This window comes from Paludifilum halophilum (assembly GCF_002245355.1).
Classification (GTDB): domain Bacteria; phylum Bacillota; class Bacilli; order Thermoactinomycetales; family DSM-45169; genus Paludifilum; species Paludifilum halophilum.
The window spans coordinates 171,613-229,283 of sequence record NZ_NOWF01000005.1 but is presented as its reverse complement, the minus strand read 5'-3'; the positions used below and the strand labels follow the sequence as shown (position 1 = coordinate 229,283).

Sequence of the window (57,671 nt, the reverse complement as noted above, 5' to 3'; positions counted from 1 at the left end):
GCGGAGGAATTACCTCCGGGAGGAGCGGCGGAACTGGTGGACGCCGGCATAATGGACAACGTGGACCATGTGATCGGGACCCATCTTTGGTCCCCCCTGGACACCGGAAAAACCGGCATCACCTACGGACCGACGATGGCCGGAATTGATACCTATGAAATCACGATCCTGGGTAAAGGCGGACACGCCGGTCTGCCCCACGAAACCGTAGACAGTATCGCTGTCGGTTCCCAAGTGGTCACCAACCTCCAACACATCGTCTCCCGTAACACCGATCCTCTTTCTTCCGCCGTTATCTCCGTCACCAAATTTCTCGGCGGAAATACACACAATATCATACCAGGATCGGTCCAAATCGAGGGAACCGTCCGTACCCTGGACAACGAACGACGGAAACAGATCCCCTCCTTGATGGAACGGATCATCCGAGGGATCACGGAAGCCCATAACGCCGAATATCGCTGGAAATATCATTACGGTTACGATCCGGTGGTCAACGATGAAAAGGTGGCCCGGATCGTGGAAGAAACTGCCCGGGAAGTGCTGGGAAAAGAGTCCCCGGTCCGACTGAAACCCAACATGGGAGGAGAGGATTTTTCCGCTTACCAGAAGCGATCACCGGGGACCTTCTTCTTCACCGGTGCCCGCAATGAAGAAAAAGGGATCACCTATCCCCATCACCACCCCCGCTTTACCATCGATGAAGCCGCTCTGGAAAACGGCATCAAAATGCTCGTATACACGGCACTGAAATTATCGAAAAAGGAAGCGAAAAAGCCTTCGTCCAACTCCGCCGCCGGATAAAGCGATTCGGGCTCCGATCCTCCTCTAATGGTTATATCATCCCTAGACGGAACAACATAACTATGATATCTTAAAGTATAAATTTATCAGCGGAAAGATCGTTTCCAACCTCTATCGGGCGGCTGCAGGAAATAAGCGGCCATGGAAACGATAAGAAGTAACCCGCATGCTTTCCGGCGGGTTACTTCTTTTTGAAAAAGATTTCGGAAAAAACATCACACCTCCCAACCAACAGGGTCAAGGAACTTTGCAAAGGAGACTGATCATGAGCCAAACAAATACCTCCTGGGATTTACCGCCCAAGGAAAAAGCGGCAATGATTGCAGCCTTGTTGACGGGCGCGTTCATGGGAATTATCAATGAAACGCTTTTAGCTACGGCCCTTCCATCCATCCAACATGCTTTTTTCATCTCTCAAAGCGAAGTACAATGGCTGACCACAGCCTTTTTGATGACGAATGGGATTATGATTCCGATTTCAGCATTTTTGATTGAGCGATTTACAACCCGGGGGCTATTTCTCACAGCCATCGGATTATTCGGCGCTGGAACAGTCATATCGGCGATTGCTCCTGTCTTTGCGGTGCTCCTAGTGGGTCGTATTGTACAGGCAACCGGTTCCGGAATCATGCTCCCCCTGTTAATGACGGTTTTATTGGCTATTATTTCTGTAGAAAAACGAGGAACAGCCATGGGAATGATCGGGATTGTGATCGCTTTTGGCCCGGCGATCGGTCCGACTCTGTCCGGCTGGCTCCTCGCACACTTTTCATGGCGCGCTCTCTTCCTCACGGTGATTCCGATTGTGGCGATCACGATCATCGTTGCAGCCCGCTTTTTAAAAAATGTAACGGAACTCCGCAAACCCAAAATTGATCTCTTATCGATTCTCCTATCCTCTGTTGGGTTCGGAGCTTTCTTGTATGGATTCAGCATTGCATCGGAGATTGGGTGGGGCAGTCGGATCGTCCTCGGCTCAATCATTATAGGAACCATCGTTATCGGCTTCTTCATCTGGAGGCAATTACAACTGGAAACCCCTATGCTGGATTTTCGCGTGTTTCAGTTTCCGATCTTTACGTTGGCCATTTCCATTACCATGGCTGTCCTGATTTCCTTGATCGGTGCTGAAACACTTCTGCCGCTGTTTATGCAAAATGTTTTAGGTTATACTCCGTTGGAATCCGGACTCATGCTTCTTCCAGGTGCCATCGTCATCGGTGCCATGTCCCCGATCACCGGGCGGCTGTTTGATCGGTACGGTGCGAAATGGCTGGCTTTGATCGGCCTTGCCATTGTAACTATCACGACGTTTTTATTTACCAACTTGTCCCTCCAAACCTCGTTTACCTATTTAACTCTTATTTATGCAGTGCGTATGTTCGGTCTATCCTTTTCTCTGATGCCTGTGATGACATCAGCCCTGAACCAACTGCCTCCCAAGTGGTATTCACACGGATCGGCAATGGCCAACACCCTGCAACAGATTTCCGCTTCCATCGGAACCGCCATATTGGTAACACTGGTGGCTATGGGAGCGCAAAACTATCATCCGGATGCTTCCGCTTCACCGGAAGCGATCCCAAAACTGGCGCAGATCACCGGTTTCCAGTGGGCATTTATGGGAAGTACCATTCTTGCATCGATTGCATTCCTCTTGTCCCTTCTCCTTCCTCCCCCCAAAAAAGAAAAAGAACACGTTGCGAAAATATCGTAGCCAGTATACGATTTCGAGGATGGCCAGTGGCACAAACCCATAAGAACGATGAAACAGCAAAACGCCGACTCTGTCTCTAGCAGGGCGGCGTTTTTATCGATTTCATCTTTCACCGGAATAATTTATCGAGTATTCCCTCTTCCTCCTCGTCTTCCGCATTTGATTCATCTTACTCATTCCTTGGCTCATCCTTTTGTTGATTCACTTCCTGGTGATTGTGTGAAGAGGCCTTCTCTCTCGAACCCTCCGAAGGAGAAGAGTCCCTGGATGGAGTTGAGTCGGTTTCTTTTTCATAAAGAAGGAGAGGATGGCCCCGCAGAAGGCTAGAACCGCGGCGACCATAAAAGCCATATTCACCCCGTGGATCCCGGCTTCCGTCGATGTCGGCGAAGGTGCCGCCGCAGCACCATGGGTCATGACCGTCACAAGCATCGCGGTGCCGATGGATCCTGCGATTTGTCGCATCGTGCTTCCCATGGCGGTTCTGTGAGGGATCAACTGGGTGGATAACTGGTTCAGCCCCGCTGTAGTGACCGGCATCATCACCATGGAAATACCGAGCATTCGGATCATGTAGACAACCAGGATATAGGTAAAGGTGGTATCGACTGTCAATCAGGTAAACATAAAATGGGAATCATAATACCGTTTACAAGCATAAATACAGTGGTCAACCATTGCGCGGTATTTGCGGTGATATTTAAATCATCCATAATCGGGGGAATGGCTGTAGTTAATAAGGTCTGATTCAAAATAGCCACGAATGCCCCGATCAATAAAACCGCCACGACGGGTGCCATTTTCAAATCGCTTCTATTTGCTATTTCCCGGGTCATGAAAGAACATCCTTTTCGCCTGTATTCTATGGGATGATTCTAAGTCAATCGATAAAAATAATTGATCATCAAATATTTGATGATCAAAGGATCTCAAGAAAACTAAGGAATGAGGCTTTCTGTCAATTGCACTCCATCATGTGACTGAAGAATCCATTTCAGTCATAAGGTTTGGCTCTCTCTCGGGAATCACTCTTCTTTCCCAATCTCAGGAAAGACCGTTTTAGCGATTTTTTGATCCAAGTTTTCATAGGCATCATATTGAATGGCCTCATACAGGTCTTTCCGGGTTTGCATGTCGTTGAGCCTGTCCTTTTGCGTCCCCTGATCGCGAATGTCCGAGAAAACCCGTTCATACGCTTTGGCGGCGGCGCGGAGGGACGTCACCGGATAAATCACCATACTGAAACCGAAGGCCTCAAAATCGTTGGCTTTAAAATAAGGGGTTTTGCCAAACTCCGTCATGTTGGCCAGGAGTGGAGCATCGACGGATCGACCCATCTGTGTAAACTCTTCTTCCGTCGTCAACGCTTCGGGAAAAATGGCATCCGCCCCTGCTTCCGCATAACGGTTGGCGCGCTCGATGGCGCGATCCATCCCTTCGACGGCTTTTGCATCCGTTCGGGCGATCACAAGGAGCGAAGGTGCGATTTCTTTGATCGTTTCGATTTTTTGGATCATCTCATCCGGAGAAATCAGTTTTTTTCCATTCAGATGGCCGCATTTTTTCGGCATGGACTGATCTTCGATCTGTACGGCGGCAACACGAGCTTCCACCATCTCTTTCGCCGTCCGTGCCACATTTAAGATCCCGCCGAATCCCGTGTCAATGTCGACGAGAAGCGGCAGATTGGCCGCCCGAACGAGATCCCGGGCCCGGGCGGCCATCTCTTCGGAATGGATAAGACCCAGGTCCGGAAGGCCGCGGCTGGCCGTATAGGCGGCGCCTGACAGGTATAAGGCTTCAAACCCGACTTGTTTGGCGACCAATGCGGCCATACCGTCGTGAGTACCGGGTATTTTTAAAATTTTTCTTTCTTTGATCCCTGTTTTCAATGCTTCGGCGAGTCGTGGTTGACTCGTTTGTTCATGGACGAGCCAGGACATGGGGCAGCCTCCTTTCCCGTTTCAGATGACAAACTGTTCCATGAATCGGTTGACACTCGTCGCTTTCAACCTCGCTTCATCCTGGCACAGATTCAAAATTTGATCGACCTGCTTGGCGGGAAATCGCGTCCTTACATGGTTTTCAAATTTTTTCAGCAACAGCGGAAGGCCTTCCTCTCTCCGGCGACGATGACCGATCGGATACTGCCGCTCGATTTTTTCCGTCCGGGTCCCGTCTTTGAAAAAGACTTGCAGGGCATTGGCGATAGAACGTTTCTCCGGATCGAGATAATCCCGGCTGTATTGCGGGTCTTCGATCACTTCCATCTTTTCTCTGAGGCGATCGATGCGCGGATCCCGAGCCTTCTCGTCTTCGTAGTGATCGGCAGTCAACGTACCGTCAATCAAGCTGACGGCTGTAATATATTGCAGACAGTGGTCACGGTCGGCCGGATTGTGAAGGGGACCCGTCTTGTCAATAATACGGATGGCCGACTCATGGGTGGTAATCGTCACTCGATCGATCTCTTCCAATCGATCCACCACTTCCCTGTGAAGTTCCATTCCGCATTCGGCGGCGGTTTGCGCATGAAATTCCGCCGGATAAGCGACCTTGAACAACACGTTTTCAATCACGTAGGAACCCAGCTCCCGCGCCAGCTTCAGTTCTTTTCCCCTGAAAAGGACATCCTGGAATCCCCATTGCGGTGCGGATAAAGCCGTCTTATACCCCATTTCTCCTTTGAGGGCCATCATGGCGAAACGGACAGCACGACTCGTCGCGTCAGCCGCCGCCCAGGATTTCCTCGACCCGGCATTCGGGGCGTGACGGTAGGTGCGCAGGCTGGCACTGTCGATCCATGCATGGGAGAGGGCATGAACGACTTCTTCTTTCGTTCCTCCCAGCATCGCGGTGACCACAGCAGTGGAAGCGACCTTAACAAACAATACATGGTCAAGGCCCTGTCGGTTCAAACTGTTTTCCAGCGACAAAACCCCTTGGATTTCGTGGGCTTTCACGATCGCTTCCAGCACCTCTTCCATTTTGAGCGCCTCTTCTCCTTCCGCCATTCGCTTGCGGCTCAAATAATCCGCCACGGCCAAAATACCGCCGAGGTTATCGGAAGGATGCCCCCATTCCGCCGCCAGCCACGTGTCGTTATAGTCGAGCCAGCGTATCATACAGCCGATGTTAAAAGCACCGTGAACGGGATCCAGTTCGAAGGGCGTCCCGGGAACCCGGACGCCGTAGGGAACAATGGTCCCCGGGACGATCGGGCCGAGGTGTTTGGTGCATTCCGGGTAACGAAGAGCCAGGATTCCACAGCCCAGTGCATCCATTAAGACATAACGGGCGGTTCGGATCGCCTCTTGACTCGTTATTTTCCGGTTGACGGCGTATTCGGCAATCTCCGTCAACAGTGGATCGATGGTTTGCCGTTGCGACATATCGGTTCTTCCCTCCGGTTACATGTCCCATTCTTTATGCTGTGTTCTCATCTTTTTCCTTTTAATCCCATTGACGATTAACGGGTAGCAAACCGACAAAATCGTCAAACCGATTAACGCGATACAGATCGGTGAAGCGAAAAAGATATCGAGGCCTCCATCAGAAGCGACAAGGCTTTTTCTGAAGTTTTGTTCCATATCCCCTCCGACGATTAAAGCCAGAATCAACGGAGCGATCGGAAACTTCAACATTTTCATAAACAAGCCGATAACCCCGAAGATCATCAAAAGATAGAAATCGACGATACTGTAATTCAAGGTAAAGGTCCCGATAAAGGCTAAAACCAAAATGAGAGGATAAAGAACCTTCGGCGGAGTATCCAATATTTTGACAAACAATCCGACCAATAAAATATTGATCATGACGAGCAGGATATTTCCGATAAACATGCTATTGACCAGGCTCCAGACCATATTCGGATCATTTTCGAATAGAAGCGGGCCCGGTTTGACACCCAACATGATCACCGCACCGAGCATGACAGCAGTCGTCCCGGAACCCGGAATCCCCATCGTCAACAGCGGAATCATGGCCCCGACGGAAGCGGCGTTATTGGCCGATTCGGGAGCGGCGACACCTTCGATCGCCCCCTTGCCGAACTGATCCGATCGCTTGGACAATTGCCTCTCCGTGGTATAACTGAGCATGGAAGCGATCGAACCGCCGGCTCCGGGTAACACGCCGATGAGGAACCCTAACGGGCCGCTTCGTATCATCGGCCATTTGGACCGTTTCCACTGCTCTTTTGTAATCCATTTTTCCCCGACTCTTTTTTTCTTGCCGAGGGGTTTGTCGATGGATAAATAATTGTAGAGCACTTCTCCCACCGCATAGATCCCGATAATCACGACAAGGAAGTCGATCCCTTCACTCAATTGGGGCAGACCGAATGTAAAACGGTAAACCCCGCTCTGAAGGTCGATGCCGACGGTGCTCAACAATAAGCCGACGGACATCGAAATGAAGCCCTTGGTCATATTCCCCATCGACAGGGATACGATGGCCGACAGAGTGAACAGCATTAACAGGAAATACTCCGCCGGACCGAATTTTAAAGCAAAATCCGCCAGAGGAGCGGCTAATAAGACAAACCCGACAACCGCGATCAGCCCGCCGATCAAGGAAGCGATAGCCGACATGGCCAGCGCCTGGCCGGCCTGTCCTTTCTTGGCCATCGGATAGCCGTCAAAGGTAGCCGCAATCGCCGACCCGTCACCGGGTGTATTCAATAAAATCGAACTTCTCGAACCCCCGTACATGGCCCCGGAATAAATCGCGACCATCATGATTAACGCCGTCGTGGGATCCATTCCGAAGGTGATCGGGATCAGGACGGCAACCGCCGTAGCGGGCCCGAGACCCGGCAGCATGCCCACGACTGTACCGAGAAACCCGCCGAATGCGAGCCATAGGAGGTTCGTCGGTTGGAGTGCTGTCATCAATCCGTCAACCAGGCTTTGAATGTCCACTCCCAAGATGTTCACCCCCCCTTTAAGGCAAACTGATATTCAACAAGTGGCTGAAGGCATACCATGAAGCCAACGAAAAAAGGAGCGCCACGACGATATTGACCAGCCAACGACTTTTTCCGTTGACGAGAAACAAGAGCGCCCCCAAAAACAGGATCGTCGAGACCAAAAAACCCAAGTGAAAGAAGACGAGAGCATAGATCAACCCCAATACGAGGGTGGAAACGATCAATACCGGTGTTCTTCCGGCCTTCAACCGTTTCAATGGCTCATCCTCTTTCCGCTTTGCCCTCCATTCCCGGATCAGATAGATGACGCTAACGATCAACAGAAAGATGCTGATGACAGCCGGAAAGTAGATGGGAGCATTCGGGTCTCCCATCTTCGCTTTCGGCAGATTGAACGTTGCGATCAAAAATCCGATGCTGACGAAGATAAAAAAAACGGGCATCAACAGGCGGGTAGAGATCATCATTTCCCCCTCACAATCAATGGATCCTGACAAGAGGACCCATTGTTCCCTTTTATTCTGTTAAACCGGAATCATTGAGCAGATCTTTGTACATTTCATTTTGTTCTTGCAAGAACTTCTTTGTCTCGCTGCTGTTTTTATAGTAGGCTTCCCATTCATTGTTTTGCAGGATTTCTTTCCAGGCTTCGGTCTTAACCATCTCACTGATTTTTTCATCCCAGAAGGCTATTTCTTCTTCGCTCATATCAGGAGGTCCCATAATTCCTCTCCAATGAGGAAACGACATGTCCACCCCTTCTTCTTTCCAGGTCGGTACTTTTTCCAACCCTTCCAATCGTTCTTTCGAAGAAACAGCCAAAATCTTTACTTTTCCCGCTTTGTATTGCTCTTTCGCCTCGGAAACGGACATGGTGGCCGCATCAATATGGTTCCCCAGCAAAGCCGTGGCGACATCTCCCCCGCTTTCGTATACGAGAAAGTCCAGTTTCGGTACTTCAACACCATAGGTTTTGGCCGCCTGGACAAAGGATAGGTGGTCATCATTACCAAGTCCCGGTGCGACGCCGAGCTTTAGTGATTTCGGATCTTTTTTCAGCTTCGTCATCAGATCTTCAGCCTTTTCGATATCCGAATCCTTCGGAACGACAACCGCTTCCCACTCCGTCGCTAAAATGGCAATCGGGGTAAAATCGTCGTATGTCAGATCGCTTTGTCCCAATAAGTTGTTGGTAATCAGCAAGCTGGAATTGACAGCCAGTGTATGAGCATCTTTGTTTTTGAGGTATTTCCATCCCACTTCCCCGCTGCCACCCGGTTTGTTCACGATATTGATCGGCTTTTTGACAATGCCTTCGTCATCCAACGTTTTCTGCATCGCACGGGCGGTCGTATCCCAGCCGCCGCCGGGTGAAGCCGGAGCCACAAATTCAATGTTTTTCACCGGAAAAGATGATCCTCCCGCGTTCGGTGAAGTACAAGCGGTCAGCGTGAGTAAAAGAGAAGCCGCTAACAGGAATTTTTTCAATTGACTCACCCCTCCGATCCCATTGAAAAATTTGATGATTGATTCAGTTTAATCCCATTGTATAGGCTCAGCTTCCCTTTGTAACCGTTTTCAAAATAAGTTGTTTTTCGTTTTTAAAATGCATTTTGTTCATTTTGTTCAAGACAGACGGTATTTGCGCTCGGGTCGCCCGACAATCCCGTATTCGAGCTCAGCGTTTCCTTCACCGATCGATACCAGATATTCCAAATACCTTCTTGCCGTCGTCCGGGAAGCACCCATTTGTTCCCCTATCTCTTCGGCGGCCATTCCGCCTTCGGTGCTTCTCAAAATATTCTTGACCTTTTTGAGGGTCAACGGGTCAATTCCCTTGGGCAGGGCCTGTTTTTCCGCAAACTCCGGCTGTGTCTTTGCAAAATAGTCATCGACAACGCTCTGATCCAGCTTTTCGCGCCCTTCGAGAAGCTGTTTTTTTCGAATATAATTCTTGATCGTTTCGATAAACCGATCCACGGTCACCGGCTTAATCAGGTAATGAAAAACCCCGCTCCGAATCGATTCCTGCAATAAAGCTTTATCGGTTCCCGCTGTAATCATGATCAGGTCGACATCCGGATGACGGGTCCGGATTTTCGGCAATAAATCCGTCCCCAGTTCGTCAGGCAGATAAATATCCAATAACAGCAAATCAACCGATTGCTGTTCCAGAAGTTCCAATGTTTCCTCGGCATTTCGCGCTTTCCCCGCCACTCGCACTCCTTCCACTTTTAATAAAAATTCTTCGTGAATCGCCGCTACTCTGAAATCGTCTTCGGCAATCGCGACATGAATCATATGGAACCTCCTTTTACAGGGGGATGTGAAGGTCTTTCGGTAAATAGACGGTAAAAATGGCACCCCCGCCCTTTGGACTGTTCACTTCAATCATTCCGTTCAAATCTTCCACAGCCTGTTTGACATTGGCCAAACCGTAACCTCTGTTTTTGCTTCCCTTCATAGAAAAGCCTTTCTCAAAAATCACATTGAACCGGTCTTCCGGGATACCGCTTCCATTGTCAGACACTTCAAAAACGACGTCATTGCCCACATCTGTCGCGAAAAAAGAGATTTCCCCATTCTCTTGACGGCCGACGGCTTCCATCGCATTGTCGATCAGATTGCCGATAATCGTAACCAACTGGGATAGCTCGATATGCTCCGGGAGCGATTCCAGGGAACTGTTGCTATCGATGATGAAATCCACTTTCTTTTCGGAGGCTTTACCGATTTTCCCAAGCAGGACAGCCTGGACTTTCGCATCCTCGATTTGCTGGAATAAAATGCGGTTTTGCGACTCATGCCGCTCGGTTTCAGATTGAATCATTTCGATCGCCTCTTCATAACGGCCCAACTGAAGCAATCCGGACAATACATACAGCTTGTTGGTAAATTCGTGAGTCTGAGCCCGCAAATCTTCCGAGTATTTCCGGACCTCGGAAAGAGTATTCACCATCTCTTTGATTTCCGTTTTGTCACGAAAGCTGGATACAACACCCACCGTCCGTCCCTTTTCCAGGATCGGCATGCGATTGACGATAAGAACCCTGTCGTGAATAACCAATTCCTGATCATTCTCGGTCTGTCCCGTTTCCAATACCCGGAGCATTTTTGAATGAGGCAGAACCTCTTGAATCGGCCGATGGATGCAGTCTTCCGACAGGCCGAGCATATTCCGCGCCGAGGCATTCATCATCGTCACCAATCCCTTTTCATCAATGGCCGCGATCCCTTCTTTGACCGACTTCAGGATCGCGCTTCTTTCCCGGAACAAAGAAGCAATTTCATGCGGTTCCAGCCCCAGCGTATCCTTTCGGATACTTTTGGTCAGGAGAATCCCGCCCCCGATTCCCAACAATAATACGATCGAAGAAAACAAACTGATCTTAACGATGGCATGGTAAATACTCGATTGAATTTTGTCTTTTAAAAATCCAACGGAGACCACGCCGATCACTCGGCCATGGTCACCGATGACAGGAGCCTTTCCCCACCATACCGTTCCCAGCTCCCCCGTCGTTTCCAGATTGTAATAACCTCCGAACACAATCGCTTTATAATTGTACTTGAGAAATGCATCTCTCCCGATCTCCGGCTGGTCTGTGTAGCGTACGCCATCACGGTTGGCAACCACGACCACATCCGCTCCCACCTGATCCCCTACCTTTTGGGCGATCGGTTGGATCTCACCGGAAGGATTCTGTTGATGGAAAGCCTTTTTGACGGTAGGCATAAAGGAGATCGTTTTTGCCGTCTGTAAAGCCAATTGTTTCATTTGCATCTCTGTACCCCGCGATTCGAGATAGGCAAAGATCGCTGTCAAACTGAGAATGACAAAGAGAATCAATGAGAGGATCAGTCCCAAAATCTTGGTTTGCAACGAAACTTTAAAAAATGATTTCATCTCCCTCCCCCCTTTAAGTCATAAATTTGTCGAAATTCGTTGTCCTTTCAATATATCAAATAAGCAAAAAAGGATGCCTGCCAAAAATAGAAAAACAAAATCCCGAAAAGCGCACAATATCCTGTGATGGCGTCCTCCACCGAGAGGGAATGATCGAGCGCCCGATCGGAAAAGCCTGCCATCTCGGCAGGCTCTTCCCTGGGACATATCGATTTGGGAAAGCATGCTATAATAGCATAAGAGGAACTTCAGGGAAACGGATCTCACTCCCACTGAAATGTAATCCATAAAGTCATAACGAAACGCGGAATCCTCCATGCTTACAGGGGTGATGGATCGTGAATCCGTTCACTGATAAATTCTTGGAACGTATTCAATACCAAGGAAGTCCAAACGTGACATTTGCGGATTTACCGGCTCTCCAGTTTCAGTTCGCCAAGACGGTGCCTTTTGAGAATATCGATATTATGGTCCAAAAAAATGAGGATCTGACCCTTGAAAACATAAGAAAAAAAATCATCGACCAAAAACGCGGCGGTGTTTGCTATGAACTGAATCCGCTCTTTTATTCCTTCCTGAAACAACAAGGCTTTGATGTCCGCATGGTGGCCGCCACCATCGTTCATGACCAGGACCATCACGATTTAGTCGGAACGCATATCACCACCCTGCTGACTCAGGAAGAGAACCGATACATCGTGGACGTGGGTTTCGGTGGTAACCACGCATTGCAACCCATTCCCATGACCGGGGAAACCGTGACTTCTTTGACCGGCGAGTACCGGATTCGAGAAGTTCAGACACCGTTCGGAGAGTATGCTATGCAAAAATACCGCGATGGAAAATTGGATATTCAATATATCTTCTCGACCGAGCCCATTGATGAGGCCCATTTAAACATGGCAAAAGATCGGATCACCGATCACACCGATTCCCCCTTTAACAAATCCGTTTTGTTGAACAAACTGACGGATGATGGATCCATCACCTTGACAAACCAATCTTTTACGATCACGAGAAACAACAGAAAAACCCGGCAAGAGGTGGATCGGGATCTGTTTAAACAGTTGTGCGAGCACCGTTTCGGAATCCCTATGACGGAAAAAATGCTTCAACTTTTGGTTTGATCGATGAGCCGAATGTCGACTTTTTAAGATGAATTCTATTTCCGGTCAACTCGTTTTTCGGAACCCGGGGGGCAACATCACTTTCTTGTCCAATTGTTTCATCACCCGTGTAAAAAGACGCATCCATAAAAAAGAGCGAGACCATGTATCGGCAGCTCCGGCCACTTCTCCTAACAAATGAATTTGAAAAAAACCAATTGCCAACAGGGAAGCTTGTGCTTCCTGAACTTGCAATTGAAGAAAAGCTCAGTTCGGAGGCTTAAAAATTGTCTTCGTCCTCTTCTTCTGACTCTCCTAGTACCCCTTCAGGCAACTTTGATCTTGTTTTGCTCTCTTAAGATCGCTGCATGCCGTTTGTTCTTGTTTCGCCATCGTATGTATTCCTGAATCGCCTTCATCAGCTCACCGTGGAAGGAGTAGTTACTCCCTTCCAGAACAAACTTGCGAAGCGGGACAAAATGGCATTCAATCCGGTTTAACCAGGAAGCATAAGTGGGTGTATAGACCCACTTCACATGGTTTTCCTTCGCCCATGCTTTGACCTTTCTGTGGTGGTGAGGAGAAAAGTTATCCAGCACGATATACAGGCGTTCGCTCCGATGATAACGGCGACGCAACACCTGCAGAAAACTAAGCACATCTTGATGTCGCTTGTTTTTTTGTTGTGGGCATATAGTTTATCCGTTTTGAGATCCAAAGCGGCAAACAAATGGCGCACCCCGTGCTTTCGCGTGTAAGTGGCAGGCAAGCGGTTCGCTTTCTTCTGTGGAAACCAGCCTTTCCCGGCATACGGTCGAATGGAAAGGGGTCCGAACTCGTCAACACAAATCACCCGTCCATCTTTGGGCGGGTTTTCGTAGAGCTGTTCGGTTCGTTTTTTTTCGCGTGAAATTCAGGGTCATTGGATTCTTTCCACGTTTTCGTATGTTGATAGGTGATGTTGGCTTCGTCCAGAATGCAGCGGATCGTTTCAATACTAATGGATCGGACAATTCTCTTTTTCTCGACGATCTCTTTGAGTTTGGGAAGGGACCAACTCGTAAAAGGCATCCCCAGTGCCTTGGGCGGTATTTGCGCCAGTTCGATGATGTCCACACGTTGTTCGGGGGTAAACGTTCGTGGGCGACCGCCGCCATGACAGGGATGGAGCGATTTCATACCTTCCTTATTAAACCGATGAATCAACCGTCGAATGTGATCCTCAGACATGTGATAGAGCCGAGCTATATGGGGAACCGTCATCTTTTGCGCGGATGCCAAAATGACCATCGCCCGTCGGACTTTTACCGGATAAGAGCCTTTTCGAATGATATGTTTTAATTGATTGCCTTCTTTAGTGGTCAAGTCTCGAACGTAAATCACTACGATCACCTCATCCATCCATTCGATTATGAGGTGACATTTTCCTTCGACATTTTCCGACCTACATTCGTTGAAGGGGCACTAGATTCTGACTATAGACAATTCAAAGAGTCTACTCGGCAACTAAAAGAAGAATTTAATAAAAACCCCACACTTAAAAGTAAATTTAATGAAGAGCAATTAGCCATTGAAAAAGAGGAAGATCGGATTCCTGGATTCACTTGGCATCATCATCAGGAAGAAGGTAAAATGCAATTAGTACCAACCAATATCCACTCCAGAACAGGACATACTGGTGGTAGAGATATTTGGGGAGGAGGAAACAACTACAGGTAGGTGTTTGAGATGGATTGGCGTTACACCAAGCCCGTAAAACCAGAACGTATTCAAGAGGTAGAAACTGAATTAAATGTTCGGTTTCCGAATTCCTTTGTTGAATGTGTCAAAAAAAACAATGCTGGACGCCCAAACGCTATTTTGTTTGACTTAGGAAATGATAAAGAAAAAGTCTTTGGGAATTTGTTTGATTTCAATGATAGCGAATATGGGCTTTCAATTCTTGAAGCCTATGAATCTCTGGTGGATGAACATGAGGCTCCTAAAGAGTTAATCCCTTTTGCCGATGATCCTGCAGGTAATTTTATCTGCTTTGATTACCGATCTATAAATAATGGAGAACCAGCTGTTGTCTTCTTTTATCATGAACGAGATGAAGATAATATACGTAGAATTAGTAACTCCTTTGAAGACTTCATTAACAAGCTTTACGAACCTAAATAACATTGAAGGCTGGTAAAGCTCCGGCCTTTTTTCTTTGAGGAATAGAAGGTTATGTAGGTCCCCTTAGTATATTATACACGAGGACATTGTTAAGCAAAGTACCCATGGATCTAACGATAAATGGAGGGCAACCCGTGGAAGAACAAGATAAGCAAAAACTTATCCAAGCAATGGATCATAAAAAGGAAGAAGTACTAAGTATATTCCAAAGGATACTTTCTACCGATTTCCTTGATGATGTAAACATGATTCTGTTCCATACAGAAGAAATTTATGACGATGGTTTTGGATATTCGATCCACACTCAAGAGGATATTGATGAGGAAGCCCCCTCATATTATGATGAGCAAGGAAATCCTGTATACGATGATATAGGCCCTGGATCAATAAATTTCACGATAACGTTGGATATGAAAGCAGTATCTGATAGAGAAGAAGTCCCTCACTACTTTAGAGTAGCCAAAAAATTATTTGCAGAATGGCTTCATGATCGGTGGAAAGAAGCTGGTGGGGAAAACTCCCCCGTTGAATTTGCTCTTACTTACCAAGAGGATTATCCAGACTACTACGATTTAAGAACCTTAGAACATAACGACTAAAATCGTAGCACCCAAAACCCATCCCAAAGGGATGGGTATTTTTCGTTTTGATCCTCCATTGCAATTTTAAACGGATCAACCCATTTTTGATTTTTGGCCCTCCAAGTTAAATGCAAATGCTGGAATTACTTTTCAGTGTTGCATTGGAATTTGAAGTTTGGTCGATTCAAAATCCATGGTACACAAAGGAGTTTTTTATTTCCCTTAAACTTTGGCGGCCATAGATTCTGGGGTAAACAAAAAGTCAAACAGGGAGGATAATTCAACAAGTGTTTCCCCATCCAGCTCCACCCGCACCGTCTCTTTTTCCCTTAGCGACCGAGCGGAACCGAATATTTCCTTTTACAAGCTCACCAGTTTAGCCAAGGTATCAGAAAAAATCTCGAAGAAAGTCAGCTGGCGCGTAGACTGCGAAGTGTTCCCGTATTTCCCGGGTATGAAAATCTTGGTCACCCGAAAGAATGATATCCGGTTGAGCAAGGACAACAGATGCTAAGATGGGTTTATCCGTGGTCACGAATCGGCGGGATCGGAAAGTCAAAATGCTTCGGTGTATAAATGAGTTCAAAGTCCATGTGGCTCACACACCGCCTGAGCTTCCGGAAACCGCTCTCCGACGATCCGAAATACCTCGTCGATGGAATAACTACAAATAAGGAGATGGTGATGATCCAGTAAGAACTTGATGCACTTTCGGGATACGGATCCGAGCTGGATGACAGCAGAAATGAGCACATTCGTTTCTACGAACACGCGGAATCTATTTTTCGTACCGCTCTTCCGGCCAGCTAAACACATAAAAAAACACACCCCTCCGCCCTCTCGTTAGCGCTGGCGGGGTGTTTCGCATTATCCGAGGCCACCGGCGCCTTTGCCGCGTCCCTGGACCGATATTAGCGCCCTGGTGTCTCATTTAGGTACAGTTAAACGGGATATTTTTATAAAACTAAATATTACTGACCTACAAGTGTCCCGAATACTTGTCTTAATAAAAAGCCCTCACCAGTTGGTGGGAAACATGTTCGTACGTGATTCGGTTTTGGACATTTCACTCTCTATTTCTTATGTTGTTTGATCAGAGAAATGGTGTGGAACAGTAAGCTCTTATTTCCCCAGTTCCCATGTCCAGGTACAACTGTTTTGACGTGTGGGTATCTGTCAATTACCTTTTTAACGGAGTCATCCCATTGTTCCACATTTGCATCAGAAAGATTGCCAAGATCTTTTGCATCTAGTGATTTAATGAGGCAACCACCGAATAGTAATTTATATTGGGGAAGCCAAACAGTAATGTTATCTTGCGAATGACCTTCTCCAGGGTAAAAGGATTCAACTACTGTGTCGCCTACTTTCATTACTGGGTTTACATCGAGTGTCGGTTTCGGCGAAGGATATCCATAATCTTTAGCTAGTTTTGCTGTCAAATGGGTACTACGTACATCGATTCCCTGATTCAGTAACGCCTGAATCCCTCCAATGCTATCATCATGCGCATGAGTAATCAGGGCCAAAACAACTTTTTTCTTCAAATGTTTTTTGATCATCTTTAATAACTCTTCAGTTTTTTGGTAGTTATCCGCTGTATCCCATGCTGTATCAATCAGGACTATTCCTTTGGAAGTTGAAACAATTAACCCATTGTGGTCGTAGGTTGTGCCATTCCACTCATTATAAGATGTATGTGCCCATACTTTGTCATTCAATTTCGTTAACACAATCGTCTTTTCTGGATTGGTAATCTGAGTAGGAGATGATTTTTTAGATTGAGCCATCGTTTGATAATTAAACGATGTCATAGCAACGATCAATGTTAGTAACAAACTAACCACAACTTTTCCTATCCATTCCTTACTGGTTTTCAAATGGAATCTCACCTTTCCCATCGGATTTCAAAGCTTACAGACCTTATAGGACCTCCAATCCCAAAGCAATGAAATTGTTTGTTCATTATATAACAAAAAGCATCGATTTTCACATAATATTTCAATAGATTTGTAGGCCTTAGGGAGACAACTCCTTCGCTCCTATCAAACAAGCCCCGCCATTTCAGCAGGGCTCGTCTTCCTTACATCCTATCGGGTCCATTTTTCAATTTCCAGTGTCTCCTCATCCAGCTCCACCCGCACCGTCTGCTTGACTCTTTTTCCCTTAGCGACCGAGCGGAGCCGAATATTCCCGTCATGCCTTTCCACGATTGTCGTCGTCGCCTTCATGCCGTTCATCCGAGTTGTCAACCGCCCCGACCAGGACGGATCGGAATGCAGTTTCTGCTGAACCCGAGCGATTCCGCTTTCCGCGGCGTACTGGGCGCGAATCATCTCCCACTCGCCCATCGCGGCGTGACGAGTCCGCACCGATTGAGAGACGGCGACTGTCACCAGTAGAAACACCAGGATCATCACGGCCAGTACCATCGGCAGAACAATACCCCGCTGATCGGTCGTGGTCCGAACACCCCTACGGCGTTTCACGGGGCTCTTCCCCGGATATAAGTTTGATACGAAACATCACTGTGCCAATTTTGCAGACCGATATCCACGAAAACACCTTCCCGATCCGTGGCGAATGTAACGATATATACATTGTGTGCCATGACCGTCCTCCCTTTGAATCGCTTTTCACCGGCACGGCGGACACTCCGGACCAATCGCCGGCGGTCATGGCTGTAACGAACGGTATCCCCCGACGATCGTTCAAACAACAACCAACCCTCTTCCGTCAGCCGGAAATGGCGACCGCTCTTCACTTCGTCACGAAAATCCGTCATCCATGCCGCCGCTTCCCCCTGTAGATGCTGCTTGCCCACGATTTTTTTCAAATCCCGCTCCATGGATAGATACAGATTCATCACAGCGGGAATGATGATGACCAAAAGGGAGAGGACCACTGCCAGCTCCACATAGGTGAATCCTTGTTCACTGTGGAGGAAGGAAGATACTGTACGCTTTTCAGGGTAAGATTTTGTTTCCGCTTTTTTTCGTCTTTCCATGTAACCTCCACCTGGATGCCCACCAGCCCCGAACCCAGACGCGTTTTTTTCCATTGGAGCTGATACGTTTTCCTTCCGACCTTTTCTCGGGTTTCCCCTTTTGTCGATACCGGTGACGAAGTCTTCTGCACCTGCTCCATTCGGTCCTGAAGCAGCCAAGCCGCTTCCCACCGCTGGGTGCGAAGGGTTTGTTGGTGCTTCAACTCCAGGTAAACAGGAACAGCTACAGCGATGATCACACCCAGAATCATCAAAGAGGTGACTACCTCGACCAGGGTGAACCCCTTCTCACCATCGGTCACGGATTGACTTCCACTCGCACCCTTCCCGACGCCACCTGAATCACCGCCTTCCCTACCATCTGCTTTCCTTCATAAAGACGGAGGGTTCCTCCCCTCATCTGGCCGGTACGGCGAATAACCAGCCTTCCGCCGGGATAGTTGCTTTCCAGTCGATACCGGGTCGGCACTTCTTTCCGACGGATCACCTGTTCACCTCGAAGGACGGTATAACTCTTCCCATCCCGATCCAGGCGTACCACTGTCTCTTCTTCTCTCATCACCGCTTCCCGCTGGGCCATACGAATATCGGCGGCCAAAGCACCCAAAAACAACTCCCGGTCCAACCGATCTCCCAACTGGGCAAAGGCGGGGAGAGCCAAGGCGGTCATCACACCCGCTAAAGCCAACGTGAGGGATACCTCCACCAGCGTCCAACCGCCCTGACGCTCCCGGGAAGCCCAATAATGGTTCCTTCCTTTAATCCCCATGGATCGAGCACTTCACCCGTTTCTCCACAGAAGCCGATTTTTGGATCGTATAGTTGCCCTTTGCCGGACATTCAGGTAATGTACGGAGGTACCCCCGTCTTTTTAACTGTTGAACACTGGAGGGATAAGAGCCTAATTCCAAAAAATAATTGTCCGCCTGGGAACCGATCAACTTTCGATTAGCGGCACAGGCCCGTTCCTGAGCCGATTCCCCAGCCGCTTTCAGGTTGGGCAAAGCAATCGCAATAATAACGCCGATCACGAACAGCACAACCAACATCTCAATCAGTGTAAATCCCCGCTGGTTATCCAGCTCTTTTTTATATTCCGCCATCATTTCTCTCCTTCTTCTAAAAAATCGATTTCAGAATTCCGCCTTGCTGTAACCTCCAAAGAAAACCTTGTCCTTACAAGGCCCGGACGAGGTTGAGCATGGGCAAAAACAGAGCCAATACCGTCGCAGCCATAAAGACTCCAATCACAAAAATGAGAATCGGCTCCAGACTGCGAGTGACCCGGTACATTCGTTCCCGAATCACGATTTCCGTCCCTTGGGCCAGAGTGAGCAGGGATTGATCCAACCGGCCGGATTCCTCTCCCAGGGCCACCAATCGGGACAGGGAAGGCAAAAAAAGATCTCCTTCCGCTTCCAGAGACCGGTTCAGGCTTTGACCGGCCAACAAGCGTTCCCGGATCCGCCAAATCCCAGCGGCCAAGGGAAACCAAGGAGTCAGGGAGTTTACGATTTCCACCGTTCGAAGCAGTGGAACTCCCGAGCGAAGCAAGGATCCCATCTGAATGGCAAAATAATGGGTAAATCGCAAGGCAAAATACTTTCTGGCCACCGGCATCCGATACATCCACCGGGTCCAGCTCCCTCGCTTGTCCGAAGGTAGACGGCGAAGAACCAGATAAAAAAGAACACACAAGCACAGTACCGCCGCTATTCCGTACAGGACATAACGCACGGACCCGTACAGGGAAATCAATATCTGTGTATAGAGAGGCAGCGTGATACCCATGGTCTCATACATGTCGTGAAACCGGGGAATCACCGTCGTAATCAGGAATAAGAAGGCACCACCGACCAGGATCAACACTACCGCCGGGTAGGTCATGGCCTGAGCCAGATCCCGGATCAATTTCCCCCGTTCCCGGTAGTAGGTTTCACACTGTTTTAATCCAAAGATATAGTCCCCATGCTCCTCCGCGGCTTTCATAAAAGAGACGAACAGCGGCGGCAGTCGCTCTCGCGCCAACGCCTCGGAAAGACTGCGACCCTCGTCCAAACAGCGACAGATCCGGTCGGATTCCTCCCGACGCAGTACTTGCTGCTCCGTGAGCAGATGAATGCTCGGCATTAAGGGAAAACCGCTTTCCAACAGATTGGCCAGATGTTGGCCGAAAAGGACCAACCGGTCATCGGTCCATCGGGTTTTACGCATCCGAATCGACCACCCGATGAAATTCCGACATGGTCGTCTCACCCTTCACCACTTTTTCCATCATCACTTCCCGCAAAGATCGCATCCCCGCCTTTTGGAAGATTTGACGCAGCTTCGACAAAGGGACCCGCTCCACGATCAAAGGTTGAAACTCTTCTTTAAAGGATAACACCTCAAAGATACCGGTCCGCTCCCGATAACCGATCCGGCGGCAAACCTCGCATCCCTTTCCTCCGCACTCTTGACAGATCAAGCGGACCAGCCTCTGGGCCACAACACCGATCAGAGACGAAGCGATCCGATAAGGCTCAATTCCCATATCCAACAGCCGCGTAATACTGCTGCAGGCATCCACCGTATGCAGAGTCGTCAGAACCAGATGCCCGGTCAAAGCGGCCCGTACGGCAATGTCCGCCGTCTCGACGTCGCGAACCTCTCCGAGCATGATCAGATTCGGATCCTGCCGCAATACCGCCCGCAGTCCCCGAGCAAAGGTTAGTCCCGCTTTCAGATTGACCTGGATCTGGTTGACACCGGCCAGTTGGAATTCCACCGGATCCTCCAACGTGACCAGGTTGGACTCCGGCTTGTTCAATGCCTGAAGAATCGCATACAGGGTAGTCGTCTTTCCCGCCCCTGTCGGACCCGTTACAATCAATAAGCCGCCGGGACGGGAAATGAGTTGGTTCATCCGTTTCTTTTCCGCTTCCCCCATCCCCAGCTCTGACAGCGACATCAGCTCAGGCCGGTTTCGCAGCAGCCGAAGAACGATTTTTTCTCCATGTAACGTAGGCATCGTGGAAAGCCGAACATCCACTCGCAGTCCCTCGTGATTCAGCGTGAGCGCTCCGTCCTGAGGCAGCCGCTTTTCCCCGATGTCCAAATGACCCATGACCTTGATCCGGGAAATCAGCGGGTACATATCCTCCTTGGGCAATTGATCCACCGGCATCAAAAAACCGTCCACCCGCTGACGGATGCAGAGATGGTCCGCCCGGGGCTCGATATGTACATCACTCGCCCGGGAAGCGACAGCCTCCTCCAGCAACTGACTCACATACTCGGCGGCATCCATCATCACCACCTCACAAAAATGGAACAATCTATCATTCAGCCCTAAATTTCGACAATGATCGGGGGATTCCTTCCCAGAATCTCATTTTTTGATTATTTTCTTCCTTTTCGAAGAGATCTTAGGCTCCCAGTGTTGCTGGATACCAGTTTCCTTGTCATCGTGCCACCTTAATTGCTCGCTTCCGTCGGAGCATCACTGCATTAGCTTTAGAGGTCGAAAAAAATGGGTCTATCATTTCATTAAATACCGATAATGTTTATAATTAATATAAATCCATACCTTTTCTTATTTTTGATACACTATTGTTTCTTGGAATTTCTCTGTTCAATTTTGTCTCTCGTCATCACAAAACGAAATCATCATTTTTCATGACGATGGAAAGGACGTTGGTAATGACCGCATCACCTCAGCAAATCTTTGAGTATCTTTTGGACGTTCAAAATCTGACCCGACCTCCGATCCGGGATTTTCGGCAATTGGAGAAATCATTCTATGTGGATGACCTGCCACGGGGAGAAGGTTGTTACTTGTTTGGGGAAGAGGATATTGGGGACGCATGGCTCGAAATACATAAACAGGAAATTCCCTCAGCCCCGGAACCGGATCCCCTGTTCAAAGAGTGGTTAAAAACCGATTACCGTCAAAATCAGACACCCCCTCAAGTCATGGAAAGTAGAGAATTCCTTCCCAGTCTCCACTTTGGCAAGGAAGCTCCGCCTTACCGGGTAGAAAAGTTTGAAGATCGACCCGAGCGAGTCGAAGCTTTTCATCAATGGTTGGAGCATTGGGAAGCCTGGGCGGAGGAAAACCAACACAAGATAAAGATTCAGAATGTGTATAACCAATTGTTCACCTTGGTGAACCGGATGGAGCGAGAAGGGGAAACGCTGGAGCTGGCCTTTGGTCACGGCCTCCTCCTGTGGGATCACCCACAAGGACGGATTCTCCATCCTCTGCTGACCACCCGAGTGGAACTTCACTTCGACGCCCGGAAGGGAAGATTCACCTTAACTCCCACCCAGCGGGGAACGATGCTTGAAACGGAAATGCTGACCGGGGTGAAGCTGCCCCAGGAAACTCAGCTTCCCCGCCTAAGAAAATGGGTGGAACAAACCCGGCTCAATCCCTTAAACCGAGAAGAAGCGATCCCTTTTTACAAAGAAATGGCTCAGACGCTTCATCCGGAAGGGCGATTTATCGATGGTGAGAGCCGGATAAAATTCAGGAAAACCCCGGTCATTCTAGAAAAGCCGGTTTGGTTCCTGCGAAAGCGGGCCACTCAGCTGTGGAAAGATGAATTTCGCACGGCCGTCGAAGCCCTGGAAGAAGGGATGAAAGTACCCAAAACGATCCAATCCCTTCTCCAGATGGACCCGATTCACCCCGATGAGAAAGAAAGGAATGCATGGGCCGGTGTGAGAAAGGACTTGTATTTCCCCCTGCCGGCCAACGAAGAACAAAAAGAGATTGCCCGCCGTCTCGCCCAAAACTATGGCGTCACCGTGCAAGGGCCTCCGGGAACAGGCAAAAGCCATACCATCGCCAACCTCATCTCTCACCTGCTCGCCCATGGGAAAAAAGTACTCGTGACCAGCCACAAGGAACCGGCTTTGCGGGTACTGGCAGACAAAATTCCGGAGGAGATCCGATCCCTGTGTGTCTCCGTTCTCGGGCGGGACTCGAAGTCTCTACAAGAAATTGAGCAATCGATCGGAGCCATCTCCAACGAGATGGCCGTCCAAGACCCGGAACGCCTGGGGCGGGAATTGGAAAAATTGAAGGACGAGCTCAAACAAACCCGTCATCGAGTCACTCAATATAAGAAACAGTTAAAGCAGATGGCCGATCAAAACGTGACCCCGATCCAATGGGCCGAAGAATCCCTCTCCCCGATGGAAGCCGCCCAAAAACTGACCGAGACCGAGGAAGAATTGGGCTGGATTCCGGATCGGATCGAGACCGCGCCCCCTCTGACCGATGCCGAAATGCGAACCATGTGGGCTCTCGCGGGAGAACTACCTTCGGAGACCCGATTGTTACTGGAGCAATCCTTTCCTGACCCGGATACCCTTCCCAATGTCGCCGCTTACCGTGCCCTTTTGGCTGAAGGTAAGAAAAAGGAAGAACAGGTGAACCAATCCGGGAATCTCCTGGAGCGATACCTCCTCCCCGATTCCGATACGGACCGCCAAGAACTGTTGGACCTTCTCCGGCCCATTTTGAAGGAAGAGGGATGGATGCGGTCCCCATTTGCTCAAAAAATCCTCAACGATTTGTTGGCCGGGGGAAAACGAGAGGAGATGTGGATCAGACTGATCGATTCCGTAGAGGAAACACTGGAGGATATCACCGGGATTCGTAGCCGATTGGCGGAATATGACCTTCAGCTTCCGGAAGCTCCCCGCCACCAACTACAACAGGATATCCGAACCCTGATCCGACGTCTCCAATCGGGAAAATCCATTCGCGGATTGTACTTGATACTGTCCGGTCGCAAATTGCGTTATCTGGTGGAACACCCTACCGTTGACGGCCATCCGATCCAAACCGCCGAAGAAGCGGAATTGATCTCGGAGCAGCTGAAGCTGGAAGACAAACGGGATCGTTTAGTCAAAAGATGGAATACCCTCTTGGATGAAGTAGACGGCCCCACCTTGGATCCTACCCAAAGCCGGTTTGTGGCCCGGACAGATGAGCTGCTGAACCATTTGAAGCAAATCGTTTCCATCAAAAAATTGATCCTGGACCTGAAATCAACAACCGAATCCCTCACCCTTCTGCCCGAAGACTTCCGGTGGAACTCTCCTCAGTCCTTGAATGAACTGCAGGAAGCTCTTCAGGCCATGGAAAGGAGGTTGGAACACCAACAATGGAAAGCGGAATACGAACAACAGACTCAGTTTCTTGTTCAGGAATCCGCACATTCCAAATCCCACCCAATCTGCCAACGATTGGCGGATGCTTGGCAACAAAAAGACGCCAACCTTTGGGAGACGGCCTATGAGGAACTGCTCCAACTCCATGATTACCGGCAAAAAAACCGACAACTCCAGGAACTAACCACTTCATTGCAGAAGGCGGCACCGAACTGGACCGACCGCATTTTAGGCCGGATGGGAACGCCCACCCCCTTCCCCGATCGATGGCGAGAAGCCTGGGAATGGAAGCGGGTTCACACCGAAGTGGAAAAGGTAAACGCCCTTCAACCGGAAAAACTGGAGCTAAAGCTGGAGGAAGAGCAACAACGGGAACGGCGTCTTCTCGGATCCATCGTGGCCAAATCCGCCTGGAGGGAACAACTGCTCCGAATCACCGAACCTCAGAAGCGAGCTTTGGTCGCCTGGAAACAAAAGATTAAAAAGATCGGGAAAGGAACCGGGAAATATGCCGCCAAACACCGCCAGGAAGCTCGTGTGGAGATGGAACAATGCCAGCCGGCGATCCCCGTCTGGATCATGCCCGTGGACCGGGTGATTGAAAATCTGGATCTCCGGAATGACAAGTTTGACGTGGTCATCGTGGACGAAAGCAGCCAATGCGACCTGTTTGCACTCACGGCCCTGTTGCGAGCGGAACGGGCGGTGATTGTGGGAGATGACGAACAGATCAGCCCCGCCGCCGTGGGAACCGATCAGGAAGCAGTCCGTTCCTTGATCCGTCACCATTTGCAAAGGGTTCCCCAAGCCAATGGCCTGGATATGCAAACGTCCCTGTACGATGTCGCCACCCGTATCTTCCCAGGCAACCTGAGGCTGAAAGAACACTTCCGCTGCGTCCCGGAGATCATCCAGTTTTCCAACGATCTGAGTTACGGTGGAGAAATCATCCCCCTGCGCCTTCCCACACAGGAGGACCGGCTGGAACCCCCGGTTCTGGCCCGCCGGGTTGCGGGCTACCGGGATGAACTCCACAAGATCAATGAGGTCGAAGCGGAGAGCATCGTGGCCGACATTCAGGCCATGGTGAAGGAGCCAGCCCTTGAAAACAGGACCTTCGGGGTGATCTCCCTTTTGGGCAATGAGCAGGCCGAATTCATCGAAGATCGCCTCCGGGAAGCCATCGGAGAGGAGGAAATGCTGAAGCGGAAAATCATCAGCGGAGACGCTTATGCTTTCCAAGGGGATGAGCGGGACATCATCTTCCTTTCCATGGTCATCGCCGACAATGTTCGTTATCAAGCGCTAGTCCGAAAGGATGCCAAGCAACGGTTCAACGTCGCCGCCAGCCGGGCCAAAAACCAGTTGCGCTTGTATCACTCGGTCGACCTGAAGGATCTGAATCCCGACGACTTGCGCTATCGCCTGCTGAATTACTGTTTGAACCCCCACCGTGTCATGGAGAAGGTGGAAAAAGCCGAATCCCTCTGCGATTCTCAGTTTGAAAAGGATGTCCTCCGGATGATCATCGCCCAGGGGTACCAGGTCCGACCCCAAGTCCAGGTGGGAAGGTATCGGATCGATCTGGTAGTGGAAGGCTTGAAAAACCGTCTGGCCGTCGAATGCGACGGCGACCGGTGGCACGGCCCCGACCGCTGGGAAGAAGACATGCTCCGCCAACAAACCCTGGAACGGGCCGGCTGGACCTTCTGGCGCGTCCGTGGCAGCGCCTTTTACCGGGATCGCAAAAAAGCCATGGAGTCCCTATGGCGAAAGCTAGAGGAGATGGGAATTGAAAAGGAAGCCCGAATGAGTGCAGCGGAGGCACCCGGAAACGAAGAAGAGCTCCGAGTCTCCCCCCGTTAAAACACCCTACCTCCGACACGATCGATAACCAAAGAAAGGTCCACTCCCTGGAAGAGCAGGCTTTTCTCCCTCATTTGACTGTTGCTGAAACGGAGTTTCTAAAACTCTTTGCCAAACCGAAAAGAAGTCCTCACCTATCCATCCATCTCGGAAGTGTGGGTGGATGTGGTACTTGTGTGAATAAAGAGGGCTGCTGATCGTAATCAGCAGCCTTTTATTTATAATAAGTACATCATTCAATTCAGACATGTTGATTATCCAAAAATAGTATAAAGTTTGGGTCGTTGAAGATGATCAAATAAGGAAAGAACCCACTCTGCAGGAAGCTGGACGGACCAGAGATTTCGCATAAAATCCAAAATAGAGACCTTTTCAAAGCGAACCGGCTTTTCCTGGCTGTAAAGCCGACGCAATAACACATGATATGCGATACAAGTACAAAAAAGCTGACCGTAAACGGCGTTCATGGTGGTTCTGAAGAGGTGCTTGACATTCAGATGCTGCTTCATCCAGCGAAAAAAGAGCTCAACCTGCCAGCGTTCACGGCACAGTTCGGCGATCGTTTCGGCTGACACTCCCCTCAGGTTGGTAGTCACATGGAACTCCCACCTTTTATCATCTCGGAAAGAAACCATCCGAAAACGTTGGCGGCTCTCCCCCAAATAGCAAGTACCATCCCGGAGGACGGGAGAGTCTTCAGGGAGGGATTTCCAGCTTGAAACGGTGAGATTTCTCCGTAACCGCACCACAAAATGGACTCCTGATTGATCCATCTTCTCCATTCGCTTGACATCCACATAAGCCCGATCCTGAACCGTTACAGTCTGGGGGGCTTTAAGCTTTGGAGCCATTGGGGCATCGTGAGTACGGGCCAAAAATTCCTCAACCTGACTCAAGGCTTGAGTGACAGATCCAGACGAACATACAGCTTCACACCGGATTTTTCTCCCCGAAAACGCGCCTTGTCCCACAGTCATTGTGGTGGGATCAAGCGTAAAAGGGGCCTCTAGAGGAAAAGCGAACGTCGGGTGGTCCAATTGCAACGCTGAATGAGCCATTCCAGCCCTTCTTTTATCAAAGTATAAGGAACTTCGGAGGCTTTCTTGGAAAAGGGTCGACTGATCCACACGAAAGGAAGAGCTGAAATCGTTTGGAGCTGTTTTTCACTGTGACGAAAATCCCTTCCAACCGCCCACTGCGGAAACAATCCAAAAACCAACAGGTCGCGAAGGGGAAATTTTCGTGCAGTGTCTTGGTAGCCTGCCTTTGTGCGATCTCATCTAAGGAAAGAACGAGCAGGAGATGCAAAATAATGGTATCTTGTTTCATAGGGACTCCATTGTGTTGGGATTTGAGATTGGGGAACTTTCAAACCCATTGTACACAAAGGAATTTTTTATCTCCCTAAACTTAGGTTAATCAACATGCGTGACCTCGCTTATTCCTTTTATACCCGATTTCCGTTGTTTTTTTCCGGAGGTTTTCCGGTGTTTTTCAGGTCGTTTTCCGTTCTACTTTTCTTCAAATCCTTTTTAGCGCCCTCTTGTTTTAAAACATGACGTTCATGTTCATCCAACTGATATCTTTTATTTACTTCTTTTTTTCTCGTATGTTCAGCCTCCTTTTCCATAATCAATATGAGAATACGGATAATCCTTATTGCTGAACATATGAAATAAACAGCAATGAAAACCCATAGTATAATGAATATCTTTGAGAAAATACCTTCTGGCCTTTCTTTAATATGGTACATGAATATTGATAAAATTATATTCAAAAAGCCAAATTCTATGGTTTGTTTAATATATTGGAAAAAAACTATTTTTTTAGTACTCGATTTTAATTGCCCGTTAGTTCCATACTTATAAACATGTTTCACAACCTCAGATCGAGACAGGCTAAGAATAAAATAGCTAGTAAAGCACCCAAAAAACCTATGATAATCGAAGTAAAAGTGATTGATCCATCAAGCATTTTTTCCAAACCACTAATAGCGGGAGAAACCCCGAATACAGCTACTAAGAATGTTGTAATTATACTGATTAAAAACGGGAAAAGCCTCTCCCATGAGATTTTCATATTAATCATCCTCTAATTTAGGCAAAAAAATATCAATAGTTTCTCTTCTTTCTTCGTATTTTCTGATCATAATGTCCACCATATCGTTATGATCTATTCCGTCTCTTGGATTATATGTATATATTTCTGAATCAATGAGACGTTGTTCAATTAAGTCTACAAGGTCAAGTTTAGATAAGTCATCTTCAAACTTGACTTTTGCGCTAGTTATGTGCTTTTTACTCTTAAAAATATCCCTCAACAAATTTTTAGCTTTAATAATAGCAAGAGTACTTTTTCTTGCTTTACCCACTGAGAGAACCAATTGACCATTCAAAGCTTCAAGTTCTTTGAATGAAAGTAAATGTTTTTCTAAACCCGTCGGTTCTTCAGTCGCTTGCATCTTATTCAAGTCCGCAAACTTAATATCAATTTTTTTTATTGATCTCATGTCTTCAATCTTTTCATCTATATTAGGCAATAGAATTGGCCTAAGTTTTACAATATCGTTTCCCTTAGCAAATTGAGTTAAATACCACTCTAAACCGGCCCTCGTAATACTCTCTCTGTTTCTTTGCAATATCAAAACACTATTTAATCTGTCATAAATAGCAGAAACCTTATTTCCTAAAAATTCATCGTCCTCCAAGTTCATAGGTCTAGTTGGCTCATCTTCTCTGGCAAGTGAAGGTGGATTATCGTCACTTAATTTGCAAAACTGAAGATGGTAAAGTCTTTTATTTTCCTTATACCCCCAGTCTTCTAACCGAGCCCGCTCGTTTTTGTAATTTCTCGTCCTATCTTTGTGACTCAATTCTCTCCACTGATTAATAGTTGGTTCTAAGTTATACAAATAGTATTCAGAGTTATTATCTTTAGGATTCTCACCATGGGGATAAAAGATGACTTGGAAGTAATCAAAGAATATTTCTTTATCATGAAACAGCATCAATAGATACCCTCCCCCAAAATTAATAACTAACAAATGAAACTTAACATTTTTTCAGTCTGGAGGGTATTAGAACGTATGTTCGAATTATAACATATTACATAATCGATGTAAAACGAATATTCACATTCAAACAACTTCTTTTAATGTTCACCTCATCTAAGATACAACGGATCACGCATGTACGTACTATACTCACAATTTCTCGGTTCAATGTGTCTACTTGATTGACCTAATACCACGTTTTGATGCTACTTCGCATGTTCCCGATAGACATTGTTCCTCTCAATTCAATAATAATCTGTTTCCGATCGTCTCCGCCAAGTCATACGATTTCCGATTATGATTAATTGTCTTTGTGTTTAAACTAGTTACCTATGAAAACAAAGAAAACGCCAGTCTTTTTTCTGGCGCTTTCTTGGTCATATATCATACACCCTCAATTCAAACGGCTCTTCCCCATACAACTCTGTCTTGGTTCCCGTCACATCTTCCATTCGCAACATGCAGGCTTCCCCCACGGGGTATCGACCTTCGATTAGGGTGAAGGAGACTTCCTGGTGGCGCTCTGGTGCTTCTTGTTCACTGTCGAAGACGAGGTTCACTTCGTTTGAAATACGATCATCTTCCAGATACAAAGCCACACGGAGATGGCGGGGACGAAGGTCTTGGGAGACTTTCTGCTCCTGGAAAAACAAGACGTTGAAGCGATAGTGGGTGATTACTTTGGACCGCATCGCCACCCGGACATCGATCCGTTGTTCTTCCTTTTTCCGGGCCTGTCCGTGGATCTCACGGTATTGGATCACCGGAACCACGGCTTCTTGGGGCATGGGGCCGCCGTGGACAAATTTCATTCCGCCTCCCGATTTAAAGCGGTTGAGTCCCTTGGGCACCGCCGCCTCCAGTTCCAGATTCAAATAGTCGAGGGAAACTCTTTGCACTCCTGGAGGCACCACCAGATCACGACCGATGGCATAGCGCCGGTGCTGCTCAATGACGGACCCCGCCACCCGTTCAGCCAATCGGTCCGCCTGCACGGCCGTCTGTTGATAGAGAAAACCGTGATCGGCGGTTATAAAAATGCGCTTGGCACCGAAGGTTCCGGTCAGTTTCCCCACCACCCGAGTCAATTCCTCCACCGCCTGATGAACATCGTCAAAGGTGTAGTTTTCGGTCACCTGGTGATCCCCAGTAGCATCGATCCGATTATGGTACAGGTAGATCACTCTTTTGCCTTTGATCGCTTTCAACCCTTTTTCCTTGCCTAGATGAATAAAGTCATCCAGCCGAAAAACGGCCGATTCGGGAACCGCCTTTTGCAGGATCTTTTCCCGGTTTTTCATTCCTTTGGCCGGGATCCCCTCCACAAACACAGTTCCCTGATCGTCGATATCAGTCACCTCACCGGGAAGTAAAGCGGCCATCCCCAGTTGGGTGCAAGAAGGAAGCGCAGCCTGCATCGGTTCCAGGGAAACTTCGGCGTTCAGTCGCCGGCCCAGCTTATCCGACAGTTCGGCACCCGCCTCAAAGCGGAGGGCATCGGAGAGGATTACAAAGATGCGTTTCGGCGAGCGATTCACCAAGGGAGCGATTCGATCCCGGAAAAAGCGGGACTGCTGCAATACTCCCTCCACGGGCCACTGAGCCGTCAGTTTCTCTGACATGAGACCATCCGTGTAAGCGCCCCATTTGTGCAAAAACTCATCTTCATACCACTGGGTCAGCCAATCGCTGATCTCTTTCAGCACCTCCGGCATCCCGGCCTGACGGTAGATCCACATCATCTTCCGGTAAATCTGGTCCACTTTGTAGTCGTGTTCCGAGTAAGCCTTCAACCAGTCCCGGACGGTCATCCGGTGATGATCCCGGCGCTCCTCTTCGCTGAAAAGCACCATGGCCAACGCATGGGTGAAAAACTGATATACAGACCGAATACGGGGCTCCCGGGCCCAGGGCGTGTTTAACCGCTTGTCGATGATCTCGTGCAGTTTTCGGCCGGTCACCCCGTGGTGCAACAACATCTCATTGAGATATTCGATCAAGATCGTATCCGCCACCTGGAACGTGCGGCAGTCAGCCACCTGATCAGGAGGCAATTGCCTGAGCCGTTCCCCGAGCCCCCACTCCGCTTCCAATTGCTTCAACAGGGGCCGGAGGAGCGTTCGACCCGATTCTTCCCGCAGCCAATCCTCTAAGAAAACATAGCAGGTGTTAGGCATACGGGTATGGAAAGACGGGAAATGCTTTTCCAATTCAGGCGTGCATGTGACCGCGTGACACTGGACCAGAGTGGCGAAAACCTCCCGTAATGTAGGGGAGTCCGTTCCAACCAGCCCGAAATGGGCGTATAACCAGTCATAAAAATCATCTGCATGAGCGAACTTCCGGATCTGGGTGAGCGCCTGGTTCTTCTCCTCATCCAACCCCCGCTCCAGAACGGATCGCACCAGGTCCGTCGGCTCCGTACTCTTGGCCTGAGTAAGCACGGCAAAGACAGCCGCTTTCCAGTCCCGTTCATCCCCTTGCAGAGGAAGGAACCGGCGAAACTTTTCCTTCCGCTGTTTTTCCCGGAAAAACACGCGATACCTCTGCAAAAACGGACGGGCCAAGGTGGCGTCCAGCCCCAACTCCTCTGCGAGCAAGGCGATTTCGTCGGTTTTAAACTCGGTGGAGTACAGAAAAATGTCCAACAACAGATTTTTATGATCCGGAGGCTTCACAAACGGGGCGTACAGGAGAAAAGAGGTCTCTTGCTCTTCCACTTCCACCTTGTATTTGGTCCGGAAGGCGTTGAGTTGAGTCAACTCCCACACCCGAATCCCCTGTTCCTCCAGGGTAGGGCGGATCTCCTCCAGATCCCGCCCCTCCCCGTCTTCGTCATACCAGAACACAACGGCCCGATTCCCGGGGGATCGGGCTTTTTCTTTTTCAAACAGCTCCAGCAGTTTGGCCGTCAGCTTCAACTTCGCTTCCACCCGCTTTCCCATCTCCTTGTTCCGTTCCAAGCCACCTTGAGAAGTATAACAAAAAACGATGAGCAGTGGCGCCTGCTCATCCGTTTCATTTATTATCGAATGCTTGCCAGGACATCCCCCAGCTTTTTATAGTTCTCAACCACTCCGTCGTCCAGATCCAGCTCGATGCGCCGATTAGCCACTTCAGCCAGCTTCTGGTCGTACTGGATCAGCTCTTCCTGTCGGTCCCGGAGGGTGGTCAGCTTCTTGGTCAATTGGCGTTTTTCACTGGCGGAGAGCGCGGGGTCGGTCAGTCGCTGTTCGATGTATTTCTCTTCCTGGTGCAGTTTCACCTGCAGTTCCTGGACGTAACGGAAACGGAGAGTCCCCATGGTATGGGGATTGTAGCGGTGCAGATAGATCAGGGCCCGCATTCCCTTTTTCTTTCCCGAGTCGGCCATCCAGTAGATGGGCCGCTTCTGATAGATCCGGCAGTGATCCTTGTAAAACTCATCGAAGAAGTAGCGGCGAATCCGATCTTCGGCGCTCTCATTGTTTCGGATCCTGCCCAGGGACTCCGCCAGCCACTGCAGATTCCCGGCCAGCTCTTCTTCCCCGTAGATCGCCCCCAGGATCCGGTTGAGCCAGGTGATGATGTCATCCTCAAAATAGGCGACATCAGTCAACGGCACAATCCCGTCCTGATCGGGGACGATCGTCCGGTACTTCGAAGCGTCCCACTCGCCCCCGGCATAGGCCAACCCTTCCACATCAAGAGAATAACGGCCCATGATCAAACCGACGCAGTAGGAGAGGAAGGACTTTGCATCTCGCTGCCGGTCCGCCTTACGCACTGTGACCTCTTCGTCGGACACCTCCGGGGTCAGTTCATCTTGAAGTCCGTAGAGATCGATGAAGATGCGATTCAGTTCTTCCTCGTTGGCCTTCAATTGGTTAAACTGCCTCTCGGCATGCTCCGCCCAGTTGGCGTAAGACTGGGCCAAGTTTTTGGCCTCCCTTTTGTAGGTGAGGAAGGGGTGTTTTTGGAAGTCCCAGGAGGTTTCGAAGGAGTCCCAGTCGGTTTTGGAGAGGGAGATATTCTCATCCGCTATACTTGACACACTTAATTCATTATCGAATGCAACAGGTATTTTTTTAATATGTCCTACTTCAAAGTGAATTGTTTGACTAGATATTTCAAGTAAATAATTACAAACTTTACTTAACATAAAGCATAGCAAGGTTTTTATGTCCGATTTTTTACAAAAAACCATTGATCCTGTAGCGTCAAATAAAAAACCTTTAGGTACATATCTAACCCCAAAAAAAGAAGAGCTGATGTCTGACCATGTTATACCCTCTCTAAAAATGAAGCTAGAATTACGAATTACAGAGTTTTTATATCCCTTTATCTCTTCCCCATTATTTTTCCAATTGATAATATACTCCTGGTTCCCATACCACTTTCTAAATTTTCCTCCTTTGTTATGCGGAAACCATTTTTTCATACTTAAAAGTTCCTTTTTAGCACCAAACTCAATGTTACCCAAATCAACTTCATACCATAAACGTAAAAACCGGTTGTTATCAGCAGTAGTTAAACCTTTTTTCGGAGCGTACACTTCTTCCAGCTTTTTATTCTCACGAAACACCTTCCGCAATTGATCCGATGCCCAATAAGCAATGGGAGAGCCGGGGATGTCTTGAAAGGCACTGTGTTCACGATGATATACATTTTTTCTCTCCAAAAACCCCTGTTCCTTGTTTCTCGTGTATTCCACCAGTCGATGATAACGACCTGTAAATTTCTTCAGATTCATCTTTCTCATTACAAAAGCTGTACTTTGCACTACTTCACCACTGACATCTTCAAAAGCATGCGGCCCCAAATGCAGCATGGACAGGATGGTGTCTTGTCCCATGATCTTTTTTCTCAGCTTTTCATAACTGCTCAAAAACATCCAGGAATGTTGATTGATCGCCGCTGAAAAGCCCGCTTTTCGTGCAAAGCTATTATTTCTCTCCATAAAAACGGCAAACAAGTCATTCTTGGAATCCGAGTACTCCCTTTTCACAAAACGGCTCAACTCCGGATTCATCCCTTTTGCACCCATATACGGCGGATTGGTCACCACCACGTCATACTGACCCGCCAACACCTTCGCCTGTTCCAGTAACTTCCTCACCAAAGGCAACTGTTCGTACAGCTGCGCCTCGAACAGCGAGGGGCGGCCTTCTTCTATCAGCTGATCCACCCGAGTCATCCATCGATCAAAGTCGCCGGGTTCCGGTTGCAAAATCGATCCGTAGTTTCGGGCACCCACAAATTGATCCAGCAATTTTTTCAAGTCTTTTTTCTCTTGCTCGCCCTCTGCCACATAGGCGGCCATAGCTTCTCTGTCTATAAAGTCGGATTCTTCGATGGCAAGGATGTTCACCTTGGGAGGCTTGCGAAGCACACGACGGGATTTTTCCCGGGCTTTCATCATGAGGACAAAGGCGGCCAGCTGGGCGGCCCGTTTGTCGATGTCGATCCCGTAGAGGTTCTTTTCCAGGATCAGCGTCGGGATGTCCCGGGCCGGATAGCCCCGTTCCTCGTAGATCGAGTACAGGAGGTCAAAGGCATAGACCAGAATATGGCCTGAGCCGCAGGCGGGGTCCAGCACCGTGATCGCTTCCGGGGAGAGGTCCGGATTTTTTAGCTGTTCCAGCTGTTTTTGTACCGCTTCTTTCTGCTCCGCCGGTTCGATGTAGTAGGTCATCTTCTCCTTTAGCTCCGACTCGGGGTAGGACTCCAGCCACAAATGACCCAGGGAGTTTTCCACCATGTAACGCACAATCCAATGGGGGGTAAACAGCTGGGTGGCGGCCGGGATGTTGTCTTTTCCGATCTTTCTATTTTTCTTCAGTCCGGCGAAGACCTCGTCTTTTTTCTCCGAAATGTAATACTGATACAGCCACCCGATCACCTCCACCCGGTCAAAGTCTTCCTCGGACAATTCCCGGTTCATGACGTTAATAACCGAATCGGAATGGAGAAGGTTGTCCGGAAGGAGAAGAACGGCGTAGTCATCGATCTTTTCAAAGAGGAAGGGCAGGCTTTCGCTCAGTTCGTCGCACTGGGCGATCAAGAGCTTCCGATAAGCCCCTTCCCGATCCCCTGCCTGCAGGAGGTCATCGATTTCCTCCACGCCCACCGGCAGGCCGGCCTGGTGGTAATCGGTAAGGATATCCGGGTCCACCTTCCCCGGTGTGTGGCTGGAAAGGACACGGATGCGGGAAGGAAGATAATTGTGCACTTCCATATAACGGATGGCGATAAAGCGGTTGAACCAGGTGTAGGCCACTTCCTTGATCAGCTCTGTATAGCCCTTCTCCCGCAGGGCCTGAAACAGCCGGTTGAAGGCTTTTCGGTCCTTTTGTCCGTAACGCACCTGATTGACTTCGATGTAATCGGCCCTTTCCGTGACGTCAGGCAAGCCTTCGGACGTGATTCCGAAGGATTTGGCCTTGTACTTCACCTGCTTCATCAGTTCCTTGCGGGCGAAAACGGCGAAGTTCTTCAATGCGGTTTTATTCATGGTGACACCTCTATTTGATAATGTGGATTTTGCCTTTCTGCAAGGAAGACTGGAGGTAGGATCTGAATTCATCCAGGAACGCTTCCAACTCTTTTTCGTCATTCAGCTGTTTCCCTGCGGTGGGAACCCACTCGGACAGGGACACACGGATCACTTCTTCTCCATCCGTCACCCTTACCAGTTCTTCTTGTAAACGGGTGTAATCCGTGGCCGCTTTTTCCCGGTACGTCGACAGGGTAGAGCGGTTCTCCGCCTGGTTCACTTCTTCTCTGTACACTTGGAATTGAGCTTTGGCTTCCCGGATCAGGGAGACGGCATCGGATTGGGTGGCGTTTTCAGCTTCCATCCTCTCCACCGCGTCTTCCATTTCCTCGATCTGCTCCCGGACCTTCTCCGCTTCCTCTTTCACCAATTCATTTAAGCGTTTTTTCAGTCGCTCACACAGACCGGCCAAATGGGGGATTTCCCGGTACGGATCCGGGTTTTGCAGGATAGCCTCGATAGCCCTTCTATTTTTCAGCACCTCATGATCCCGATCAAAGGTGATCAGGTCGTCGGCGCGGCGTTTCAAGAGCGTGACCGCCTGATCGAACAGCTCTTTCCCCTTACCATTGTAGAAGGAACGGTAATGTTCCAGCTGTTCCACACCGTCCAGGATGTCATCGAAGGCGTCGATGGTTTGATGGACAAAGGTTTTTGAATCATGGATTTCCAACAGGGACTCCATCTGTTCCCGGATGGATCCAATCTCCTCCCGATTGGGATAGGGGTATGCGGGATCGCTGGTGCGCCCCTTTCCTTCCATCGCTTCGGCTTCCTGTTTCACGTTCCCGATCCGCTCCCGGAGAAGACGAGCCCCGTCCTGGTAGGTATCCACCGGCTCATAGTAATTGAACACTTCCTGAAGCAAATCGGCGATATCACCCCGGACCCGCGGCGAAAGCCCTTCTTTCACTTTCAGTTGAACTTTTTCCAGATCTGCTTTTTTCGTCAGCCGTTTGACGTAATCCGGATGGTCAGCGTGAAGCGGTTCATTTAGATAGGTGAGCTCCACCTTACCCGCATGATCCAGGGCGGCGACCAACCCGGCGATATTGGCTTCGTTCCATCCATAAGGCTTTCGAGTGAATACCTCGTACAGTTGTTTCAGTATCGCTCTGTGTTGCCGTTCCAGGAAACGGTTCACTTCATCGAAAGCCAGTTGGTTGGCACGTCCGCCTGCAGTCGTGGAGTGAGGAAGACCCTGGCGGGCCCAGTCCAGAATCGTCTTGTGGGTATCGTTCAGAGGGACGGATTCTTCTATGTAACCCCACTTCGGATAGGCATTTTCCACGAGTTTTTTCAAAGCTTCATTAACCTGACTTTCGACGGTTCCGCTGAATGTATAATCCCTTCCGTCGATGTAAAAGACAGCTTCCTGACAAGCGGATTTCAGCTTATCATAGCCCTGCCGTTCAAATTCCTGCTGCTGGTCCCGCAAATGGTTGAAGATTTTACGGTACTCTTCGGATAGATTGGTGGTGTTTTTCACCCGGAGGTAACTGTCAATCCTCTCGGTACTCTCCAATGCCTCCTCAAAGGTTTTGGCCTGCTCATCGGGGATCCGCATGATGGCGACCCCGTTATGAGACTGAAGCCGGGCTTCTTCATCCGAGAAGTTCCGGGTGATGACCCACAGGGTCAGATCATGGGAAGAGGTCCCCTTCACATATTCGTTGAACTTCTTGTTGAAATCAAAGGGCTCTTTATTGTACAAAAACCGCGGGGCGCTGTAGATTTCGTTAAAAAAGTACTTACCAAGACGGGCATCGATGTTCGCCTCATTGATCGAGGTGCGCTCCACCTCCCGCTGGACCTCCTGTTCATCGTCGCTCAGGAACGTAAAGGTCTGGTGGGCGTCTTCCTGAATTAACACTTTATTTTTGAGCCGATAAAGGGAGCCCCTCACCTGTTTGTTTACATCGGCCTTAATGGCATCGACACTATCGATCATGAGGGTGGTTATATTTTCCACAGTCGCATCGATTTCCCGGACACCTTTAACCATATACAGAACTTTGAGCACCTCGATGTCAAAGTCTTCAATCCCTTCCCGACTTCGGGCCCGGCTGATGGTACTGACGATGGAACCGTCGAGAAACCGGCGGATCGTTTGATAAAACTGGGAGAATCGTGCCAGCCGGTCGGTCCCCTCCTCTTTCAGCTGAAGAGCCACTTCCTGGACGGCATTCAGCAACGAGCGTTCCCCGTGGGCCAAATGGGCTCCCGCTTCTCCCTGGTTGCGAACCTTTTCAAAGACTTTTTGCAGGAGTTCGATCTGATAGGGAACAAAAGGATAAAAGCTTACAAAATCCTCTGCCGAGTGATAACCGGAATTCAATGCTGAACGGTTCCCGTCAAAAGCCAGCAGGTTTTGCAGGGATTGCTCTTCCATATCAAACCGGCTGTGAAGTTCATCAGCGGCGGGATCGGTTTTTTCCAGGAGGCGGCGCCGGATCACCTCATCGGTGTTGGAACTGGTCAGGTTGATCCGGGTGGGGAAGCGCCCCTGAATCTTGGAATAATCGTCAAAACCGGCGATCTTGGTCACCGAACCGATCTGTTCTTGAGAGGTGACCAACACCCAGACACGCCCCCCACAAGCTTTACCCAAATCCTCCACGACCGTTTGCAGGTTCAGCATCAGCCGGCGATTGTCTCCGATATATTGTCCGATTTCATCGACGAGAAAGTTCAGGCGATAGCGGGGTCCCTGTGTTTGGCAATGGGAGGCCACCAGCTGGGCAAACTCCTCGGAACTGATGGAAAAGTCCCGATTGGCCGATGCGAGGAGATCATCGGCAGTCGCTTCGTCAAAATCCATGCGCTTCAGTGTTTCTTTGAAGGACTTGCGCTTGAATTTGATTTGCTGGCGGCTATTTTCCCAAGGGGTTCCATCCACTTCCTCGAATGTGCTTTTAAAAACTTCATAATCGCCGACTGCGGCGATTTGCCGTTCCATATCGGCGATCCAAAGGGTCGAGGAGTAACCGAGGTGTTCATTGAATGCCTTCAGAAATACTTCCACGATCATCTCTTTTTCGTCTCCGGGTCGGTTGTGGGCCGAGGCTTTGGAGTCGATATTGAAGAGGATCGAATGGGTGTCGTATGTAGCCACGCGCTTCATTTGTTCCAGTAGTGCCTGATTGTCGGTTTTATCGGCAAAGTAGTCCACCGGCTTCTTCCCATATACCGTTTGCCCATCCAAAAGATAGGATAAAATTTTCAAAAAATGGGATTTACCGGAACCGAAGAATCCGGAGATCCATGCTCCGATTGCAGTGGTGGGCTGCTCGAGGCTCTTGACATAGTTTTGATAGAAATAGACCATGTTTTCTTCAATTTCCTTCGTCATCACATACTCACGGAGTTCGTCATCCTTGGTAACCTCGTCGATCTGTCCCGCCTGTACCACACCGTTGATATTTCGTTCAATATTCTTTGAAAACAGCTCTTTGATGGTAAAGGTATCTTGAAGCATACAAACCGAACTCCTCTCCGGAAGACTAACTCTTGATGGAAAACGCCCGATAATACCGTTGGGTGGGAAAACGGTTAAACATCATCAAACCCTGTTCACTGTAACTTCCCGGATAGAAAACCACCACGGGTACATTCACTTTCAGGTCCCCGAGGTTGTAAAGGATGCTGTTGGTGCGAATCATGGGATATACCGATCCCATCCGTGTGATAAAGATCATTTGCTTTCCTCGGGAACGTTCGGCGATGATTTTTGCCAAACTCCGGGATTCCAGCGAGGGGGACATGGCATCAAACAGCTCGTCGGTGCCTTCCTCCCGTTCCAGCTCCAGCAAGCTGTCCACTCCCACCCCGGAAAATTGTTCCATCATCAGATCAAACATGTTCACATGAAGCACCTCAATGGGCAGACGTTGGACATACCGCTCCACCGCCGCCCGGACAATGAGCTCCTCCTCGGGTGGATAGTCAAAGATAAAGTAAGGGACTTCATTCGCCAAGCCCCGTTTGTTGAGAAACTCCTCTTTCTGAACCTCATGATAAAAGGCATCCAGTTTTTGCTGCAGTTCTGTCGTCATCCCCTTACCACTCCCCAGTCAACGAAATCTCGACCAACATCCGGTGTTCCGGATGCTCCCGGACGTAATCCCTCAGCTCACCGCTGATCGGAACTGGGCGAATTTCCCATTCCGTTTCGCCGGGAATGATATATTCCGCTTCATTACAGGCTTTCAACATGACTTGTCGCATTTTTTGCTTGGTTTCAGGAGTGAAATTCCGGATCTTCGGACTTTGTTCCTCTTTTCTTTCAAAGAAGTCGACGATATCCGATTGGGTCACTCTCCTCTGCCCCTGCTCGTGGAGATAGACCACCACTTCATAGATGAACTCCCGAAAAAAACGGTAACATTTCAAGTAGGCATACAGGAGAATCGCGTTGACATCGGCACTGATGCCGTTTTGAACCAACCGCCGCAAACCTTCGTCCAATTGATCGACCCGCTTGAATACCTTACGCAGGAGAACGATATTGGCCTGATGGCTTTTTTGCCGAAAAAAGTTTTCCTGGAATGCTTTTTCTTTAATTTGTTTTTTATCTAAACCTTGATCGAGTAACATGAGAACTTGTTTTATTTCATATCGGTAAAGGTGTTCGGATCCCGATATAAACCCGGCAGAATAGCCCTGACTCATTCCTCTCACATCCACGCTTGAAGTTCTAAACTATTTTCCCATATCACGAGCCTTTCGAGAAGAGTATCACCTCAACATTTCCGCCTTTTGTTGTTCCGCCCACTTTTTCCAAACCGTCCGCCAGGCATAAAAATCATTCACCCGTTCCCGATCGTCCTCGAAGCGCTCTACGGTGGTCTGCTCTTCCTCTTCTCCTTCAAACAAAGGAATCGCATCCGCATCCACGACCTCCCGTTCCTTTATCACTTGCGGCAACGTGTCCGGATCCCGGTAATCCGTTGCCAACCAACCGGCAAAGGAAGCTCTCGGACGCGGCGGTTCGTGGGGATCCCGTTGTTCCAACAGGGGAGATATCTCTCCACGGTAAAAGAGGATCAACTCATGATGGGCCCGGGTGATCGACATATACAGCATCTTGGCGTGGTGGGTGTGATCCTGAAAGGTTTTATCGCTTACATCCTCGATGATTACGGCATCAAACTCCAAGCCTTTGACCAGATAGGAAGGAATGATCACCACCTTCTTTTCCAGACGCTGATGGGCCGCGGTAACCAACTCCAGGTCTACAATTCCCTTGCTGTTCAACTGATGATAGAGATCGGTCGCCGCTTCCACATTTTTCGTCAAGATGGCAATCGTTTGATGACCGGACTCCAGCAAGCATTTAAGCGCCTGTTCCATTTGGTCGCATAGATCCCCGTAATGCCCCACCTTTTTCAATTGCGGTTCTTTTCCTGAACGGTTGACCGGGATAACCAAGGGATAAGGATAGCTGTTATTGATTAGCACCCGGTTGGCCAGATCCATGATTTCCTTGGTGGAACGGTAACTGGTCTGAATATCGATCCGTTTTACATCGTGTTGGTCCTGAAGGTAAGACTGAAACTCGTCCCAACTGTCCAGACCGTAAAAGGAGAAAATCCCCTGAGCGACATCTCCGAGAACGGTTATCGACCGGGCATAATCCTTCATGATGGCCAACTGAAAAGCGCTGTAGTCCTGGGCCTCGTCGATGACAATGTGATCATACTCCAGTGTTTTTCCGTTCATTTTGGCATCCAGGTAAATGAGGGGGGCGATATCTTCATAAGTAAATTGTTCATGTTTGATTTTTTGTCCGTTTTTCAGCAACAATCCGAGGAGTTTTTCATCCATATCCGGCGAAAAACGGTTGAACACCCGTTTTTGAAAGACATTTTTATACATGCGAACCGCCGATATTTCCTTCATTTTTCGCACGTATTCTTCTATCGCTTTTTTGGCTTGTTGGCTGAATTGTTTTAAGCGCAAATCTTTCGCCCGTTCCAGGGCTTGGTATACATTTTTGCGGTCTTCGCCTTCCGGGAGCGTCATCACCCATTGTTGATAGGCTGTCTCAAATTCTTTTTCCAACTGGTCTTTGTAGGCTTTTCCTTCCTGTTCACTCCAGTTTAGAATGAATTGCTTCACCTCACGAAGTCGCACATTCATCGGGAGGTGAAGACGGGAATGATAGAACCGTTCAATCTCTGCTCTGGATAAAGTGTGACATTCGGACAGATGAATATCCTTGTACGGGAGCAGAGTCCGTCCCACTTCAGCCACTAGATTATCCAGCAAAGTTTTAAATTGCAGCGATCCCTTATATTTGGAAATCCGGATCCGATCTTCTTTTTTCTCATCGGTATCGATATCCACATAATTTTGGTAGAGATCCGGGATCTCCCTAACGTCAGTGAAATAGGTGGAAGCCCAATCATAAAAGGTCCTCTGTTCGATTCCATCGATATCCAACTCGGGAACCAGGTTGTGGATATAGGAGAGAAACATTTCATTGGGAGCCAGGATCAGCACTTTTTCCGGACGGATCCGCTTCTGATACTGATACAGCAAATAGGAGATGCGGTGGAGTGCGATGCTGGACTTTCCACTGCCGGCAGCCCCCTGGACGATAATCGTGTGCTTGATGGGAAGGCGGATGATCTCGTCCTGTTCCTGCTGAATGCTGGCAATAATCTCCCGGAGTTGCAACTCGTCCCCTGTATGACGCAGGATCTCCTCCAAATAGGCATCCATCATTTTCACTTTTTCTCCGGAAGCGGTTTCCACAACTTCGGTTGTTCCGGTATCGGAAACCTTGATAACCCGGTCCTGTTCAATGGAGATCACCCGCCTTCTCTGAATCTCCACTTTACGGTTGGGATCGTTATCGATGTAAAACTCTGACTGAACTCCTTGGTAAGCGTTGTAAAGCTTCCCCAAATCCGTTCGCCAATCAACTACGATCAAATCACCGTCTTTTTCAACCCCTCTTTTGCCGATATAGATGGTCTCTTCTCCGAATTCGTCTTTAAAATCGAGCCGTCCGAAATACGGGCGAGGGCGAATCGTCTCCAGGGATTTCAATACTTTTATGTTCTGCTTAAAGAGTTGTTCTTCGACTTCATCATGAGCCGGTTTCTTGCATGCAGCCGATTTTTCTTTGATCTGTTCCTCCAACACCGTCAGCGTTTTGTCCAAATATTCCTGTTCCTGTTGAATAACCTCTTCCATTCCCTTCCCCTCCCAAAAATAAAGCAGTGTCCTATCAATCGGTCACAACCGACTCCACAAATCCAATGTTATGTAAAAATTCAAGGGTCTCGTCCATCACCATTTGTCCGACGGGCGATGGTCATCTTGGCATCCGTACAAATGATGACGGTTCCCCGTCGATCCGTTTGGAAAGAATCCAATGATCCCAAATTTCACACGAAAAAAACGAATCGAACAGCTCTACAAAGAACCGCCGGAAGATAAGCGGGTATGAAAACGATTCAGGAATATATACGATGGCGAACAAAAACAAACGTCACGAAGTGATTTTAAAAGAACAAAATAAGATCAAGGTTGCCTGAGCCCCTTCAGGCAACTTAGTTCTGCATTGATCCTCTGCTGGGGGAGGGTGGTAGGCCGTCTCCGATCTCTTGCAAAAAACGCAAAGGATCTACGCTGGCCTACCACTCTTCTATAGATAGCTTTTTACCCCAGTTTGGTAAACCTAGTATTGCTTTTTAAAACGGGACTCTATACTGCTACTCTAAATCAGAAAATTCCTTTCGCAGTAATTCATCGACATCACTGTGATCGGGTTCGTACAGTTTTGAAATCAATTCAGTAAACGAATCACAAATCGGAGTGATTGCTAGTCTTCGACTGTGTTTTTCATGGTCCCAAAAAACAATCTTCGGTTTTTCCTTATCGACCCTATAATCCAAACAAATAAAATTTCCGAACGGGTCGCTAGCTATAGGAAATATATCTGTAGGTAACCGATCTTTTATCGCACGATAATTTCGCAAAATATAATGTGGTTGGTTGGGGTCATAACTCAGTAAGCGGTCAAATACAGCCTCTTTTTCTCCTTTAAAATCGTAAGCGTCAGGGTCCGGAGAACCTCCGTGATTCTCTAAGACACATTCAATGTAGTCAGTGGGAAAATTTACTCCGAACTCCTTTTCTACTTTAGAAATATCTTCCCTTTGAATTTTCTTCCCTACATCTAACCATTCAATCAACACTCTATCCTCCTAATATTTCCCTTTTCGTCTTTCTTTTCCTCCACCCCAAATCTCCCTTCCGCCTGTATGTCCAGCTTTTGAGTGGATATATCGATCTACTAACTGCATTCTACCCTTATCCTGATGATGATGCCAAGTAAATCGACTAGGCGTTTTTCCTCGCTTAAGCAACTTAAGCTCATCATCAGTAAACTTACTACCCAAGTCAGGATTTTTTTGAGTCAATATATACAACTTTTTATTAAGATAAGTAAATTGTTTAGCATCTGAAGATAACCAAAGCTGTTCTGGTAAATCTAACTCCGCTGACTTCCACTGTTCAAAGTTAGGGAACCCTTTTTCATAAGGTACAGTTACCTTTGATCCATCTTCCATTTTAACAACTTTCTTTGTTCTTTTCCCACCTCTTATTGTCACCCATTCGCCTTTATAATTTTGTACTTCTTTATGTAAAACCACGGTTTTTCCTTTCCTTGGACCTCTTGTCAATGTCTTTGTCTTCTCTCTAACCTCTCCCGCCTTAGGATGAACTTTAGGAACAACACCTCCACCGCTCTTCCCAGAGGCCTTCCTATACCCATCCGCCGCTTCATCCGCACCCCTGATCCACGGCATGGCAAGGGTTCCATCGCCGCCGACTTCCATATTCCAACCAAACTGATTCATTGCCTTAGCCAGGGGTGGGACGGCTTTGTCAAGGAATAACCCGCCGCCGAAGGTGAGAGCCCCAATCACTCCGCCGCCGATCAAGGCTTTCTTCCAATTGAACGTTCCTTCTTTCATCCAATCGAAGGAAAACAGATCGGCGAAAGCTCCACTTCCACCGCCCAAGCTTTTCGGCAACCACTTACTTAAAAACGGACCGGCATATCTTCCGACCAAAGAGCCGACACCTTTGTAGACGGCACCGCCGACACCCAAACCGATTATACCCGCCAGTCCGCCATAGAACATCGATGAGCCGACATCATGACCTGAAACCCCTGAAAGGACACCATTCACGCTACTACCGCCCAGTATGCTGAATCCCAACGGTTTCGCTCCGGGAAGGGGTACAAATAATAATCCAACTCCGAGAACAGTTAACAAGGTAGCACCCGGATTCTCTACAATCCATTGATTGAGATCAAATCCGGTTAACTTACTCAGTTTCCCGGAAATCGACCCGAGGATAGGGAAACCATCCAAGAGCCACTTGATTTGCTCCTTCAAACTTCCTTCCTTGAAATCGTCCCATTCCGCTTGGAGTCCGTGGGACAGTTCATCTTTTACCCTCTGAAACTCGTCAGATAGAGTATCGTATCCGGCTTTGGCTCCCTCCATCGCCTTGTCCCAGGTATCAGACAGGTCGTCCCCAAGCTTCTCAAAAAAACCTTTCTCCTTTTTGGGATCGCTCTGTGAATCCGGTCCTTCGATGACGTTTCGGATTCGGAGGCTGTATCGCTGGATGAACCACAGCCTTTGAAGTCGTCGTTTCCAACTTTTCGGTTGATACAGTCAATATGAGCCTGGATGCCCGCGACAAAAAGCTTTTCCATCGTCGTGGTATACAACATCGCCGCCAGCAAAGCTCCTACGGCCATCATGGATGACATACTCAACCGTAGGAGACCCGGAACGATCGGATATAACCTCCTTCTTCAATCGAGTTATGAAATTCAATGACTGTCATTATCCCCTTTTCAAAACTAATGGCTAACCCAATTGTACATATTTCTGATATTTGGGATAATAAACTAAATTATATTCCCATCACCTGAAAATGCTCTGGAAAACAATTATCGATCAAGTCCAAAGTTCTATGTAAAGGTTCCCTTATAGAAGCTGCCGTTCAGAGTGGAAGCTGATGTCATAGTCCCGCCATTTCGGCAGGGCTTGTCTATCGGGTCCATTTTTCAATTTCCAGTGTCTCCCCATTCCAGCTCCACCCGCACCGTCTGCTTGACTCTTTTTCCCTCAGCGACCGAGCGAAGCCGAATATTCCCGTCATGCCTTTCCACGATTGTCGTTGTCGCCTTCATGCCGTTCATCCGGGTCGTCAACCGCCCCGACCAGGACGGATCGGAATGCAGTTTCTGCTGAACCCGAGCGATTCCGCTTTCCGCGGCGTACTGGGCGCGGATCATCTCCCACTCGCCCATCGCGGCGTGATGAGTCCGCACCGATTGAGAGACGGCGACTGTCACCAGTAGAAAGACCAGGATCATCACAGCCAGCACCATCGGCAGAACGATCCCCTGTGCCCCATCCGAAATTGTAGTTTGGTAATAGAGGCCATTACCCAGAACTTGAAGCGGATGGCACACCGCCACAGCCCGATGGGAGAAGGCACAGGCTGGTTCGCCATGATGGGGCAATCTCTTCGGTTCCGAATTAGCCGCCTATTCTTTGTTCCAACGACTGAAATTTGATGATCACAACGCTTCTAGGGCGTATCTTGTTATTCATGCTTCTTATGATAAATAAAGGGGGCTGGGATCAAATAATAAATTAAAGGTTTCTGAGAGGATGGGTTTTAATGGAGAGATGGAGTTATGAAGAAATTACTCAATATATCCGTGATGATTTTAGCGAATTTTTAATGGATGATCTTAATGTTAAGCAAGCAACTTCCAGAGTTCAAGTTGAATATCAAAATATTATTGAAGAGAGTTCTGTAGAGAAACTATTTATTTATATTGTACTGGCTAAATTAGGGTTAGAGCATGGAACTTTGCGTGATGACATCAAAGAGGAAGTTTTAAAAATGATTACGGAGGAAAAATTATTAAAGATCAAGGACGATCTCACTCCAAACGAGTACAAGAATTTAATGAAGGATACCCACGATTTACTGTCGCTTATTAACTCTAGATGATCAAATTAGCTAACATAAATATCTAATTAAAAGTTCACTGAGTTTAAGCAATATTAAGATATTCCTTGACTTGTTCTGAATACCCCACCAGTGTTTTACGGACGATTTTTGGAGGCGGTTACCTTCTCCATGGGTTAGATCCCGTACTTAAAGAGCCATTGATTGTCACCTGCTGTTCCATGGCAGGTTCTTTGTACCTTCCAGAAAGCCAAATGTAAATCTTCCGTCATTCGAATTTGGATCTGCATACGCCAAAGACGCCGAACTCGGGCACGGTCTAACCCATGCCATTCTTTCGCTTCGACGCAGAGATGCTCGACTCGTTTTCGCAAGTGCCGCACATAGGCTGTGACCGGCTGCCGGTTCAACTGTCGGACATCATTGCGTGCCTTCGCCCATTGAACCCGGAGCTTTCGCTGACGAAATCGATCGAGGCAAAAGGTGCATCGTTTCCAAGTCGGGATCGGCTCTTCCTCTTCCCTTTGTAGGGGAATATGAGGATCGAGTCCGAATTCAATCGCTTCCTTCAGAAAGTTTTTCTCCGCATAGCCTTTATCGGCGGCTAATTTCCGGGGCTGGGGAAGCTGTTGTTGAACCTGGGCGAGTAAACGGCGTCCGACTCGGGTTTCCGCATCCCCAGTAGCCAAAGTGGCTTCCGCCGCGAGAATGACCCCGGACGGGACATCGACGACATAGTGGCCGAGATAGCTGAGATGGGCTTCCTTTCCCTTTCCTTTTCGGTACAGGCGCACATCGGGGTCGGTTTTGGAGCGATGAGTGGCATTGGAAAACCGTTCGTTGTGAAAGTTCGGATCCCCGCCCTGCCGGGGAGGGGTGGGGATCATCCTCGTCGGAATCCTTCTCGTTCTTCGATTCCCTCTCTTCCATTTGCAGAACGGTCCCGATCCGTTCCAAACTGTTCACAGCCGCCCGTGCCGGAATTTGGGTTCCGTCGATGGCCCGTGTTTGTCCTTGCACCAAGCCTCTGTCGATGCACTGTTGAACCACTTGAGCCAAAATTTGATCCAACACCCCCGCTTTGGCCCAACGCTCCCGGGTTTTGATCAAGGTACTGCGATCCGGCACCGGATCGTTAAAGTCCAACCGGCAAAACCAGCGATACCCCGCGTGCATCGTCATTTCTTGATGCAACCGGTGGTCGTTGAGGTCAAACAGGTAGCCCAGAAGCATGGCGCAAAAAGCCACTTCGGGGTCGATGGAAGGACGCCCTTCGGAAACATAGAGGGGTTCCACCATCGGTCGCAGAAACGACAGATCCAGCACCCGGTCGATACGACGAAGGAGATGATTCTCGGGGATCAGGTCCTCCAAATTGACGTATTGGAACAACGCATTTTGTGGATTCCGCTTTCCCAGCATGAATATCTCCTCCGTCCAGGAAAATGGTTTCATCATGAGATTCTACAACTCGGACAGAAAACCCTGGCAAACGGACTTTTTCACAACGCTTCTAGAAGCGTTGTGATTTAATGTTCGATTCAAGAAGAGGAGGGGAGCGTTTACCCGAATTAGCGACTTTGCACCCACGGGCACCACAGAATTGATGGGCTAGCGCCCGAAGTAAAGGACGCTGTCCTACCCAGCGGAGAATCAGCCTGCAAGGGCGTTTAGGGGCAAAAGCTTCTTTGTGTTGCATCCGCAGGCATTTGCCCCTGCCCGCAGCAGGAAGATTCGGAGCGGCCAGTCCCTACACACCTCTGTAGGACAGCATAGTGAGACCCGAGAGCGAAGCGATCAAGGCGAGACTTATGCCCTTTGGGTGCAATCGGAGCGACTTCGGGTAAATGCTGCCGCTAACTTTTTCACAACGCTTCTAGCTAATCCTATTTATATATCTTTTGTAAAGGGATTTTCCGCTTCTACGATCCACGCATGTAGTAACGGAGATGAGCGGACAGATGGGAGAAATGTTCTCATCTTGAAATACAATCTGCGGGATCCCATAAAAAACATACTTAGGATTATCCAAAGGAAGTTCCCACACGCCGTCAAGATTTCTTCGGAAGGTCTCACCTACGTATCTTGCAAATTTATCTAGTTTTGCCCTGTCCGATTTGATCTCAGGAATGGTTTTGTAGTTGGATATAATCCATTCCTCTATACGTAGAAGCGATTTTGGAGAATAGTCCAATTGAAGCTCCTTCGGCATTTCCTCCACAAATTCATCTAAAATATCCCCCATCTCCATCAACCAATATTGGAATTTGTCATTCTCCTCTTCATTGTTAAGTATCTTTCTATCTTCCAATTATGTTCCACCTTTCTCAATATATTTGTACTTGATCCCTGCTTCCTCAAGGGCTTCAAGTAAAGGTTTGCTTGCCTTTGCATCTTCAAAAACCCAAGTAATATCCCAATCATCTTTAACCAGCATCGCATCTCTCTTGATTTCCCATCTGATTTCTTCTGTTAAAGAGAAATATCCTGAGCGTGGTGACGTTCCCGTTCTTGTTTTGTGTTCAATTCCCTTTTGAACTCCAACATCAGCAATATCTAAAACTCTCGTATGCCCATTAATTGTAATATCTACTTCTCGCTCACCCCAACCAATCCTCTCCCAGTAATCATTCATTGCCTTTTCAGATTTTTTGGCTCTATGAATATTATTGTCATAGTTCTTACTCCAATGCTCATAATCCCATGTTCCACCGCTTTCTTTATATTCCTCCCACCTTTGTGCTTTATGCTCTGGGGTTCCTGGCTTAAATTTTTCCTTGGTACCCCCGGTGCCCTTGCCCGCAGCCTTCCTATACCCATCCGCCGCTTCATCCGCACCCCTGATCCACGGCATCGCAAGGGTACCATCGCCGCCGACTTCAATGTTCCAACCCAATTGCTTCATCGCATGAGCCAGGGGTGGGACAGCCTTGTCAAGGAATAATCCACCGCCAAAGGTGAAAGCACCGATCACTCCACCGCCGATCAAGGCTTTCTTCCAATTAAACGTTCCTTCCTTCATCCAATCGAAGGAAAACAGATCGGCGAAGGCTCCGCTTCCACCACCTAAGCTTCGCGGCAACCATTTGCTTAAAAACGGGCCGGCATATCTTCCGACCAAAGAGCCGACACCTTTGTAGACGGCACCGCCGACACCCAAACCGATCATACCCGCCAGTCCGCCATAGAACATCGATGAGCCGACATCGTGGCCGGAAAGCCCTGAAAGGACACCATTCACGCTGCTGCCGCCAAGGATGCTGAATCCCAACGGTTGTTTCGGTACTTTAAAAGTGAAGGGCTATTTTCAGTCAAATAAAAAACCTCACTCCGCCTCTATAAACACGACGGAATGGGTTTTAAATAATCTAAGAACATCATTTTTAGTTTGATTCTTGCTCGTTCTCCTCTTTGACATTATGAAACATGGTATACAGAAAATCTCCTCTTCTTCTATCCACACATGTAATGACTTCTTGATGGGGACTTATTTCATCAACATTTTTCCCTGGAAAATACACAACGGGTAACCCATAAAAGGGATCTTTCTTCGGGTGATCAAGTTGGATCATCCATTTACCGGCTAATTCTTTTCTATACACTTGGCCTACGTAACGTACAAGGGAATCAAGTTTTTCTTTTTCATGTTCTTTAAGAATGTTTCCAACTGTTGGGTACTGATTTAAGATCCATTCTTCTAATCGAATCAAAGATTGGGGTGAATAGTCGAGATCAAGGCCATTAGGCATCTCCTCAATAAAGCGATCTAAAACATCTTCCATCTCCATAAGCCAAACTTCAAATCGATCAGCCTTACTTAAGTTCTCCCAATCAATACTTTCCATTTCTCTACTTACCACCTTTCTTAATAAACTTTATTCCAATGCCTGCCTGTTTTAATTCTTCAATTAGCGGCTTACTTGCATTCGCATTTTCGAAAACCCATATAATCTCCCAATCGCTTTTATTGACTAAGTATTTATCCTTTTCAATTTCCGACCTTATCTCTTTACCTATTATAATAGGTGAAACGAGATCGGCCGATCCACCACTGATCGACACAATGACTTCCTTATCTAAAGGCCATTGGTCAAGACTCTTTACTGCATTAAGTATAATATTTTCCTGAAGCACGGAGTCACGACTAAATACTTCTTTTCTAGAATTAAATACGTGAATCTGCTCAGGTCGCATCATAGAAAAAACGTTCTCTAAAGAGCCTAAAATAAGGGCCTGCAGTATAACTTCTAGGTGTAATATACACTAACTGCCCGCCTGCTCTTAAAAGAAAAGCAGACATCATCATAAATAAAGCATAAATGTTTGGTTGTCCATAGACCAATCAGGATTAATCAAAGCAACAGCGTTATCTAAAATAAAATCTTTATTAATTATATTGATCTTAATATTGACATCTTTTTCTGTTATGTACCTCTCTAAATACTCCATGCTGTTTTCTAAATAAGGAAAAATGTTTTTGTCTATCTCGTACAAATCAAGTTCTATGCTTCGAACTCCTAAATTACATAGCTCTTCACAAAGAGCACAGGAAAGCACACCAGAACCGGACCCTGGGTCAAGAATTTTAACATTATGGTCAGCATTTTTATTTATAAGCGACGCCATATATCTTGCTACTTCTACAGGTGAAAAGTATTGTGCATTAGTTTTTTTATGCCCTTTACTAATGGTCTTATTGTATTTCTCGCCGAGATAATCAGCATATTCGGTGGGTGTAATATTTGTCGTTTTATCCATAGTCCTTTCCTCCACCTCTTCGTCATCCAAATATGCTCTCTAACATATTAAAAAAAAGAGTAATCGCAGTAAGAAAAAGCTGGTCTTCTTTTAAATATTCTTTCGCCCTTTTCAACATCGTTTATACAAAACTATTGGCTGTCCAAGAGCTCTGTAATATAATCCATGCCCATAGATTAATAAAAAAAACTGAGACTCACATTCATCCGAAAAAAAACATTTTTCAGCACAAAAGAGTCAGCCACGATTTTCGAAAACCGATTGATCAGAAGTTTACATCAACAAATTCTAATGAGAAATGGATTAAAAGACATTATCTACCTCCCGATCCACGGGTGATTTTATTACCCATCTACCATCACCCATTGATTCAACAGTGGGATCGTCACTTTTTTGCTTCATTAGTCCACTTTACGAATACCATCAAAGCAAGTATGTCCAGGAAAGTGAACTGTTTGAACAATACATACATCAAAAGTTTTTATAGCCACTTAAAAATGGAATGTGTCGATTAAATTCAACCTATATTTGTCTATCGGAACGCAGCCTCTGCTGAACCCGAGCGATTTCGCTCTCTACGGTACACTAAGCTAAGTACTCGATCCAAGGGGGATTTACACAGTATTTCAAACATGGTTCCACAAAAAAGCAATACCCATACTAACCAAGGCAAAATATCTGTATCACCCCTTCAAAAAAGCACCCGGATAATTTGTTTTAATCCCTAATTCACCAAATGCTCAATAAAGCTTCTCTAGAAATTCAGTAAAAGAATTGCATACAAAACTTAATTGATTCTCTTCGTGGTACCAAAACACAACAATCGGGCATTTTTTGTCATGGTGATAATCGAAACAAATCAAGTTACCAGCGGCATCTATTGCAAAGGGAATAACTTTACCGTCAAAATATTGTTCTACAAAGTCTCCACCTAAACGTTGAACACTCTCATACTCGTCAGTATCAAAAGTGAGCAGACGATCGATTGACGCTTTGTACCTTTCCCCATATTCAAAACGGTTAGGTTCGGGATAACCTCCATGATATTTTTTCACAAACTGAATATAGTCCAGGGGAAAACAATATCCAAATATTTCCTCAACACCTTGAATCACACTTTCATCCACTGGATCCTCGTAATCTTCCCATTGAACATTTGTCATTTTTATACTCCTTTCACTCTCATTAGCGGTATTCTTCACCCCCACCCCAGATAGCTCGTCCACCCGTATGGGATGTTGGTTGATGAATTTCAGTAGGAACTAACTGGAGCTTTCCAGGTTCTTGATGATGATGCCATGTCAGCCCTCTGATTTTCTTTTTCCCAGCCTTGATGTCTTTTAACTGTTTGTCAGTAAAATTTTCTTCAAGTTCAGGCTTACGTTTTAGCAAATCATCAAGAGTACGTGTTGCTTCTTTAAATTGTTCAGTATCTGAGGCTAAATACTTGGATTGGTCTAGCTGATATTCAAACTTACTCCATTCATCGAATATAGGAAAACCATTATCATCATAAGGAACCCCAGTCTTGGGATGCGTCTCTCCTGCATATTTTCCTTTTATTACTTTATGTTTTGAACCGTCAGCATAAGTTACATACTTTATCTTCTCTCCTTTCTCAATTGCAGTTTCGACTTTCAGTTCATAATTCTCAACAGCTTTCTGTAGTTCTTCCCTACCAAGCTTACTTCCCCTACCACGTCCAACTGCTTTATTTACATTCTCCCCCGCCTCATCCGCACCCCTGATCCACGGCATCGCAAGGGTACCATCGCCGCCGACTTCAATGTTCCAACCCAATTGCTTCATCGCATGAGCCAGGGGTGGGACAGCCTTGTCAAGGAATAATCCACCGCCAAAGGTGAGAGCACCGATTACTCCACCGCCGATCAAGGCTTTCTTCCAATTGAACGTTCCTTCTTTCATCCAATCGAAGGAAAACAGATCGGCGAAAGCTCCACTTCCACCGCCCAAGCTTTTCGGCAACCACTTACTTAAAAACGGACCGGCATATCTTCCGACCAAAGAGCCGACACCTTTGTAGACGGCACCGCCGACACCCAAACCGATCATACCCGCCAGTCCGCCATAGAACATCGATGAGCCGACATCGTGGCCGGAAAGCCCTGAAAGGACACCATTCACGCCGCTGCCGCCAAGAATGCTGAATCCCAAGGGTCTCGCTCCGGGAAGGGGTACAAATAAAAGTCCAACTCCAAGCACATTTAACAGAGTAGCTCCCGGGTTGTCTACGATCCATTGATTGAGATCCAATCCGGTCAACTTTCTCAGTTTCCCGGAAATCGACCCGAGAGGGGAACCATCCAAGAACCACTTAATTTGGTCCTTCAAACTTCCTTCCTTAAAATCGCCCCATTCCGCTTGGAGTCCGTCGGACAGTTCATCTTTCACCCTTTGAAACCCGTCAGATAGAGTATCGTATCCGGCTTTGGCTCCCTCCATCGCCTTGTCCCAGGTATCAGACAGGTCGTCCCCAAGCTTCTCAAAAAAACCTTTCTCCTTTTTGGGATCGCTCTGTGAATCCGGGTCCTTCGATGACGTTTCGGATTCGGAGGCTGTATCGCTGGATGAACCACAGCCTTTGAAGTCGTCGTTTCCAACCTTTTGGTTGATACAGTCGATATGAGCCTGGATGCCCGCGACAAAAAGCTTTTCCATCGTCGTGGTATACAACATCGCCGCCAGCAAAGCTCCTACGGCCATCATGGATGACATACTCAACCGTAGGAGACCCGGAACGATCGGATATAACCTTCTTCAATCGAGTTATGAAATTCAATGACTGCGGACCTCCCTGTTGTAGAGAAGCTCTACCTTTCCGATCTTTCCAAACCAATATTTTAAAAAATAATTAAAGAGGAAAGGTTCCGTTAAATATAATTATTCCTATTCCCAATTTTCATACAATCATATAAAATGTTCATGAAAAAGTAAATAACATAAAAGATTGGAAGGTGGTTTTTTTATGAAAAACCTACAGATCAAGACTTTTGTGGTGGTAAAATGTCAACCAATTTGTAAGATAAGTGTACAATAAACTGGGGACTGACTATGAAATGGAGAGTGATAAAAATGCTCGATCCAAACAAAGTGGGGGAAGTCATCCGGAAAACGAGAAAAGAAAAGGGGTTACGTCTTGAAGATTTGTCGGATGATCAAATTTCACCGGCTACCATCAGCAATATCGAGCGGGGTATTCCCCATGTGAAAGCAGACAAAACCGTTTATTTGATGGATAAAATAGGAATTGATTCGGAAGACCTTCCCAATCTTATTGAAACCTATCAGGTGGAACGAAGTGAAACGGAAATCCGCTTAAAGGCTATCGAATGCATGATTGACGCGGGAAAAACAAAAGAAGCTTTGGACCAACTGAAAGAAATCAGGGAATCAGACCATGACCCATTCGGACCCACGATTTATTTTCTAGAGGGGAAAGGCCGCCAAAGAGAAAATAACTGGCCAAAAGCGGAACGAGCTTACTTTACGGCGATCCAATTGGCAAGCAAGCCTGAAGACCGCTCCAACATCGAGGCGGCCAGTTTTAATGAACTCGGCCGGTGTGCTTTCTTTCAAAACCGTTTGGATCAGGCGATCGATTTTACGGAAAGCGGGTTGGACGCCTTTAATGACAAAGGGGATCGTACTTATTACAAGCACATTTTATTGGCTAACAAAACCACCTATTTGGAGAAGCTGGGACGGTTGGAGGAAGCCAACCGAATCATCCATGAGATGTGGGAGGATATAGAGACGATAAAAAGCCTTCCCGTGGTCCTTTTACTTTATAAAATCCGGTCCAATCTGTATCGGAAAAGTAAAATGTATGATGATGCCGTACAGTGCGCCTTAGAGGGAATTGAACTCGCCCGAATTAACGGAGATTACGATCGGACCTTTGACCTGTGGGCAGTATTGGGGAACACCTATCTCATGTGTAGAAAAGCCGATTTAGCGAAAACGGCATTTTATACAGCTTTGAGCCTTGCTCATTCCATGCAAGTAAAAAACACAACGGTAAACGTCTATGCTCAGCTGGGAGCATTGTACATGGAAGAAGGACAATACTTAAGGGCTGAAGCAGAAATTCAGAAAGGGATTGAGATTGCAAGGGAAGTTCGCGATCATATTTCTTTGTCTAATGCCTTGATTGTATTGGGTGAATGTTTCATTGCTCAAGGAAAAAATAAAGAAGCGATTTATCCTCTTGAGGAGGCGCTTGAAATATCAAAAAAATTGAAATTGGAAAACCAGGAAACTCGTACTTTATTACTACTTTCCCAAGCCTGGGAACCCCTTGATGAAAAAAAGTTTACTGAATACGTTCGACAACTCTATAAAATAGAGGTTGACATCGTTTAGGAAACGCTCTTATCGCTGTTTTGGGCGTCGGTTTCCCAAGCTTGGAGAATTGAGCAGAGACGGCGGAAAATCCTATCGGCGGTATCCAGGTTAGCAGTTCGTCAAAATCTATTCCTATCGGAGGGTAATCCAGTTGAGCGGCTTATGCCGCCTTTTTTTCAACTGAAATTAAAATAACCCCCTCCAAGTCACAGTAAAAGACTTACTTTTACTGTGGACTCAAAGGGGATTCTACCCGCATATCGGTTATGGTTTTCAACCCTTGATCTCCATAGAGGAGCCTCCCAAGTTGTGAAAGGTGATTTCCGGCCGGGAGCGCAGACGGATGTTGAAAGCAGTCTGTCCCAATCCGTCGCTGATATAGAACGCCCGGTTATCGTGGTAATGCAACCCGCTGATAATATTTTGACAGGGCAGGCGGCCCATTTTGCGCAAGTGATAGGGCTTGGGCCAATGAATCTGTCCGCCGTGAAAGTGGCCGGACAGAAGATAATCGAAATGGTGATCCATTTCCAACACGATGTTGGGATCATGGGTGAGGACCAGATTGATTCCCTCACCGACCCCCTCAAAGGCGCGGTCGGCGTCACTCCGCCCGGTGTAGTAATCGTCGATTCCGATGATGTTCAAGGTGTGATCGCCCAGAGGGATGCTCGTATGCTCGTTGTTCAGGACGACACATCCCCGCTTTTCCATCTCCCGCTGCAGATCGGGCAGATGTTCCTCAATGCAGTAATCATGATTGCCAAAGACGGCAAACATCCCGTAGCGGGGCTTAAGAGAGGCGAGTGCATCCATATATTCCAAAAATGATTCCGTCTTGCGTGCCGTATCCAAGTAATCCCCGGTTAAAGCGATTAAATCGATCGTTTCCTGATTGACCCGATTCAGCAGAGCCTCCGGCGTGATGGACAACTTCTCCATATGAAGATCAGACAGGTGGAGAATGCGGAGTCCTTGATCATCCAGCGGATGAGAGACTTCGATCTTGACGCGTTTGATCATCGGTTTAAAGGTATTCCGACGGGCGACAGCCCAAATCACCATTATGATTGCCACGAGAATCGTCAGTGCCCAAATCAAGGATTCTCACCACCATTCTACTCCCAGATACCTTATTTATCTTAAAGCAAAACAAGCTTTTCGTCGAGTCAAAGCAGCATGAAAAAACCTTGGAATGTATCCAAGGTTTTCCTGGCTGGGGAGGCAGGGATCGAACCTGCGTATCACGGAGTCAAAGTCCGTTGCCTTACCGCTTGGCTACTCCCCACTGTGATGTACGGTTATGGGCCGCATCCGGGGAGGGGGGATCAGTCCCTGCAATACGACGCCTCGGATCCATCCACCTGTCGGCTCTTTCCTCCGCCTCGTTACCGGCAGTCTTACTATGTGTAAGAGACCGAGATCTTATACACCTCGTTTTTTTAAGATAAATACTGCAAAATGACTTGTGCCGCATCCAGGGAAGAACGGGGCTTGCCCAAGCCTTTGGCCCGCCGGCTCATTTCCTCCCACCGGCCGGGATCCTGCATCAACGGGTGAATATGCCGGGGAATGGAACGGGGTTGATCCTGGCGAAGAGCCACCCGTTGTTCCGTTAAAAACCGACTGTTCCGCTCTTCCTGACCGGGAATGGGACGACAGATGAGAAGCGGCAGACCCGTGGCCAGAG

The 57,671-nt window shown here is 47.9% G+C and carries 51 protein-coding genes, 1 tRNA gene and 2 pseudogenes (2 of these 54 only partly in view); 9 read left to right on the top strand and 45 right to left on the bottom strand.

Features of this window, described 5'->3' with window-relative positions; genetic code table 11:
* Together CHM34_RS09955 and CHM34_RS09950 are read left to right on the top strand one after the other, a co-directional pair.
* Window positions 1–804: the 3' portion of a M20 family metallopeptidase gene (locus CHM34_RS09955; protein ID WP_094264449.1), read on the top strand. The gene continues 411 nt to the left of window position 1, outside the view; 804 of the gene's 1,215 nt are visible here — the last part of the coding sequence; its start codon lies beyond the left edge, outside the window; its stop codon occupies window positions 802–804.
* Between the two features lie 265 nt (window positions 805–1,069).
* Window positions 1,070–2,521: an MDR family MFS transporter gene (locus CHM34_RS09950; protein WP_094264536.1), complete on the top strand. Its 1,452-nt coding sequence runs from the start codon at window positions 1,070–1,072 to the stop codon at window positions 2,519–2,521.
* Between the two features lie 201 nt (window positions 2,522–2,722).
* Here the strand turns inward: CHM34_RS09950 and CHM34_RS09945 are convergent, their stop codons facing one another.
* From CHM34_RS09945 to CHM34_RS09905, 9 genes and pseudogenes are all read right to left on the bottom strand, one after another.
* Window positions 2,723–3,136: an MFS transporter gene (locus tag CHM34_RS09945; protein ID WP_094264448.1), complete on the bottom strand. Its 414-nt coding sequence runs from the start codon at window positions 3,134–3,136 to the stop codon at window positions 2,723–2,725.
* Between the two features lie 14 nt (window positions 3,137–3,150).
* Window positions 3,151–3,357: pseudogene (locus CHM34_RS09940) on the bottom strand (MFS transporter); the annotation flags it as partial.
* 189 nt (window positions 3,358–3,546) lie between these two features.
* Window positions 3,547–4,464 carry a methylisocitrate lyase gene (gene prpB / locus CHM34_RS09935; RefSeq protein ID WP_094264446.1) on the bottom strand — a complete coding sequence of 306 codons (918 nt, stop codon included), beginning with the start codon at window positions 4,462–4,464 and terminating at the stop codon, window positions 3,547–3,549.
* A gap of 21 nt (window positions 4,465–4,485) precedes the next feature.
* Complete coding sequence (locus CHM34_RS09930; RefSeq protein WP_094264445.1) at window positions 4,486–5,913, bottom strand: bifunctional 2-methylcitrate dehydratase/aconitate hydratase; 1,428 nt, start codon at window positions 5,911–5,913, stop codon at window positions 4,486–4,488.
* A gap of 18 nt (window positions 5,914–5,931) precedes the next feature.
* Complete coding sequence (locus tag CHM34_RS09925; RefSeq protein ID WP_094264535.1) at window positions 5,932–7,413, bottom strand: tripartite tricarboxylate transporter permease; 1,482 nt, start codon at window positions 7,411–7,413, stop codon at window positions 5,932–5,934.
* 52 nt (window positions 7,414–7,465) lie between these two features.
* Complete coding sequence (locus CHM34_RS09920) at window positions 7,466–7,915, bottom strand: tripartite tricarboxylate transporter TctB family protein (RefSeq protein WP_094264444.1); 450 nt, start codon at window positions 7,913–7,915, stop codon at window positions 7,466–7,468.
* Between the two features lie 52 nt (window positions 7,916–7,967).
* Entirely contained in the window at window positions 7,968–8,939 is a 972-nt protein-coding gene (locus CHM34_RS09915) for a tripartite tricarboxylate transporter substrate binding protein (protein ID WP_094264443.1), read from the bottom strand.
* A 138-nt stretch (window positions 8,940–9,077) separates the two neighbouring features.
* Window positions 9,078–9,752 (bottom strand): response regulator, encoded by a 675-nt coding sequence (locus CHM34_RS09910; RefSeq protein WP_094264442.1) that lies wholly within the window; start codon window positions 9,750–9,752, stop codon window positions 9,078–9,080.
* Window positions 9,753–9,765: 13 nt separating this feature from the next.
* The gene (locus CHM34_RS09905) at window positions 9,766–11,358 is read right to left on the bottom strand and encodes an ATP-binding protein (protein ID WP_094264441.1); all 1,593 of its coding nucleotides are present in this window, start codon (window positions 11,356–11,358) and stop codon (window positions 9,766–9,768) included.
* Between the two features lie 395 nt (window positions 11,359–11,753).
* Here CHM34_RS09905 and CHM34_RS09900 point away from each other — a divergent pair, with 395 nt between their 5' ends.
* Window positions 11,754–12,485, top strand: a complete 732-nt coding sequence (locus CHM34_RS09900) for an arylamine N-acetyltransferase family protein (RefSeq protein ID WP_169713680.1) — start codon at window positions 11,754–11,756, stop codon at window positions 12,483–12,485.
* A 305-nt stretch (window positions 12,486–12,790) separates the two neighbouring features.
* Here CHM34_RS09900 and CHM34_RS19575 read toward each other — a convergent pair whose 3' ends face one another.
* Both CHM34_RS19575 and CHM34_RS19570 read right to left on the bottom strand, forming a co-directional pair.
* Window positions 12,791–13,159 (bottom strand): transposase, encoded by a 369-nt coding sequence (locus tag CHM34_RS19575; protein WP_276207695.1) that lies wholly within the window; start codon window positions 13,157–13,159, stop codon window positions 12,791–12,793.
* Between the two features lie 154 nt (window positions 13,160–13,313).
* Complete coding sequence (locus tag CHM34_RS19570; protein WP_206093784.1) at window positions 13,314–13,847, bottom strand: helix-turn-helix domain-containing protein; 534 nt, start codon at window positions 13,845–13,847, stop codon at window positions 13,314–13,316.
* A 33-nt stretch (window positions 13,848–13,880) separates the two neighbouring features.
* On the opposite strand from CHM34_RS19570, the gene CHM34_RS09885 reads away from it, so the two are divergent.
* The 3 genes from CHM34_RS09885 (at window position 13,881) to CHM34_RS09875 (ending at window position 15,226) form a co-directional block, all read left to right on the top strand.
* A complete protein-coding gene (locus tag CHM34_RS09885; RefSeq protein WP_206093783.1) occupies window positions 13,881–14,183 on the top strand; it encodes an HNH endonuclease in 303 nt (100 codons plus the stop codon).
* Window positions 14,184–14,192: 9 nt separating this feature from the next.
* Window positions 14,193–14,627 (top strand): SMI1/KNR4 family protein, encoded by a 435-nt coding sequence (locus CHM34_RS09880; RefSeq protein ID WP_141201678.1) that lies wholly within the window; start codon window positions 14,193–14,195, stop codon window positions 14,625–14,627.
* 134 nt (window positions 14,628–14,761) lie between these two features.
* Complete coding sequence (locus tag CHM34_RS09875; RefSeq protein WP_094264436.1) at window positions 14,762–15,226, top strand: hypothetical protein; 465 nt, start codon at window positions 14,762–14,764, stop codon at window positions 15,224–15,226.
* Between the two features lie 1,055 nt (window positions 15,227–16,281).
* Here the strand turns inward: CHM34_RS09875 and bla are convergent.
* From bla to CHM34_RS09830, 8 genes are all read right to left on the bottom strand, one after another.
* The gene (bla, locus tag CHM34_RS09865; RefSeq protein ID WP_094264534.1) at window positions 16,282–17,088 is read right to left on the bottom strand and encodes a subclass B1 metallo-beta-lactamase; all 807 of its coding nucleotides are present in this window, start codon (window positions 17,086–17,088) and stop codon (window positions 16,282–16,284) included.
* A gap of 210 nt (window positions 17,089–17,298) precedes the next feature.
* A complete protein-coding gene (locus CHM34_RS09860) occupies window positions 17,299–17,697 on the bottom strand; it encodes a hypothetical protein (protein WP_094264435.1) in 399 nt (132 codons plus the stop codon).
* Window positions 17,694–18,125 carry a hypothetical protein gene (locus tag CHM34_RS09855; protein WP_141201677.1) on the bottom strand — a complete coding sequence of 144 codons (432 nt, stop codon included), beginning with the start codon at window positions 18,123–18,125 and terminating at the stop codon, window positions 17,694–17,696. Before CHM34_RS09855 ends, CHM34_RS09860 begins: the two co-directional genes overlap by 4 nt.
* The gene (locus CHM34_RS09850) at window positions 18,074–18,517 is read right to left on the bottom strand and encodes a type II secretion system protein (RefSeq protein ID WP_094264433.1); all 444 of its coding nucleotides are present in this window, start codon (window positions 18,515–18,517) and stop codon (window positions 18,074–18,076) included. The genes CHM34_RS09855 and CHM34_RS09850 overlap by 52 nt, the downstream gene beginning before the upstream one ends.
* Entirely contained in the window at window positions 18,514–18,984 is a 471-nt protein-coding gene (locus CHM34_RS09845) for a GspH/FimT family pseudopilin (protein ID WP_094264432.1), read from the bottom strand. Before CHM34_RS09845 ends, CHM34_RS09850 begins: the two co-directional genes overlap by 4 nt.
* The gene (locus CHM34_RS09840) at window positions 18,974–19,318 is read right to left on the bottom strand and encodes a competence type IV pilus major pilin ComGC (protein WP_094264533.1); all 345 of its coding nucleotides are present in this window, start codon (window positions 19,316–19,318) and stop codon (window positions 18,974–18,976) included. Before CHM34_RS09840 ends, CHM34_RS09845 begins: the two co-directional genes overlap by 11 nt.
* A gap of 73 nt (window positions 19,319–19,391) precedes the next feature.
* Window positions 19,392–20,429 (bottom strand): type II secretion system F family protein, encoded by a 1,038-nt coding sequence (locus tag CHM34_RS09835; protein ID WP_094264431.1) that lies wholly within the window; start codon window positions 20,427–20,429, stop codon window positions 19,392–19,394.
* Window positions 20,422–21,504: a GspE/PulE family protein gene (locus CHM34_RS09830; protein WP_169713679.1), complete on the bottom strand. Its 1,083-nt coding sequence runs from the start codon at window positions 21,502–21,504 to the stop codon at window positions 20,422–20,424. The genes CHM34_RS09835 and CHM34_RS09830 overlap by 8 nt, the downstream gene beginning before the upstream one ends.
* 392 nt (window positions 21,505–21,896) lie before the next feature.
* Here CHM34_RS09830 and CHM34_RS09825 point away from each other — a divergent pair, with 392 nt between their 5' ends.
* Entirely contained in the window at window positions 21,897–26,246 is a 4,350-nt protein-coding gene (locus tag CHM34_RS09825) for a PDDEXK-like endonuclease domain-containing protein (protein WP_169713678.1), read from the top strand.
* 254 nt (window positions 26,247–26,500) lie between these two features.
* Here CHM34_RS09825 and CHM34_RS09820 read toward each other — a convergent pair whose 3' ends face one another.
* The 13 genes from CHM34_RS09820 to CHM34_RS09760 form a co-directional block, all read right to left on the bottom strand.
* Window positions 26,501–27,223, bottom strand: coding sequence for an IS4 family transposase (locus tag CHM34_RS09820; RefSeq protein ID WP_240511970.1), 723 nt, complete (start codon window positions 27,221–27,223; stop codon window positions 26,501–26,503).
* Between the two features lie 470 nt (window positions 27,224–27,693).
* Window positions 27,694–28,125 (bottom strand): hypothetical protein, encoded by a 432-nt coding sequence (locus tag CHM34_RS18960; protein WP_169713677.1) that lies wholly within the window; start codon window positions 28,123–28,125, stop codon window positions 27,694–27,696.
* On the bottom strand, window positions 28,122–28,325 hold the full coding sequence (locus tag CHM34_RS19310; protein WP_094264426.1) for a hypothetical protein: 204 nt from the start codon (window positions 28,323–28,325) through the stop codon (window positions 28,122–28,124). Before CHM34_RS19310 ends, CHM34_RS18960 begins: the two co-directional genes overlap by 4 nt.
* Before the next feature lies 1 nt (window position 28,326).
* On the bottom strand, window positions 28,327–29,253 hold the full coding sequence (locus tag CHM34_RS09805; RefSeq protein WP_094264425.1) for a DUF6731 family protein: 927 nt from the start codon (window positions 29,251–29,253) through the stop codon (window positions 28,327–28,329).
* A gap of 422 nt (window positions 29,254–29,675) precedes the next feature.
* Window positions 29,676–32,261 carry a BREX-1 system phosphatase PglZ type A gene (gene pglZ / locus CHM34_RS09800; RefSeq protein ID WP_094264424.1) on the bottom strand — a complete coding sequence of 862 codons (2,586 nt, stop codon included), beginning with the start codon at window positions 32,259–32,261 and terminating at the stop codon, window positions 29,676–29,678.
* 62 nt (window positions 32,262–32,323) lie between these two features.
* Window positions 32,324–35,791 (bottom strand): BREX-1 system adenine-specific DNA-methyltransferase PglX, encoded by a 3,468-nt coding sequence (gene pglX / locus CHM34_RS09795; RefSeq protein WP_094264423.1) that lies wholly within the window; start codon window positions 35,789–35,791, stop codon window positions 32,324–32,326.
* A 10-nt stretch (window positions 35,792–35,801) separates the two neighbouring features.
* Window positions 35,802–39,311: a BREX system P-loop protein BrxC gene (brxC, locus tag CHM34_RS09790; RefSeq protein WP_094264422.1), complete on the bottom strand. Its 3,510-nt coding sequence runs from the start codon at window positions 39,309–39,311 to the stop codon at window positions 35,802–35,804.
* 25 nt (window positions 39,312–39,336) lie between these two features.
* On the bottom strand, window positions 39,337–39,888 hold the full coding sequence (locus CHM34_RS09785) for a BREX protein BrxB domain-containing protein (protein ID WP_094264421.1): 552 nt from the start codon (window positions 39,886–39,888) through the stop codon (window positions 39,337–39,339).
* A 4-nt stretch (window positions 39,889–39,892) separates the two neighbouring features.
* Complete coding sequence (locus CHM34_RS09780) at window positions 39,893–40,504, bottom strand: DUF1819 family protein (RefSeq protein WP_094264420.1); 612 nt, start codon at window positions 40,502–40,504, stop codon at window positions 39,893–39,895.
* A gap of 66 nt (window positions 40,505–40,570) precedes the next feature.
* Window positions 40,571–43,036, bottom strand: a complete 2,466-nt coding sequence (locus tag CHM34_RS09775; protein ID WP_094264419.1) for a HelD family protein — start codon at window positions 43,034–43,036, stop codon at window positions 40,571–40,573.
* 521 nt (window positions 43,037–43,557) lie between these two features.
* Window positions 43,558–44,040, bottom strand: a complete 483-nt coding sequence (locus CHM34_RS09770; RefSeq protein ID WP_169713676.1) for an SMI1/KNR4 family protein — start codon at window positions 44,038–44,040, stop codon at window positions 43,558–43,560.
* A gap of 12 nt (window positions 44,041–44,052) precedes the next feature.
* Window positions 44,053–45,366 carry an HNH endonuclease gene (locus tag CHM34_RS09765; RefSeq protein WP_094264417.1) on the bottom strand — a complete coding sequence of 438 codons (1,314 nt, stop codon included), beginning with the start codon at window positions 45,364–45,366 and terminating at the stop codon, window positions 44,053–44,055.
* Between the two features lie 572 nt (window positions 45,367–45,938).
* Window positions 45,939–46,265, bottom strand: a complete 327-nt coding sequence (locus CHM34_RS09760) for a hypothetical protein (protein ID WP_094264416.1) — start codon at window positions 46,263–46,265, stop codon at window positions 45,939–45,941.
* A gap of 296 nt (window positions 46,266–46,561) precedes the next feature.
* On the opposite strand from CHM34_RS09760, the gene CHM34_RS09755 reads away from it, so the two are divergent.
* Entirely contained in the window at window positions 46,562–46,900 is a 339-nt protein-coding gene (locus tag CHM34_RS09755; RefSeq protein ID WP_094264415.1) for an Imm3 family immunity protein, read from the top strand.
* A gap of 134 nt (window positions 46,901–47,034) precedes the next feature.
* On the opposite strand, the gene CHM34_RS09750 is transcribed toward CHM34_RS09755, so the two are convergent.
* The 10 genes and pseudogenes from CHM34_RS09750 to CHM34_RS09710 all read right to left on the bottom strand — a co-directional run bounded on the left by CHM34_RS09750 (window position 47,035) and on the right by CHM34_RS09710 (window position 54,340).
* Window positions 47,035–47,745, bottom strand: coding sequence for a transposase (locus CHM34_RS09750; RefSeq protein WP_094264414.1), 711 nt, complete (start codon window positions 47,743–47,745; stop codon window positions 47,035–47,037).
* 262 nt (window positions 47,746–48,007) lie between these two features.
* Window positions 48,008–48,280: pseudogene (locus CHM34_RS20430) on the bottom strand (transposase); the annotation flags it as partial.
* Between the two features lie 454 nt (window positions 48,281–48,734).
* Window positions 48,735–49,169 (bottom strand): hypothetical protein, encoded by a 435-nt coding sequence (locus CHM34_RS09740; RefSeq protein ID WP_094264412.1) that lies wholly within the window; start codon window positions 49,167–49,169, stop codon window positions 48,735–48,737.
* Window positions 49,170–50,099 carry a hypothetical protein gene (locus tag CHM34_RS09735; protein ID WP_094264411.1) on the bottom strand — a complete coding sequence of 310 codons (930 nt, stop codon included), beginning with the start codon at window positions 50,097–50,099 and terminating at the stop codon, window positions 49,170–49,172.
* 142 nt (window positions 50,100–50,241) lie between these two features.
* Window positions 50,242–50,703, bottom strand: coding sequence for a hypothetical protein (locus CHM34_RS09730; protein ID WP_094264410.1), 462 nt, complete (start codon window positions 50,701–50,703; stop codon window positions 50,242–50,244).
* 4 nt (window positions 50,704–50,707) lie between these two features.
* The gene (locus CHM34_RS09725; RefSeq protein ID WP_094264409.1) at window positions 50,708–51,055 is read right to left on the bottom strand and encodes a hypothetical protein; all 348 of its coding nucleotides are present in this window, start codon (window positions 51,053–51,055) and stop codon (window positions 50,708–50,710) included.
* On the bottom strand, window positions 51,042–51,158 hold the full coding sequence (locus CHM34_RS20350) for a hypothetical protein (protein WP_439116320.1): 117 nt from the start codon (window positions 51,156–51,158) through the stop codon (window positions 51,042–51,044). Before CHM34_RS20350 ends, CHM34_RS09725 begins: the two co-directional genes overlap by 14 nt.
* A gap of 2 nt (window positions 51,159–51,160) precedes the next feature.
* Window positions 51,161–51,616, bottom strand: coding sequence for an N-6 DNA methylase (locus CHM34_RS09720; protein ID WP_094264408.1), 456 nt, complete (start codon window positions 51,614–51,616; stop codon window positions 51,161–51,163).
* 740 nt (window positions 51,617–52,356) lie between these two features.
* Window positions 52,357–52,779 carry an SMI1/KNR4 family protein gene (locus CHM34_RS09715; RefSeq protein ID WP_094264407.1) on the bottom strand — a complete coding sequence of 141 codons (423 nt, stop codon included), beginning with the start codon at window positions 52,777–52,779 and terminating at the stop codon, window positions 52,357–52,359.
* A 22-nt stretch (window positions 52,780–52,801) separates the two neighbouring features.
* The gene (locus CHM34_RS09710) at window positions 52,802–54,340 is read right to left on the bottom strand and encodes an HNH endonuclease (RefSeq protein WP_169713674.1); all 1,539 of its coding nucleotides are present in this window, start codon (window positions 54,338–54,340) and stop codon (window positions 52,802–52,804) included.
* Between the two features lie 369 nt (window positions 54,341–54,709).
* On the opposite strand from CHM34_RS09710, the gene CHM34_RS09705 reads away from it, so the two are divergent.
* Window positions 54,710–55,999 (top strand): tetratricopeptide repeat protein, encoded by a 1,290-nt coding sequence (locus tag CHM34_RS09705; protein WP_169713673.1) that lies wholly within the window; start codon window positions 54,710–54,712, stop codon window positions 55,997–55,999.
* A 255-nt stretch (window positions 56,000–56,254) separates the two neighbouring features.
* On the opposite strand, the gene CHM34_RS09700 is transcribed toward CHM34_RS09705, so the two are convergent.
* From CHM34_RS09700 to CHM34_RS09690, 3 genes are all read right to left on the bottom strand, one after another.
* On the bottom strand, window positions 56,255–57,046 hold the full coding sequence (locus CHM34_RS09700; protein WP_094264532.1) for a metallophosphoesterase: 792 nt from the start codon (window positions 57,044–57,046) through the stop codon (window positions 56,255–56,257).
* A gap of 148 nt (window positions 57,047–57,194) precedes the next feature.
* A tRNA-Gln gene (locus tag CHM34_RS09695) sits at window positions 57,195–57,269 on the bottom strand.
* Window positions 57,270–57,423: 154 nt separating this feature from the next.
* On the bottom strand, window positions 57,424–57,671 hold the 3' end of the coding sequence (locus CHM34_RS09690) for an MGDG synthase family glycosyltransferase (protein ID WP_094264404.1). 868 nt of this gene lie beyond the right edge of the window; only the last 248 of its 1,116 coding nucleotides appear in the window; the start codon falls outside the window, past its right edge; its stop codon occupies window positions 57,424–57,426.

Bases quoted from the DNA above. Each gene is read 5' to 3' on its own strand.
- CHM34_RS09700 (WP_094264532.1), bottom strand. From the start codon at position 57,046: ATGGTGATTTGGGCTGTCGCCCGTCGGAATACCTTTAAACCGATGATC.
- CHM34_RS09910 (WP_094264442.1), bottom strand. From the start codon at position 9,752: ATGATTCATGTCGCGATTGCCGAAGACGATTTCAGAGTAGCGGCGATT.
- CHM34_RS09950 (WP_094264536.1), top strand. From the start codon at position 1,070: ATGAGCCAAACAAATACCTCCTGGGATTTACCGCCCAAGGAAAAAGCG.
- CHM34_RS09730 (WP_094264410.1), bottom strand. From the start codon at position 50,703: ATGGAAAGTATTGATTGGGAGAACTTAAGTAAGGCTGATCGATTTGAA.
- CHM34_RS19310 (WP_094264426.1), bottom strand. From the start codon at position 28,325: ATGAAAATCTCATGGGAGAGGCTTTTCCCGTTTTTAATCAGTATAATT.
- CHM34_RS09845 (WP_094264432.1), bottom strand. From the start codon at position 18,984: ATGGGGATTAAAGGAAGGAACCATTATTGGGCTTCCCGGGAGCGTCAG.
- CHM34_RS09840 (WP_094264533.1), bottom strand. From the start codon at position 19,318: ATGGCGGAATATAAAAAAGAGCTGGATAACCAGCGGGGATTTACACTG.
- CHM34_RS20350 (WP_439116320.1), bottom strand. From the start codon at position 51,158: ATGTCTGCTTTTCTTTTAAGAGCAGGCGGGCAGTTAGTGTATATTACA.
- CHM34_RS09710 (WP_169713674.1), bottom strand. From the start codon at position 54,340: ATGGCCGTAGGAGCTTTGCTGGCGGCGATGTTGTATACCACGACGATG.
- prpB (WP_094264446.1), bottom strand. From the start codon at position 4,464: ATGTCCTGGCTCGTCCATGAACAAACGAGTCAACCACGACTCGCCGAA.
- CHM34_RS09920 (WP_094264444.1), bottom strand. From the start codon at position 7,915: ATGATCTCTACCCGCCTGTTGATGCCCGTTTTTTTTATCTTCGTCAGC.
- CHM34_RS09755 (WP_094264415.1), top strand. From the start codon at position 46,562: ATGGAGAGATGGAGTTATGAAGAAATTACTCAATATATCCGTGATGAT.
- brxC (WP_094264422.1), bottom strand. From the start codon at position 39,311: ATGCTTCAAGATACCTTTACCATCAAAGAGCTGTTTTCAAAGAATATT.
- CHM34_RS09825 (WP_169713678.1), top strand. From the start codon at position 21,897: ATGACCGCATCACCTCAGCAAATCTTTGAGTATCTTTTGGACGTTCAA.
- CHM34_RS09820 (WP_240511970.1), bottom strand. From the start codon at position 27,223: ATGACTGTGGGACAAGGCGCGTTTTCGGGGAGAAAAATCCGGTGTGAA.
- CHM34_RS09765 (WP_094264417.1), bottom strand. From the start codon at position 45,366: ATGGAGGGAGCCAAAGCCGGATACGATACTCTATCTGACGAGTTTCAG.
- pglX (WP_094264423.1), bottom strand. From the start codon at position 35,791: ATGAATAAAACCGCATTGAAGAACTTCGCCGTTTTCGCCCGCAAGGAA.
- CHM34_RS09760 (WP_094264416.1), bottom strand. From the start codon at position 46,265: ATGGTGCTGGCTGTGATGATCCTGGTCTTTCTACTGGTGACAGTCGCC.
- CHM34_RS09750 (WP_094264414.1), bottom strand. From the start codon at position 47,745: ATGATCCCCACCCCTCCCCGGCAGGGCGGGGATCCGAACTTTCACAAC.
- CHM34_RS09925 (WP_094264535.1), bottom strand. From the start codon at position 7,413: ATGACAGCACTCCAACCGACGAACCTCCTATGGCTCGCATTCGGCGGG.
- CHM34_RS09780 (WP_094264420.1), bottom strand. From the start codon at position 40,504: ATGAGTCAGGGCTATTCTGCCGGGTTTATATCGGGATCCGAACACCTT.
- CHM34_RS09705 (WP_169713673.1), top strand. From the start codon at position 54,710: ATGCTCGATCCAAACAAAGTGGGGGAAGTCATCCGGAAAACGAGAAAA.
- CHM34_RS09880 (WP_141201678.1), top strand. From the start codon at position 14,193: ATGGATTGGCGTTACACCAAGCCCGTAAAACCAGAACGTATTCAAGAG.
- CHM34_RS09720 (WP_094264408.1), bottom strand. From the start codon at position 51,616: ATGGATAAAACGACAAATATTACACCCACCGAATATGCTGATTATCTC.
- CHM34_RS09785 (WP_094264421.1), bottom strand. From the start codon at position 39,888: ATGACGACAGAACTGCAGCAAAAACTGGATGCCTTTTATCATGAGGTT.
- CHM34_RS09835 (WP_094264431.1), bottom strand. From the start codon at position 20,429: ATGCGTAAAACCCGATGGACCGATGACCGGTTGGTCCTTTTCGGCCAA.
- CHM34_RS09725 (WP_094264409.1), bottom strand. From the start codon at position 51,055: ATGATGCGACCTGAGCAGATTCACGTATTTAATTCTAGAAAAGAAGTA.
- CHM34_RS09775 (WP_094264419.1), bottom strand. From the start codon at position 43,036: ATGGAAGAGGTTATTCAACAGGAACAGGAATATTTGGACAAAACGCTG.
- CHM34_RS09930 (WP_094264445.1), bottom strand. From the start codon at position 5,913: ATGTCGCAACGGCAAACCATCGATCCACTGTTGACGGAGATTGCCGAA.
- CHM34_RS09715 (WP_094264407.1), bottom strand. From the start codon at position 52,779: ATGACAAATGTTCAATGGGAAGATTACGAGGATCCAGTGGATGAAAGT.
- CHM34_RS09805 (WP_094264425.1), bottom strand. From the start codon at position 29,253: ATGCTGTTTCATGATAAAGAAATATTCTTTGATTACTTCCAAGTCATC.
- CHM34_RS09905 (WP_094264441.1), bottom strand. From the start codon at position 11,358: ATGAAATCATTTTTTAAAGTTTCGTTGCAAACCAAGATTTTGGGACTG.
- CHM34_RS09830 (WP_169713679.1), bottom strand. From the start codon at position 21,504: ATGGATGCCGCCGAGTATGTGAGTCAGTTGCTGGAGGAGGCTGTCGCT.